Consider the following 45287-nt stretch of genomic DNA (forward strand, 5'->3'; position numbering starts at 1 on the left):
ATGACCACGATATAGGGCAGCGGCTCGAGATCCATGATCTCGTCCTCGTAGACCGCCTGTCCGGTTTCCTTCTCGAAGCCGGTCTGCACCGTGCGGGTGATGACCTCGCCCTTGGCCTTGGCCTCCGAGACGCGGATGTTGAAGCCGTCGATGTTGCGCACGCCGAGCTTCGACATCTTCTTGTAGCGGTCCTCCATCTCGCGCACCGCCCAGCGAAGCGCGATGATGGCCTTCTTCGGGTCGGTGACGACCGGCGTCAGCAGGTGCGGGATGCCGTCATAGACGGACAATTCGAGCATCTTCGGATCGACCATGATCAACCGGCATTGCTGCGGCGTGAAGCGGTAGAGCAGCGACAGGATCATGGTGTTGATGGCGACCGACTTGCCCGAGCCGGTGGTGCCGGCGACGAGCAGGTGCGGCATGCGCGCGAGATCGGCGATCACCGGTTCGCCGCCGATCGTCTTGCCGAGGCAGAGCGGCAGCTTCAGTCGCGACGCCTTGAAGTCTTCGCTTTCCAATTGCTCGCGCAAATAGACCGTATCGCGAACCTCGTTGGGCAGTTCGATGCCGATGGCGTTGCGACCCGGGATGACCGCCACGCGCGCCGACACGGCGCTCATGGACCGGGCGATATCGTCGGAGAGCGCGACGACGCGCGCGGATTTCGTTCCGGGTGCCGGTTCGAATTCGTAGAGCGTTACGACCGGGCCCGGTCGCACGTGGATGATCTCGCCCTTGACGCCGAAATCGCGGATCACCTTTTCCAGATGGCCGGCTGATTCCTCAAGGATGTCTTCCGTCAGGAGCGGACCCTCGGTGACGGGAGCTTCGGCCAGATAGGCGAGATCCGGCAATTCGTACGTGTCCTCGTGCCGGAGCGCGGAGCGTTCCGATGCGAGCGACGGTGCGGTGGGCACCGTGGCGGGCAGATGGACGCGCACGCGCGCCATATCGGCAATGATCTCGGGAACATGGATGGGGTGCAGCACGACCTGGGGCACGATCGGGACGGGCACGATCGGGACGGGCACGATCGGCTCGGCGGGCGCCGCGTTGTCGTAGAGCCACAAGAAGTCCGCATCGTCGGCGGTAATTGCCTGAACGCTCGCGATGGGTGCGTCCTCGTGGAAGGCATGAACTTCCTCGATGTCGAAGGCGACATCGGGTTCCCGAGCCACAACCTCGACGGGTTCGGCTAAACCAACAGGAAAGCCCGGTCCCGCGTCGAAATCGTCATCCCAGGTCGCAGCCAGCGACAGGATCTCAATGGAATAGCGCCCGCAGAGCCAGCCGAATGAGGCCGTCGCGCGGGACTCGGCGCTCGGCTCCGGCGTCGGCGCAACCACCTGCCGGTGGGACCGGGTCAGAACCGGTGCCCGCCTGTCCTCGGCGGAAACCGGCGGCGATGGCTCGCGCGAGGCATCCTGCAAGGCCTTGATTCTGGCATCCAGGATTTCGCCCTCCCCTCCGGCTCGAGCCGGGCTTCCGAAGACCGACCGAAGTCCGGCGATCCGGCTTGCCACCGGGTTGTCCGGGGTGGCGCCGATTGCGGCCGGGTCCGCGGCCACGTCGCGCGGCTCGAACGTGCTGGTCACGGCCTCCACGATGGCCGAGGCCTTGGCGATGGCGGTAGCCGGATCGGGCGCGACACGACGCGGCGTGCGGCTCGAGCGGACATTCTTGTCGACGGCGAAAGCCTGCCACCATCCGGGCTCGGGGAGCCCCGCTTCCGACCACGGCGTCTTCCAGACGCTCGCCTGCACCTCCTGACGGATCCCGGTCGTCAGGGGCGCGCCGTCAAGCTGCCTCGCGTCGCGGGAAGGCGCGTCCTGGGTGGGCTGGGGGCCGGAAATCGGCAGATGGTTCGGTCGCATGATCTCGAGAGACTCCAAGGGAACGCGAAGACTCACGAGCCGACGCTTGGAGGCACCTTCGCCCCGACAGGTAAAAAGTCGGTTAGGGACGAGCCCCTCATCGGTCCGACCCGCCCATAAATTCGGGCCGGCGGAAGCTGCCGTTGGGGCAAGAATGCCCCCCTCGGGCGACCGCCCAAGAAGGCCGGGCCGGGCCCTGCGGCCCTAGAGCACAGCCTCGATCAGGAAAGGACCTTTGCGGGACAGCGCGCCGGCGAAGAGCTTCACGAACTCCTCGACGGTCGTCGCCCGGCCGCCCTCCACGCCCATGCCCTTGGCAAGGCTCACCCAATCGAGGGCGGGCTCGTCGATGTTGAGCATGCGTCGGGCGTTGCGGCCGAATTCGTTGACGCCGACATTCCTCATCTCGCCGTGCAGGATCGCGTAGGTGCGGTTGGAGAACACGATGGTGACGATGTCGAGGTTCTCCCGCGCCTGGGTCCAGAGCCCCTGCACGGTGTACATGCCGCTGCCATCGGCCTGCAGGCCAATGACCTTGCGGTCGGGACAGGCGACCGCGGCCCCTGCCGCCAGCGGCGTTCCAATGCCGATCGCACCGCCGGTGAGCGAGAGATAATCGTGCGGCGGCGCGTTGTCCGAAAGCGCGAAGAAGCGCCGCGCGGAGGTCAGCGACTCGTCGCACACGATGGCGTTCTCGGGCATCATCCGGGCAACCGCGATGGAGATCGCATCCTCGGTCAGCGCGCCACTCGGCAGAATCTCATCGTCGGACGGCAATTTCGGCGAACTCGACGCTGCGCCGGCCTTGGCGCCCAGTTCGTCCGCCAGCCAGGCGAGCGCCTCTTTGAGGTCCTGGCCCGGCCGCGCCAGTTCGAGGATTTCGCAATCGTCGCGGGTCAGGATACCCGGCTTGCCCGGATAGGCGAAGAAGGCGACGGGGGCCTTCGCGCCGACCAGGATGAGGACGTCGATGTCCTGCAGGGCCGCCACCGCCTGATCGACGGGATAGAGCACCTTCGTCACCGAGACGCGACCGGCGCCGCGTTCGATGCGGCCGTTCGACGTCTGCGCCAGCAAACGGACGCCCGCCGTCTCGGCAATGCGGCCGGCAATCTCGAGAGCATCCGCCCGCAGCGCGCGGCCGGTCATCAGAAGCGCCGTGCGCCGCCCCGCTTTGATGGCCTCGACCGCATGGCGCATGATGTCGCCATCGATCGCTTGCGGCTCGGGCAAAACGGCGCGCGTGACGGGCGTGTCGGCGATCTCGCCCCAGGCGGCGTTCGCGGGCAGGATCAGCGTTGCGACACCCGGCAGCGACATGGCGGCCTGGTAGGCCGCGGCCGTATCGGGCCCGACGCTTTCGGGATCGGCGATCCGTCGCACCCATTGCGACATGGGGCGCGCGAGGCTTTCGATATCGCTCGTCAGCGGCGCGTCGTGCTGGAGGTGATAGGTCGCGTGATCTCCCACCACGTTAATCATCGGCGTGCGGGCGCGCCGGGCGTTGTGGAGATTGGCAAGGCCGTTTGCGAGCCCCGGCCCGAGATGCAGCAGGGTCGCCGCCGGCTTGTCCGCCATCCGCGCGTAGCCGTCGGCCGCGGCCGTCACGACGCCTTCGAAGAGGCCGAGGACGCAGCGCATCCGGGGCTTGCGATCCAGCGCCGCCACGAAATGCATTTCCGACGTGCCGGGATTGGCGAAGCACACATCCACGTCATTCGCCAGCAACTCGTCGCAGAGCCGATCCGCACCGTTCATCATGTTCTCGTTTCGTGTTTGCAATCGATCGTCAGACCGTGGAGGCGACCGCATCGCGCTTGCGCGCGTAAAGGTCAAGTCTTGCCTGAAGGCGCGGGCGGATTCCGTATCCTTCCCGGAAGCGCGTGAAATCCGGCACCGTCTCTGCAAAGTGGCAGGCCGCGAGGTGGCCCGGTCCGATCTCCCGAAGCGCCGGCACGTCCTGACTGCACACCGGCTGCGCCAGCGGACACCGGGTGTGGAAGCGGCAACCGCTCGGCGGGTTGAGCGGGCTCGGGATATCGCCGCCCAGGGTGCGCGAGGCGCTCCGGCGGGTCGGATCCGGCTCGGGGGCGGCGTTGAGCAGCGCCTGTGTGTAGGGGTGGCGCGGATTGGCGTAGAGCGTCGCCTTGTCGGCGGTCTCGACAATCTGACCGAGATACATCACGGCGACCCGGTCCGACACGTGTTTGACGACCGCGAGCCCATGCGAGATGAACAGATAGGTCAGGCCGAATTCCCGCTGCAGATCCTTCAGAAGATTGATGATCTGCGCCTGGATCGACACGTCGAGCGCGGAGACCGGCTCGTCGCAGACGATGAGGCGCGGCGATACGGACAGCGCCCGCGCAATGCCGATGCGCTGGCGCTGTCCGCCCGAGAATTCGTGCGGATAGCGCGAGGCGTGATAGGGCGCGAGATCGACGAGGCGCAGCAATTCGCGGACCCGGTCGCGCCGGGAGGCCCYGTCGCCGACGTTGTGCACGACCATCGGCTCCGCGATGATCTCCTCCACGGTCATGCGCGGATTGAGGCTCGCATACGGGTCCTGGAAGATGATCTGCATCTCGCGGCGCAAGCGGCGCAACTCCGCGCGCGGCGCATGGGTAATGTCCTGCCCGTCGTAATGGATCGATCCGTCGCTGGGTTCGATCAGCCGCATGGCGAGGCGCGCCGTCGTGGACTTGCCGCAACCGCTCTCGCCCACCACGGAGAGAGTCTCTCCGGGCATCAGCTTGAAGCTGACGCCGTCGACTGCCCGCACCGTCCCGACCTGTTTGCGCAGAACGAGGCCCTTGCGGACGGGGTAGAGTTTCTTGACGCCCTTCAGCTCCAACAGCGGCTTGGTCATGCATGTTCCTCCAGCGGCGCGTTCCAGCAGGCAACCGAATGCGAGCTGGAGATTTCCGCGAGCGCGGGCTGGCTGGCGCGGCATTCATCGTCGGCGAAGGGACAGCGCGGGTTGAACCGGCATCCGACCGGCAGGCGAAACGGCGGCGGCACGACGCCCGAGATGGCCACAAGTCGATCCACGTCATCCTCCATGCGCGGCATCGATCCGATCAGACCGATCGTGTACGGGTGTTGGGGATCGTCGAAGATGGCGCCCACGGGCGCCCGCTCGACGATCTTGCCCGCATACATCACCGCGACGTCGTCGGCGACCTGCGCCACCACGCCGAGATCGTGGGTGATCAGAATGATCGCCATGCCCGTCTCGGCCTGCAGGTCCCGGAGCAGGTCGAGGATCTGGGCCTGAATGGTCACGTCGAGGGCGGTGGTCGGCTCGTCGGCGATCAGCAGATCGGGTTCGCAGACGAGCGCCATGGCGATCATCACACGCTGGCGCATGCCGCCCGAGAGCTGATGCGGAAACTCGTCGAAGCGCCGCTCAGGCGATGGAATCTGCACTTTCCGCAGCGCCTCGATCGCCTCCGCGCGCAATTCCCGTGCGGAACCCTGGCGATGGGCGCGGATCGCCTCGATGATCTGGAAACCCACGGTATGGACCGGGTTGAGGCTCGTCATCGGCTCCTGGAAGATCATCGAGATGCGATTGCCGCGCATGTCCCGGATTTCGGCCGGCGAATATTTGAGAATATCCGAGCCCTGGAACAGTATCTCCCCGGCGGCGATCCGGCCGGGCGGCGGCACGAGGCCCATGATGGACAGGGACAACATGCTCTTGCCGCTGCCGCTTTCCCCGACGATGCCGAGAGTCTTCCCCCGCTCGACGGTGAGCGAGATGCCATCGACCGCCTTGATCGGCCCGTTGCGGGTTTGAAAGCCCGTGGTAAGGCCCCGAATGTCGAGAATGGGTGCGCTCATGCGATGACCGTCAAGCAACGGGGAACGTCAGCGGCGCGTAGTCGGTCACCGGGCGATTGCACCAATCCCGGGCGGGTGCCGCCGCCTCTGTCCGCTTCTGCGCCTCGTGCAGCCGCGCGGCGGCCGCGGGATAATCGAACGCCAGGACCTGTCCGTCCTCGACGACCCGACGGCCATCGACGAAAACGGTGCGAACCGCCCGTTCCGCCGCGGCGTAGATCAGGCTTCGCACCGGATCCCGGCCCGGCTGCATCATCGGGTGCTTGATATCGACCATCACCATGTCGGCCTTGCAGCCTTCGGCGAGGCGCCCGATATCGTCCCGCAACAATGCGCGGGCACCCCCGATGGTAGCGGCGTCGAAGATGTTCGTCGTCGTCACGGTGCGAGGATTTTCCGCCATGAGGCGGGCCACATAGGCGACGGAGCGCATCTCCTCGAGCATGTTGTGCGGATAGGTGTCGGTGCCGATCCCGATATTGACGCCGGCGCGCAGATAGCGGCCGACATCCTTCAGCGCGATACCGCGGCGCAGGAAAACCGTCGGGCAATGGGCGACCGTCGTGCCGGAATCGGCGAGCAGCGCCAGATCGCTGCGGCTGTGCCAGGCGTTCCGCGCATAATCATCAAGGAAAATTCCGTGCCCGACGATGCTCGTGTCGCCCAGGACGCCGAGTTGATCGAGCCACTGAATCGGGGTCACGCCGTGGCGGCGCGTGATCTCGTGGAATTCCACGGTCGATTGCGCAGCGTGGATCTGCCACGGCAATCCTCTCCTCCTTGCTTCGGCGTGGCTGTCCCGGATCAATTCCGGCGTGCAGGTATCGATCTGCGACGGCGCGACCATGCCGCTCAAGCGACCGCTCGGATGAGCCTGCGCCGTCTCGATGAGCGCAAGCGCGTCGGCCATGGCCTTCTCGCCCGCTTTCGCATCCCACTCATATTCGACCAGATAACCGTTGCGCGTGAACCAGCGAGCCGAGCGGAACATCGGCGCCAGACAGATGCGCATCCCGCTCTCGACCGCGAGATCGAGCCAGGCCGGATGCGCGCCCGACATGTCGGTCAGCGTCGTGACGCCAGAGAGCATGAGTTCGGAATAGCCGACACGGACGCAATCGGCGACCGCGTCCGAGTCGGGGCCGAGGATGGCCATGTATTCGTAGAGCGATGAATTGTAGAGCGCCGGCGAGCCGAGTTCATCGAGGAAACCCTTGTTGATGGGCTCGCTCGCCGGGTGCGAGTGAATATTCACGAGGCCGGGCATGACCATGAAGCCGCGTCCGTCGATGGTTTCGTCGGCGGGGCCCTCATAGCCCCGCCCCGCGAACACGATGGCACCGTCCCGGAATGCGACATCCCCGTCGGGAATATAGGTGTGCCGGCTTTCATCGGCGTCCCAACCGACGACGAAGGACGCATTCCGGATAACGGTGGTGGTGGTCATGATGGCCTCGTGAATGTTGGTTCAGCGCTTGAGCTTGAGATCGAGACCCTTGTAGAGGCCCGCCCCGTAGAGACCGTGCGGCTTGGCGCCTTCGACACGCTCGCCGGAGACCAGCCACATGGGTTCTGACACCAGTGGTACCCAGACATTGGCCTCGGTCAGCTGGCGCTGCACGGCGCCGTTGGCCTGAACCCGCGTCGCCTCGTCCGTCGACGTGGTGGACTTGGCGATGAGCGCGTCGGTTTCCGGGTTCTTCCAATTCATCCGGTTGGGCGTCGGAGCCTGGGTGCTGCGGAAATAGAGGTTCAGGGCCTCGTTGGCAGTGACGGCCGGATAGGACATCAGGAAGGCGTCGAATTCCTGCGTCGCAAGCTTGCCCCAACCGACGGTCGCATCCCAAAGCTGGATGTTCATTTCGATTCCGACCTTGCGCAGGTCCGCCTGCATGGCCTCCGAAATCCGCGGGTTCGTCGCGTTGCGCAAACCGTAGACCAGGAAGGACGCTTTCTTGCCGTCCTTCTCGCGGATGCCGCCGGCGGCGACCTTCCAGCCGCTGTCGTCGAGCAACTTGGCCGCGGCCGCCGGGTCGAATTTCGGCATCAATTCGGCTGATTTCTTGTCGAAATCCAGAATGCTCGGATTGAGCAGCGAATGGAGGGCCGTGCCCTTGCCGAAATAGACCGCCTTCGCGATGGCGTCCCGGTTGATCGCCATGTTGGCCGCGCGGCGGATGGCCTCGTCGCTGACCACGGGCTTGTCGACCTTGAAGCCCATGAAGGCGTCATAGACGTAGTTCTTCTGCTGCTGCACCTGGGTGCCCGGAACGCGCTGCATCGTGTCGATGGCGATGTAGGGCATGTAATAGGTGATGTCGGCCTGCTTGGCCTGCATGGCGGCCATCAGCGTGTTCTGCTCGGGAATGACCTTCCACACGATCTGATCGATCTGCGGCTTCGGATCCTTGTAGATGTCCGGACCCCAGTTGTAATGCGGGTTCTTCTTCAGCACGACTTCCTGGCGCGGAGTCCAGCTCACCCAGCAATAGGGCCCGGTGGCGTTGAAGCCCTGCACGCCGAAATTCTCGCCGAGCTTTTCGACCGTGTTCTTGTCGACGACCGACGCGAAAGAGAGGCCGAGCTGGGCCAGGAGATCGCTGTAGGGCTCTTTCAGCTCGTACACGACCGTATAATCGTCAGTGGCCCTGACGTCCTTCAAGGGACCGGCCCGGTTGGCAACGGGCGAGCGGCTCGCCGGGTTGGTCCAGCGCTTGATCGAATAAACCACGTCCTCCGCCTTCATGGGACGGCCGTCGCAGAACTTGACGTCCTCACGCAGCTTGAACGTATAGGTCTTGCCGTCGGGCGAGATGTCCCACGACTTGGCGAGCAACGGGCGCACCGTCTTCATGTCGAAATCGATGGCCACCAGCGTGTCCGCCAGCATATAGGCGACTTCGGCGGCGGATGTGGCGGTCGAGCGGATGGGATCGTAATTGTCGGCGTCGATGACGCGCAGGATCACGAGCGGGTTCGGCTGCTGCGCGATGGCCGGCACGGCTCCGATGCCCAGGGCGGCGGTTCCGGCGATGAGCGCCGATTTCAACGATGGATGCATAGCTCTCTCTCTTCCCTCTGTGAGTTGGTTATTTGTGGAGCTTCGGATCGAGCGCATCGCGAAGGGCGTCGCCAAGGACGTTGAACGCGAGAACGACGATGAAGATGAGCAGGCTCGGCAGAACCGAGACGTGCGGCGCGAAGAACAGGAAGTTGCGCCCCTCGGAGGCCATGGCGCCGAGTTCCGCCGTGGGCGGCTGCGCGCCCAGGCCGATGAACGACAGGGCGGCGCCCAGAAGAATGACCTGCCCGAACCGCAGCGTCACGAAGACGAAGATCGGCGACAGGCAATTGGGCAGCAGATGCTTGAGGATGAGCCGCGCATCGGTCATGCCGAGGGATCTCGCACTCTCCACGAAATCCTGCTGCAGCACGACGATCGCGGCACCGCGCACGACGCGCGCCATCAGCGGCACGGTGGCGATCGAGAGGGCGATGATCACCGAGGTGAGCCCGGGACCGAAAATCGCCGCGATGGCAAGCCCGAACAGGATGGCGGGAAAGGACAGCAACACGTCCATCAGCCGCATCAGGATCCCCGACGCCCGGGTGTAATACGCGGCGGCAAAGCCGATCACGCCGCCGATGCTGCAACCGAAGATGACTGACGTGAACCCCATGAACAGCGTCGTGCGCAGGCCGTAGAGCAGCCGGGTGATCATGTCCCTGCCCTGCCCGTCGGTCCCCAGAAAATCCTCCAGCCCCGGCGGTTTGAGCATGCTGGCAAGGTCGCCGCCGTAAGGATCGCTCGGCGCGAGCCAGGGTGCGAACAAGGCCCCCAGCAAGACCAGCACGACGGTCACGAGCGCCACGCAGGCGCTGGGCTCCCGGGCGAGAAGCCAGAGCACTGACGGACGGCGTGCGTCGTCGGCGGGTTGCGACACGGCGACGTTGGACATAGCGGCGCTCTCGCTCATGCGCTCCTCACTCTCGGATCCAGCACGGCGTAGAGGACGTCGACGACGAGGTTGACGATGATGAACCCGAGCGACAGGACGATGATCGTCCCCTGCGCCATCGGGAGATCGCTCGACAGGATGGCGCCCACCGCGAGACGTCCGATTCCCGGCCAGCTGAAGACGGTCTCGGTGACCACCGCGCCTCCGAGCAGAAATCCGATCTGCAATCCGATGAGCGTCACGACCGGGACGAGAGCATTGCGCAAGGCGTGACGCGAAACGACCTGGCGCTCCGGCAAACCCTTCGCGCGGGCAGTCCGCACGTGATCGGCGCCCAGCACGTCGAGCACGGACGAGCGCGTCATCCGCGCGACCGGCCCAACGAAAACCCCGCCGAGCGTCAACGCTGGCAACACGATCGCCCTGATGCCCTCCCAGGTCCAGAGCGGTCCGCCCCGTCCCGTGAACGGGAAGATCTGGTATTGGAAACCGAGGAGCCAGATCAACACCAGGCCGAGAAAGAACACCGGGATCGAAACGCCCGCGACGGAGGCGGCCATGATGGTCCGGTCGAGCAGCGTTCCGCGGTAATAGGCGCCGATCGTTCCCATCAGGATACCGAGCGGTATGGCCCAGACGAGCGATGCCAGCATCAGTTCCAGCGTCGGGCCCACAGTGGCGCCGAGTTCCTGCGTCACCGGCACATTGTTGATGATGGAAACGCCGAGATCTCCCTGCACCAGCTTCCCGATATAGATCAGGAATTGTCGCCAAAGCGGCTGGTCGAGTCCGAGATCGCGGCGGATCGCCTCGATGACGTCCATCGTGGCGGTGGGCCCGGCGCGGACGATGGCCGGGTCCGTGGGCACCACCTGCATCAGCACGAAGCCGAGCAGAAGCACGCCGAAGAGCACGGGAATGGCGAGCAGGAGGCGCTCGGCGGTGTGTCGCAACATCGATGCGGCCTATTCGGCTGCGCGAGCGAATTGGCCCGCGCGATCGAACACCACTTCGCCGTTCAGAATCGTCATGTCGCAGCGAACGTTCATCTCGAGCTCACCCGGATCGCAGGCGAAGATGTCCTGCGACAGGATGGCGACATCGGCATATTGGCCCGGAACGAGCCGGCCCATGCGATCCTCGGCGAATTGCGTGAATGCGCCGCAATAGGTGTAGGCATGCACCGCCTCCTCCATGGTCAGGCGCTGCTCGTCCCCGAGGACGGTGTGGTTTTTCGATTGGCGGGTCACCATGGTGAAGAGGTTCTTGAAAGGATCCGTGTTGCAGACCGGCGCATCCGAACTCGCAGCCGGATGGAGGCCGGCATCCAGCCATTTGCGCATGGGATAAGACGCGTCGGTGCGCTCCTGTCCGACATTGCGGATGTAGAGGTCTCCGAACTCGTAGATGAAGAGAGGTTGCGGCACCGGATCGATCCCGGCAGCGACCATCCGCTCAAGTTGCCCGTCGGTCAGAAAGCCGCAATGCTCGATGCGATGGCGGCGGCCGGCGATGGGATTGTCGGGCGTACCGGCATTCTCGATCCCCGTGAGCACCTGCTCGATCGCCGCGTCGCCGATCGCGTGGATCGCAAGCTGATAGCCGAGCCCGTGATAATGCGCGAGCGCGCGGTGCATCTCCTCATCGGTGAAGCAGAAGATGCCGCGATTCTCGGGATCGCCGACGAGATAGGGCTCGGTCATCGCAGCCGTCAGGCCGCCCGCGCTGCCATCGCCAAAAACCTTCATGGCGCCGTAGCGCAGGATGCCGACCTCGCGGCCGAACCGGTAGCCGGCCGCGTGCGCCTCGTCGCCGATGCCGTCGGGATTTCCGTAGATGCAGACCCAGGTGCGGACCGGAAGGCGCCCCGAGTCCGCAGCCTCTTCGTAGGCCGCGATCTCCTCCATCCCGGCGAGCATCCCGACGCCCGCGTCCATGACGCTGGTGAAGCCCTGCGCGAGCATGTACTGGCCGGCGGTTTCGATAGCCCGGATGAGCTCGTCCCTGGTCGGTTTCGGCATCGCGTTGACGATGGGCCGCATGGCGAGTTCGGCCAGCAGCCCCGTCAGCGTGTTGTCGCGGCGCTCGATGAGGCCGCCATCCGGACTTGGCGTGTTGTGGCCGATGCCGGCCGCGCGCAAAGCCTGCGTATTCGCAACGCCCACATGTCCGCAGGTGCGCTTGATGTAGACGGGATTGTTCGGTGCGATCCGGTCGAGTTCCTCGATGGTCGGATGACGTCCCTCGGCCAATTCGTTGTGATCATAGCCGCGACCGGTGACCCATTCGCCGGGCTGCTTCGTCTTCACGGCGTCCGCCAGCCGCCGACAAATCTCCCCGACGCTGCGCACGCCTTCCTCGACGCGCAGATTGACCTCCGTCATCGCAATGCCAACCGGGAGCAGATGCATATGCGCATCGTTCAATCCCGGAATCGCGACACGGCCAGCCAGATCGATCACGCGTGTCCGCGGCCCGCGCAAGGCATCGATCTCCGCGCCCGTTCCTGCCGCGAGCACACGTCCATCCCCGATGGCGAGGGCCTCCACGAAGCCGGTGTCCAATCCGGTAAAAACGCGGCCTCCCGAAATGATGATGTCTGCTTGCGACATGGTAACTTTCCGTCCTCTGGGCACCCGCGAAAGGCCCACTGATGATTTCGTGCTTGTGGCGATACGGCGAAAATCTGCTTCGTCCGCAGGGCGGTTCCCGCGGTTGCGATCCGGCCTTCCGGCGTTGATCTATCGAATTCGCCGGACAGGTCGCGGTGTCCGCACCCATGACCGGACGTATTGCATGAAAGAATTTCCCCGTGCCGATATTAATGTTCCCTAACGTCAGCTTTGCTCAAGATTTTGAGCATAGCAATCAACCGGGAGTAGAACGAGCTCGACAAAGCCCGAACCGACCCGTTTTGCCCTGCAAATCAGCTTTTCGATGAAGATCTAGGCGACATCCTGCGTGCGCGAGAGGCAGATTGGCGGCCTCAAGGCACTGGTCTGCCCAGTCCCGGCGTGTATAGAATATTGAGCAACCTGCTTCTCTTGAATCGCCCCATGTGCAGACAATCCATCCCAGGCCGTCAGGGAACGCTCGAATGACCAAAGCAACCGCCGCCCTCCTCAGCGCGCTTGGCGCCGACGTCGTGAGAACCGGCCCCGATATCCCGGCGCGAAACCATGCGGACGCAAGCCAGCAGGCTCCGGTGTCGCCCGCGGTTCTCCTTCTTCCCCGCAATACCGAGGAGGTCTCGGCCTGCCTTCGAATCTGCCATGGACTCGCCCAACCGGTCGTGGTGCAGGGCGGCATGACGGGTCTGGCGGGGGGCGCGCACCCTCAGCCGGGAGAAATCGCCCTGTCGCTCGAGCGGATGGTCGGGATAGAAGAACTCGATATCGACAGCGGAACGCTCACGGCGTTGGCGGGCACACCGCTCGAAACCGTCCAGGCGGCGGCCGAAGCGGCGGGCCTGATGTGCGGGATCGATCTCGGCGCGCGCGGCACCTGCACCATTGGCGGCAATGTAGCGACCAACGCCGGAGGCAACCAGGTCCTTCGCTACGGCATGACGCGACACAACGTGCTGGGACTCGAAGCGGTGCTGGCGGACGGGCAGATCGTGCGTTCGCTAAACAAGATGATGAAGAACAACGCCGGCTACGACTGGACGCAGCTTTTCATCGGCAGCGAAGGCACGCTCGGCGTCGTCACCCGCGTCGTCGTGGCCTTGCACCCGCGCCCTCGGGGCATTCAATCGGCCCTCTGCGGCGTGGCAAGTTTTTCCGACGCGTTGACCATCCTGCGGCGTCTCGATTCCGTGCTGCCCGGTCGCCTTCTCGTCTTCGAGGCGATGTGGCGGGAATACATGGAGGTGGCGACGAACAGGTGCGCCATGAGCCGTCCCTTCGCCGACAAGCACGAAATCACGCTGCTCATCGAAGCCGCCATGGGCGACGATCCCTCGGGCGAAGAGCTGTTCGCCGAGACGCTCGCCGCCCTGATGGAGGACGGTTTCCTGAACGACGCGCTCATCGCGCAGTCTGAAGGGGACAGAAAGCGGTTCTGGTCCTATCGCGAGGCCGTATACGAATATGGTCGCGTCTTGCCCAAAGGCCCGCAATACGACGTGAGCATTCCCCTGCCGCGAATGGCCGAGAGCGTTGCGCTCCTGCGCGAACGGATCGCCGCTCGCTGGCCGGACGCGCTGCCCATCGTGTTCGGCCATGTGGCCGACAGCAATATCCACATCGGCGTTTACGACCCCGGCTATGATGAGGAAATGGGATTGGCAATCAACGCCGTCGTGTATGGCATCGTGTCGGAATGCGGCGGCAGCGTTTCGGCCGAACACGGCGTCGGCACGCTCAAGCGGCCCTATCTGAAGTTCAGCCGCACTGAACCCGAACTCGCCCTCATGCGCTCCATCAAACACACCCTCGATCCCCTGAACATCCTCAACCGGGGTCGCGTGCTCGCCGAGTGAAGCGACACGACAGACCGAGAGCGACGCCGAACGATTGGACAAGCAGATGGATTTCGATGTTGGAGCGCGGCTGAAGGAAATCAGGACCGCGGCGCGCCTTTCCCAGCGCGAACTGGCCATACGCGCGGGGGTGACGCACGGCCTCATCGCAATGGTCGAGCAGAACAGGAACAGCCCCTCCATCGCCTCGCTGCGCAAGATTCTCGGCGGCGTCTCGATGACGATGGCGGATTTCTTTCAGGAGGAGACCCGCGAGCAAAGCAAGGTCTTCTTCGGTCCCGGCGACCTCATCGACCTGACCTCGAAGCTGAGCGACATCAACAAGCAGAAGAACAAACGGATGACACTCCGGCAGGTCGGCAATTCCCGCGAGCACGGATTGCAGATCCTGCACGAGCGCTATGAACCCGGTGCCGACACGGGCTCGTCAATGCTGGAACACAATTCCCACGAGGGCGGGATCGTCATTTCGGGAGCGCTCGAAATCACGGTGGGCGACCAGATCCAGATCCTGCGCGCCGGCGACGCCTACCTCTTCGACAGCCGGATTCCGCACCGCTTCCGGAATGTGGGGGAAGAAGTCTGCGAAGTCGTCAGCGCGTGCACGCCGCCATACCTCTAGGTCGCGGAATACGGACAGAGACTATGGGACGAGAGGTCGAGCGGCTAGCTAGTCTCATGATAAAGCGCTTGAGCTCCGATGGCGAACTCGCATTATTGCGGCTGCATGACCTGAGACGAACATTTGCGACCGAATGCACTGGCTATCATTCAACCTCAGATGCAATTCAGAACGGTGTGCTTGACCAACGAGCGTGACGGGTCCTTCATGACTTCGCCTTGTCGCGGACGGGTTGCTAAGGAAATGTAATTACGTCTTCACAACAGCTTTGCGGAAAATCTCGACAGCATGAACCTTCGATTTGTGGAAACCTTCCTTTGGGTGGCGCGCCTTGGCAGCTTCAGTGCTGCTGCGGAGCGGCTCAACACCACGCAGGCTGCCGTTTCCAACCGGATCGCCACCCTCGAACGGGATCTTGGCGTGCGCCTCTTCGACCGAGACGTGCGCAGCATCCGGCTGAGCGCGGTGGGCCAGCAGGCAGTGAGTAAAGCGGAGGAACTCGTCCGCATCGCCAACGCATTCCGTGAAACCGTAGGCGATCCGACATCATTGCGGGGCCTGATCCGCATCGGCACCATCGACTCAATCGTGCACGCGTGGCTCCCACAACTGATCGAGAGGATTCGCGAACGCTATCCAAGCGTGGCAATCGATCTCAATACCGATACAAGCCTGAACCTGGGGCGCGAGGTTGCGGACCGTAAAATCGATCTTGCGTTGATCATGGGCCCCGTTTTGGCTCCGGATCTCATCAATCTCGATCTCTGCACGTTCGCCTGCACGTGGCTGGCAAGCCCCAAGCTCCAGCTTCCGAGCGGCTGCTTGAGCGTCGCCGAGATCGCCCACCATCCGGTTCTCGCCTATTCGAAGGACAGTCTGCCGCATCACCGCGTGCTAAGACTGCTGGCGGATGCCGGAATTGAAGACCCTACGATCTACAATTCGAATTCGCTGTCGACAATCATCCGGCTCGCCAAAGATGGAATTGGCGTCACGCCGCTACCCACGGTCATTGTCCGCGACCAGCTTGAAGCCGGCAGTTTGGTCCAGTTGAATGTGAAACCCGCATTCCCACCGCTGGTCTTCCACGCCATCTACTTCGATCACCCCGACAACCTCATCTCAGCCGTGGTTGCGCGTATGGCGCAGGACGTTGCACATAGTTTCTCGGAAGCGCAGACTGACGGCGCGTCCTGGTGAACACCAGAGCCAAGCCATAACGTTACGTGTGCGGTGCGAAATACTAAAACTTGGGCTCCAGCAAAAGTATTTCGCGTTTGTACAAGTACCTCTCCGAAGGCTCTTTTCGCTTCCAGTATCCAAGGAGGCGGGAACATGAAAGTCAGTCTAATCCAGATGAATTCGGGCAGCGACAAGGCGGAAAATCTCAAAGCCGCAGAAGCGTTGATCGATCAAGCGGTGCGAAATGAGAGCCCTGATCTCGTCGTTCTGCCAGAATATTACGCCTTTCTCGGCGAGGGCCGAGAAAACATTCATGCCAGCGCCGAGACCTTTCCGGACGGTGAATCTTACCGGCTGATGTCGGATCTCGCCGCGCGTTACAAAGTGACAATTCATGCGGGCAGCGTGGTCGAGCGGGATGGTAATCATCACTACAATACCACATTGGTTTTCGGCCCCACCGGAACCGAGATTGCCCGCTACCGCAAGATGCACCTGTTTGACGTCGATATCGCCGGGGGCATCAGCTACCGGGAATCGGACACGATCAGCCGCGGCGAAGAGGTGGTGACCTATAAGGTCGGCGATACGACGGTTGGTTGCGCCATCTGTTACGATATCCGCTTTCCGGAATTATTCCGAAAACTCCGCGACAACGGCGCCGACGTCATCGTGCTGCCCGCCGCCTTCACGCTGATGACCGGCAAGGATCATTGGGAGGTTCTCGCGAGAGCCCGCGCGATCGAAACCCAGACCTACTTCCTCGCGGTAGGCCAGGTCGGCTCAAATTCCGACGGCAAGAAGTGGTGCTGGGGTCACTCGATGGTCATCGATCCCTGGGGTCATATCGTTGCCCAATGCTCCGATCGAGTCACCACCACCAGCGCGCGGCTGGAGCTCGACTACAACGCATTCGTCCGGGCAAACGTGCCTGTGGCGCAGCACCACGTTCTGGCTTGAGGAGGCCTGTCCATGTTTATCGTCAATGACATGCCAACCCAGATTTCTCCGCAGCTGGTGGCCCTGCTTGAAAAGGTCGAGACCGCGACCATCGGCCATTTCCTCCATTCGGGTTTCGTCGATCGCGAGTTGCGTGCCGTTCTGCCTGAAAAGCGCGTCGCCGGTACGGCCGTCACCATTCGGCTTCCTCATGCGGACAGCACCGCTCTTCACTACCTGACGAAGCTCGTCCGCCCCGGCGATATCGTGGTCGTCGAGCGCTGCGGCGACACGCGTCATGCATGCTGGGGGGGTGTCATCACGCACGCGATGAAGCTCGCCGGAATAACGGCGGGTATCGTCGATGGCCCGGCGACGGATTTCTCGGAAATTCGCAAAGTCGAAATGCCGATGTGGTGCCGCGGTCCGTCTCCGATCACCACCAAGATTCTCGGGCTCGAAGGCGCCATCAATGTGCCCGTTACCGTGGGCGGACAGGTGATCGAGCCGGGCGATGCGGTGCTTGCCGACGAGAGCGGCGTGATCGTGTTGAAGCCCTCGCAGGCAAAAGCTGTCGCCGAGCGTGCTCTTGGCATGCAGGAAGCGGAAATTAAATTGCTCGAACGGCTTCGGAACGGCGAAAAACTCCCGGACATTTCCGGCGCGACCCGCCTTGTTGACGAGAATACCCTTCGCGTCGTCTGACGCGGAGGTACCGACCAATAACAGAGGGAGATAAAAACGATGTCTAAACTGCGTACGTTGCTCGCCGTCTCCGGCCTGGCGCTGGCTGCCTCTTCGCCGGCCTTCGCCCAAACCGTCACGCTCGCCGCATATAGCGGCATCTTTCAGGATCATTACACCAAGGCAGTCGTCGAACCGTTCATGAAGGCGAACCCGAACATCAAGGTCGAATTCTACGGAATGCCCAATTCCGCGCAGATGCTCGGCACGTTGCGTGCCCAGAAGGCAGCACCGCAAATCGACGTGATCATCATGGACGTTTCGGTTGCCAAGGCGGGAACCGACGAGGGCCTGTTCGACAAGGTGGATGAGAGCGTTTCCAAAAACGTCGCCGACCTCTACCCCGCCGCCCGCGTCGAAGGCGTCGGCGGTGTTGCGGTGACATTCGACAACCTCGTTCTGCTCTATAACAAGGAACAGGTGAAAACTGCGCCGACCTCCTGGAACGCCCTGTGGGACAAACAATACGCCGGAAAAGTGACGATCCCGGCGGTGCCCGATATTCAAGGAACGACGCTGACCATCATCACCAACAAGATGGTTGGCGGGGAGGATTACAAGAAGAGCGTGGAGGCGGGGATCAAGAAGCTCGGCGAGCTTGCGCCCAACGTCCAGACCTGGGACCCGAAGCCTGACGTCTATACGCCTATCGCCAACGGGCAGGCGGCACTTGGCATCGGCTGGAACGCGCGCGCGCAGGTCTACGCGGACACATCCGGCGGAAAGCTGGGCGTCGTACTACCTGAGGAAGGCAGCGGATTCCAGATCAACACGATCAACCTCGTGAAAAATGCGCCGCAGAGTGCCGCCGCCAAGACCTTCATCGACTACGCGCTCAAACCCGAAACACAGGCCGCTTTCACGGAGAGGATGTTCTACGCACCGACAAATTCCAAGGCGAAGATCTCGCCTGCGGCTCTCGCCCGCACGGCGGCCGGCGCAATGGACAAGATGATTGCGATTGATTGGATCGCGGTCGCGGGCATTCGCGATGCCATCACCGAGCAATGGCGCCGGCGCATCATACCCCTCAGCCGGTAGAGCCTTTTCGTTGCGGGTGCATCCGGTGACGACACTTCGTTCGCCGGATGCATTCCAGAACAGACTTGCCGCAGCCTCATGGCTGCAGGGAGAACGCAGTGATGAAGCACAAGAATCTATCGGCAGCGGCCACTGCTTCGACCGATAGCGACACGCACCTCCGTCTCGATAGTCTCACGAAACGCTACGGTGACGCATTCGCCGTGGCGTCCCTCGATCTTGCGGTGCCGAAGGGAGAACTGGTGGCGCTCCTCGGGCCATCCGGCTGCGGCAAGACCACGACCTTGCGCATGGTCGCGGGACTCATTACGCCGAGTGCCGGTCGGATCGTCGTCGGCGGCAAAGACATCACGGTCATGCCACCTTACCAGCGCGACATGGGTCTCGTGTTTCAGAGCTATGCGCTGTTTCCGCATATGACGGTTGCCCGGAACGTGGCGTTCGGCCTCGAAATGCGTAACGTGCCAAAGGCTGAAATCGCCGTTCGCGTCAAAGAGGCGCTGGCGATGGTCCGCCTGGAGGCCCTCGCCGAACGCAAGCCGCGCGAGTTGTCGGGAGGGCAGCAGCAGCGAGTCGCCCTTGCGCGCGCGCTTGTCATTCGGCCATCCATTCTTTTGCTCGACGAACCGCTGTCCAATCTGGACGCCAAGCTGCGCGACGAAATGCGCAACGAGATCCGTGACATTCAGCAGAACCTCGGCATCACCGCCGTCTTCGTCACGCACGATCAGGTCGAGGCCCTGAGCATGTGCGACAAGGTCGTGGTGATGAAAGGTGGCAAGCTCGAGCAGATCGGCACCCCGGTAGAGGTCTATGAGCAACCCGCGTCGCCCTTCGTCGCGTCCTTCGTCGGGCGTACCAACCGGCTGGACGGAGTGGCGAAGGGCGAAGGTACGGTCCAGGTGGGCTCGATTTCGCTCAAGGTTCCGACCCGCGCCAGCGGCCCCGTCGAAATCATGGTCCGTCCGCACCGGATCCGTCTTGTCGAGGCTACGCCTGCACCTGCCGGAGATGCCGTCAACCAGGTGCACGGCACCATCAAGCGGGTCACGTTCGTGGGCGATCTTCTGCAGTATCATGTGGGCGTCGAAGGATCGGAGATCGTCGTCGAGGCCGCGTCCGATCATGGCCGAGGAATCCGCAATGTCGGGATGCCCGTGACCCTGGCCTGGCGCGTCGAAGACACGATGGTGTTCGGGAGGGACACATGAGCACCGCCGCGGCGGCTCATCCTTCCTATTCCGCGCCGGGGGTGACCCTCGGCAGAGCCGGTACCGCAACCCTGCTGCTGCTGCCGATCGCACTGGTCAACGCCATGGGATTCATCATCCCGGTGCTAAATCTTCTGCGCATGTCGTTCTATGAAGCGCTGGCCGGAGGCGGCATACGAGAGACGTTCACGCTTGCGAGCTGGACCGGGCTGTTCCGCGACGCCTTCTACGTTGATCTTATCGTCAACTCGATTCTCGTCAGCCTGTCGATCACCTTCGCGACCTTGATCGTATCTTATCCGATCGCGCTTTATCTCCACCGCAGCAGCGGCCGATGGCGGACATTTCTGACCGTCCTGGTGATCTCCCCGCTTCTCACGTCCGCGGTGGTACGCACGTATGGCTGGATCGCCCTGCTCGCTGATCACGGACCGATCGTCAGTTCTATCGCGGCGCTCGGTTTTACTTCGCCGCGCCTGATGTTCAACACCACCGGCGTGGTCATCGGCCTTACAGAGATCCTGATGCCGTATATGATCTTGTCATTGCTCGCGGGATTCGGGCGCCTCGATCCGCGCGTGGAAGAGGCCGCCATGACGCTGGGTGCCCGTCCGAGCCGAATATTCTGGCGCGTGATCTTGCCGCTGACGATGCCCGGCATAGCACTCGGGTGCCTGCTCTGCTTCGTCCTGGCGGTGTCATCCTTCATCACGCCGAAGCTGCTCGGCGGCGGGCGCGTCTTCTTGCTGGCGACCGAAATCTACGACCAAGCCATCGTGACCCTGAATTGGCCGCTCGCCGCCACATTGTCCATGCTCGTGCTTATCATCTTTGGCGCGGCGCTTGCCGTCTATGCCCGCGTCCTGCGGGTTATCGAATAGGGTGTTGCGATGGAAGCCGGTCAAACGTCCGTACCGATGAAAATCGTGGTTTTCATCCTGTTTCTGTTCCTGCTCGCCCCCGTGTTGTTGGTGATACCGATCTCTTTCAGCGGCGAGCAGATCCTGTCTTTTCCGCCTGAGAGCTGGTCGCTTCGCTGGTATGTCGCGCTGGCGCAGAATTCCACGATGATTTCGGCGTTCTGGACCAGCCTCCTCCTCGGAGCGATTGTGACGGTGCTGTCGCTCGCAGCGGCAATCCCTGCCGCCTACGTGATCGTTCGCTTGCGCACCAAAGGCTCGGAGTTTTTGTACAACCTCTTCACCGCGCCGCTCCTGCTCCCCACCATCGTGCTCGGGCTCGCCATCCTGATCGTGTTCGCGTCGGCCGGCTTTCTCGGCAGCTTCTGGGGATTGGTGATCGGCCATCTCGTCATCACGTTGCCCTACGCGTTGCGCGTGCTGGCAACGACGCTGAACAACATCCCGCTTTCCTGCGAAGAAGCGGCATCGACCTTGGGCGGAAGGCCGATTACGGTCTTCCGGCGCGTCACATTGCCGATGATGGCGCCCGGGATTGTCGCGGCGACCGCCCTCTGCTTCCTGGTATCGTTCGATGAAGTCGTGATAACGCTCTTCTTGACCGGCCCCCGGCTCACCACGTTGCCGGTGGAACTCTTCCACCACGTCGAGAGCCGCGCCGACCCCCTCGTGGCCAGTGTGTCGGTGCTGCTGATCCTTTTGACACTCGTTGTGGTGATGATCGTCGATCGCTCGGTGGGGTTGTCGAAGACCTTCGTTAAATAACGCCGTTCGCATCCGAGCCCGAAGCAACTGGCCCGTCGGGAGGCAGACTGGAGCGTGGGCCGTCAGGCTGCGCTCCCGTTCAAACGAGACCGAGACCTCGCCGAAGGGTTCCCACGAGGGCACCGGACATGCTCGCTTGGCGCGCGATACCGTCACGGGGCACCGAGAAGAGCCATGCGACGAGAGCCCTGTGCTGAGCGGGGGCGGTCAGCAGTTCCAACTCCGTCAGGGTGCCATTCCGCCCGATGACGCGCGCCTGCGTCCAACCGGCTGCCGGCAGGTTCAAAATCACGGGCGCGCCGCCCTCCCCTACCTTGTCGTGCAGCCTTATGAAAGCGCGCGAGGTGGAAGTCGCTTCAATGGTGCAGGGGAGCGTCCTGCCGTCGACGCTGATCATCGTCTGCTCACGGGTCTCGAACATCTCTTCCCCCCGGGGATACTCGAAACAGACCAGGAAGGAAATGAAGGTTAGAAGCATCGAAACGCCGGCCCAGATAAGGTTGAACTGATCCATCGGCGAAACTTCGGAGCTCGCCTCCGGAGAAAGAAAGGCCCACGCGATGCTTCCAGCCGAGAGAAGGGACATGCCGCCGAACAGGGCGGCGAGCTTCCAGCGGACTCTCATGACGGAGCGATCGCCGCCCTTCTCGGTCACCTTGAAGGGACGACCGAATGGCTTCACCGCGGCGACGATAAGTGTGGCGGTGATGGCCAGGGCCGTGATGGTGTGGGTGACTTCCATGAACATGGGCAAGGTTCGCGATCGCGACACCCAGCCGTTGTAGCTCCAGACGGCGAGGAGCATGGGCAATCCGTATCGGAGGAAGGCGAGATAGTCCGCCTCGAATGCGGGCAGGTCGAAGAACCAGTAGACGGCCGGCGCCACCAGCATGAGAACGATGAACGGCTTGCACAACCAGTTGAGGACGCCGTGCAGGAAATGGAGCCTCTGCAGGATGGTGTAATCCGGTCCTCGCAGAGGTCCTGTTTCAAGCAGCGCGACCTGGATGGTTCCGAGACACCAGCGGGTGCGCTGCGTGATGTATTCCGGTAGCCCCTCGGCGGAAAGGCCGACGCTCAGGCGTTCGTTCAGCCAGTGGGTCTCGTAGCCGTGGCGCATCATGGCGCAGGAAAGATTTAGATCCTCGCAGATCGCATCGTCGGGAAAGCCGCCGATCTCGGCGAGCCTATCGCGCCGCACAAGAAATGACGTTCCCACACAGAAAGCGCTGCCCCACGCGTCTTTCGCGGGTTGGAAGATGTCGAAGAATATGCGCTGGTCATCGACCCAGCTACGGGTAATGCCGAGATTGTGCTGAATCGGATCCGCGTTAAAGAAGAATTGCGGCGATTGCACCACAGCGGCCTTGGGGTCATCGAAGAGGCCCACCATCCTTGACAGCATGTTCGATTGGGGCGCGAAGTCGGCGTCAAGGACGAGGATCAAAGGTGCGTTGGTGAACGTCGAGGTCACACGCAGACCGTTGTTTAGATTGCCACCCTTGGCGCCGATATTGTCGAGGCGGGTCAGATAGCTCGCGCCGATCCCCTCGCAATATGCGCGCAGCCAGTCCCGGCGGGTGTCGTCCAGGACCCAGACAGTCTTCGGGCCGTAGTCGAGTGCCATCGCCGCGATGATCGACCTTTCGAGGACTTCCAGGGGCTCATTGTATGTGCAGATGAAGATGTCGACCGCGGGCCAATCGCCAGCCGCAGTCAGGCGCGCCTCGGCGGCGTCAGCCTGGGCCGAACGGTCCTTTGCCCTGAAGAGGATGACAATGGACATGAGGGTATAGACGATGGCGATCGCCTCGAACGTGAAGAAGAGGTAGGGCCAGAGCGATCCCGCCGTGGCTTCTAAGGGAGGCAGCGTCTCGTTCCAGCGCCACAAAGCGTAGATGATCATCAACGTCGCCGTAAGGCCGCCAAAAACGAACCTGTCGAGCGCCTTGCCGGGATGGAGAAGGCGGCTCAAGCCGTAAAGAGCGAGCAGGACCGTGAGGTCGAGCGCGAGCGTCGACAATCCGTCGCTGGAAGATGGAAACATGGCTATCTCCGGCTTTGGGACGGCAGGAACGGGTTGCGCCCCGTGGCGGCAAGAACGGCCCAGGCCGTCGCGCCGAGATGGGGGCGCCGGAAGTAGAAGAAATCATTCTCCGTGCTCCAGGGCCCGATCATCAGGCCCGTGCTGAGCCGCGCCTCCCGCGTCGCGTAAAGCCAGCCCGAGGGCGAGGACTCGGCCGAGATGGTGTCGAGTAGCGCGCCGGCCTCCGACTGCCTGCCGAGCACCCGATAGATCAGGGCTGCCTGGGCAGTGCCCTCTGTCCAGAGGCCGTCCCTGTCGTCGTTGAAGTCAAACCCGCCCGCCACGCCCAGCCGGCGTTCGGCGCAGGTCAGGGCACTCTTCCATTCCGGCGGTGTAGCCGAGAGGGCGATCAAGGGCCAGAGCTGGGTATCGAGTGCCACGGCCTCAACGCCCCGCATGGCGCCCTCGGGCGTCGTTCCCATACGGAAGCAACCAGAATTGCGATCAAAGGCGAGGTCGAGGAAGGCTCGGGCGGAGCGCGCCATGGCCGCGTACCGACCTTTCTCATCCCCGTGCGCCGCCAACCTGTTGGCTAATGCCAGAATGTCGGTGTTGTGCTCTGTCGACTTCCATTCCAGCGGGACTTGCTCGGTGTCGAAGCCCTCGCGTCCGCCCTTGTAACCGACAGCGTGCGTGTCCGTGGCGACGGTTGCAATCCAATCAGCGGCTTCCCTCGCGCCGTTCAAATAACGGGGGTCGCGGGTCTCCTCGTAAGCAGTCAGAAGCGCCATGGCCGCCCAAGCGACGTTCCCCGTCGCCGATCCATTCTGGTAGCGGTCCTCGGCCCAATGGCCGGCGCGACGGTCCCACCAGCCCGCGAGAAGAATGGGCCGGTCCTTGACCGGTCCCGCCCGATAGGCATTGCGGATACGCCCGTCGTGAAAACTCCTATCGTTATCAAGGGCGACCAGAAATGCGTCTGCGATACGGCGTGCCGCGGCTGTGTCGCCGCAGGCCAGAAGTGCGACGATCGCCAAGGCGTTGTCGTAAGTGAAGGCGGAGTTGCGCAGGGCCTCGGGAACCTCCGCTTCGTCGGGCGCTTGCCGATAGCTCGCGACGAAGGCAGGCCCGCCCTCGGGTGCCGCTTCCGATACGGCCCGCACAAGAGAGGCGCACAGTGGACGCGCCAGGTCGTGAGCGGCACTTGCGGATACGTCACCCGCCATCAGGGGCGCCGTCAGGATGAAGATGCCTGGGATGATCCATCTCATCAGCGGGCGTTCTCGTGGTCCAGCCCGGCAGCGAGGCCGGTCGCAGTCGCGAGCCTGATATCGAAGAGTTCAGCGAGCGCTTTTTCGCCCTGCCGCCAAATCTCGCGCCAGATAGCAGAGGTGGAAGGAACCCAGCCGTTGGCGCGCGTGACAGTGACCCAGCGTCCGACACCGCAGGATGAGAGTGGTTGACTGGCGACCAAACCCGCAGGCTCGGCGTCGGGCTTGACCAGCACATACAACTCGCGCCTTTCGGTCGGCGGGAAAGGAACGGCGTAGAGGTCGTCGAATTTATCGCCGGCTTTCGGCAGGATCTCCGTGACGGTGCCGGCCCTCGGCCCAGTCTCGTCGAGGCCACTAATCTCGACGCGGGTGCCGACCGCCAGATCCGGAGCCTTTCGATAGGAGAAAATTGCCACCACGAAACGGCGCTCGCAATCGACAAAGGTCGCCAAGGTGTCGCCGGCATTCACGCGGCGGCCTTGAGTGGCACTGATGCTCAGAATCTCCCCCGAAACCGGAGCGGCGATCTTGGTATGGGCTAGGCTGTCCAGCCGGTGATGCTCCGCTTCGAGAAGGACCGACTGGTCCCTGATGCCGGCGATGAGCTGGGCCTCCTCGATGGCGAGGCGCTGCGTGTCGAACTCGATCTCCCGCCGTTTCTGGGCGAGTTCCGCCAAAGGGGTGAGATCCTCTCCCACGAAAACGCCCCGGGAGAGGCCCTCTGCCTGAGAGATCTTCTGCTGCAGCTTGGCGTTCGCAGCGTCCCGCGACGAGAGCGCGGCTTCGTGATGCTGCCGTGCGGGCTTTAGCGTATTGGTGTTGGTGACATTCTTGTTCGCGAGCTGTGTGACCTGATCATAGGCCAGTCGACGACCTTCTGCGGTAGCATCGGCTTCCGAGACATTGGCAGACAACTCGCCGATCTGTGCCTGGAGAATCATGCCGAGCTGGGCGGCTTTCTCGCGAATGGACTTGTCGAGATCCGCGATATACGCCTCATTAGAGGCGCGCTTTCTGGACGCTGCGAGGGCGCCCTCCCGCATCTCCGCGATCTTCCCATCAAGCTGAATCGCAGTGTTGCGGTCAACGCGGCTGTTGACGATCTCGGCAATGGTCTCGCTGCGCGCCAATGGGATACTCGCATTCGCGTGGATGGATTGAACCTCGCCGGAGATCGGCGAAGTCAGCAGGGTCACGGGTGCATTCACCACCGCCCTGTCGGACTGGTCCGCGACGAGGGGCGGCATGACCGAGGTGGCGACGAGGAAGGCGAGAAGGGAGGCAACGCTGATGCTGGAAATCCGAACCAGACCTTTGAAGCGGTGATGCCTCGTATTTAGAACCGCTCTGTCCTGGGTCATGAACGCCCCCTTACAAATAGTCGTGAGCTGACTTGCCGCAGAACGCGGTCGCATATGCGAATTTTTTGATAATGACGCAGAGTACTACGATCCAGAGTGCACTGCAGCAAATTTCTCGGTACGATGATACTACCAAAACGATATTTCAATTTAATTATCAAACCCAAATACTTATCATTTTGACCAAACATTGAGCATTCAGTTGCCTTGCTGAAATTCCGAACGACAACCATTGTGCACTGCAGCGCGTTCCGTGGGTGAGGCAACCTGACGCTATGGCCCAGCTTAAAAGCGGGCCGCCCCCCCGGCGCAGAACCGCTGCAACGGCAGAGGCCATTGAGGATGGCCTAGGGCGYGTTGAAGGGCACGCCGGCTCTCGAACCGCTGGAACTTGTTCAGGGCTGAGGGGTGTCCACACTCGCCCCCCGTCGAGCCACAAACGGAACGGAATCAGTTAATGTCCGCCTCGTGAGAGGGTCGACAATTGATGGCAGCGATTTCTCGCCATTCGCGATGAGCATCAACCGCGCCGCGCCGCCTCGATCGCGGCGATGTCAATCTTCTTCATGTCCATCATTGCATCAAAGGCGCGTTTGGCTTGATCGCCGCCTGCCGCCAGCGCCTCCGTCAGTGCGCGCGGCGTGATCTGCCAGGAGACACCCCATTTGTCTTTGCACCAGCCGCACGCGCTCTCCTGGCCGCCGTTGCCGACGATGGCATCCCAGTAGCGGTCAGTCTCGTCCTGATTGTCGGTGGCGATTTGGAACGAGAAGGCTTCGTTATGCTTGAACGCGGAACCTCCGTTGAGGCCGAAACAGGGAACGCCAGCAACTGTGAATTCGACCGTCAAGACGTCGCCCTCTTTGCCGGCTGGGTAGTCACTGGGAGCACGATTCACAGCACCTACAGCGCTGTCAGGAAAGGTCTCGGCATAGAAGCGGGCGGCAGCCTCGGCGTCCTTATCGTACCAGAGGCAAATCGTATTCTTTGCCATTGCCTGCTCCTCTCGCTTTGAAGCCAATACCCGGTGTTTCCCAACCGCTCTTTCCGAAATAGGAAGCGGACGGCATTTCTCCACCCCGGACGGGGTCCGTCTCGGCGGGCGATCGGCATGGGCAGTTGATCGAAAGCGTCGCTGTCCGCTTTGGGTCAGGCTCTGAAGATCTCCTGCCTTCACGAAAGTCTGCTTCGGCCGGATCTATCCGATCATGGCCCGCCAGGACGCACCGAGAACTGGCGGGCTCGTGTGCCTATATCGGGGATGCGGCTTTTGGTTTCGGATGCTCGAGAAAGAAGCGCATCATCTCGCGACTGGCATCGGGTCCCCGGGGCTCAGTATAGGACCCAGTCGGACTTCCCCCGGACCAGGCATGGCCCGCCCCGTGAAGCGCCCAATGCTCAAGCATCGGGTGGCCGGTGTCATCGCTGGCGACCGTGCGGGTATAGCTGATCCCGCCAGGAGCCTGACCGCGGCTGACCGTCGTCTGGAAATCGGAACCCGCCTTCGACTGAGCAACGACCTGGTCCCCGTTGACGGGGTTTACGGTCGTGTCGCGATCGCCATGGAACACGATGGTGGGCACGGGCTGCTTGGCCTCCCGGTGGCGAGCCGCCCCGCCCTGGCGCATGGCGGCGAACGCTGAGGGCATGTCACGAGCGGCCCCGCACGCCAGCCCGGAGTGGACGCCCACGGCCGCATAAAGATCCGGGTAGGCCGAGCCCATGATCGCCGCCGCTGCCCCGCCGGCGGAGAGCCCAGCGACATATATCCGTCCGGGTTCGACTGAGTAGTCATGCGTGATCTGACGGGTGATACCAGCGATCAGTGAGGGCTCGCCCCGATCCCGCTGCTGATCGGCTGCGTTGAACCAGTTCCAGCACTTGGACACATTGGCCGACTGGGCCTGCGCCGGATAGGCAACCAGAAACGTCTGCTCCTCGGCCAACTCGTTCATCTGCGTGCCGGCGGCAAAATCGTCCGGCGATTGGGTGCAGCCGTGCAACATCACCACGAGGGGCGCAGGCTGATCTGTGTAGCCGCTGGGGATGTAAAGCTTATACATCCTGCTTCCAGCCTCGTTGGCAAAGGTACGCTCTTCGAAGCGCGCCCCCTCAGGCAGCGGGGCCGGTGCACGGGCTGGACCAGGTCCCACCAATCCATCGAGGCCGACCCCGGAGCCGGGTTGTCCCATGCGCTCGAGGAAGCCGCGCAACGCTTCCGGTACCTGGGATTGGTCCAAGCCTCCGGTAAGACCCTCAAAGGCGTGAGGCTTCAGAGATGGGATGTCGAATTTCGGCGGAGTCCACGCGCCTTTTCTGGAGGATGGTGGCACCATGTCGATGGTCCGCGCACCCCGCCGCACCGGCTGCCGGCCGGCATCCTCAGCCCTGGCACCCGAAGTGGCAGATGGATGGGTGCCCGCAAGTCCTCCCTGAAGAATTGCCATGGCTTCTGCGAGCCGGCCTTCACAGGTGAGACGGGTCGCCTCGAGCATGTCGATGTTCAGTTGTGCGTTCATGGGTTCGGTCCTCTTGTGGGGTGACATGGGGCAAAGCCGCGCCTGCCCCTTACCGAGTCGGAAAGGGTCGGGCAGGCTCTAAAGAGAGTGAGACGGGTGCTACCCGGTGGTCAGCGAATGCGGTCCTTGAGTGCCTCTTTCACTCCCGGACTGGCATGCAAGGCGCCAAGGACGTGAAGGGAGGCGATCGTCTGCCGCGCCAATTCGGGCGTGACATCGTTGGCGATGCTGGCGAGACCCAGAACCTGGACGTGCAGCACTTCGCCGGCAGCTTGCACCGCCTCCAGGTCCTGGCGGCTGTAGTGGCGCAGGCCAAGATCGAGCTGGTGTCGCTCAACCGACTTCCTGACGGCGTCGCTGTGCCGATCAAGCTGGTTTCGGATGGCCGTCCGGATGAAGTCGGTACGGTTGGAGTAGAAACCCTCCTGGACCAGGAGATCGATATGGCCCAGATCCACATAGCCGAGGTTGATTGTGATCTTCTCGCTGTCCGAAGCCTTAGGTCGAAGTTCGTGTACATTGTTGGCCACTGCGACCCTCCTCTTACCATCTAACAGGATGGTATATGGATGGACAGCGAACATGTTCAAGCCCCCGACCCGGGGTAGCGCACCACATAAGGGTTCGCCGACGTCACTAAATGGGAGCTCCGGATCAGGTGTGCCTCGCTACGCAGAGTCTCACTTTGCGGGATAGAGGCGGCCCTGCAATACAGCGATGGCAACCGGCTCGTTGGGCCGCAAAGTCACGGCGGCCGGAATCTCCGTTTCAAGAAGGTCGTCCGATCCGGTTAAGCGCACCTCGGCCCGCCGGCCGGATGAGGTCCGAATCACGGCTACCACGGTGCCAGTCAGGGTCCCTGGAGTTCCGGCGGCTTTGATCCCCAGATCCCAAGGCCGGACATAAAGGTCAGCCAGCCCATCGCCCGTGCCGTTTGTTGAAACCGCTAGACGGGTGTCTTCGCGCCATACAACGCCATCCTGCACCTTGACCCGGAATCTCGATGTGTCTCCGACGAATGCCATCACGAAGGGTGACGCCGGGTCCTCGTATACCTCGTCGGGTGTGCCGACCTGTTCGACCCGGCCGTCCCGCAGGATTGCGATGCGATCGGCCAGCTCCAGTGCTTCCTCCTGATCGTGCGTCACGAACAGAGTCGTCCGTCCGGTGCGCTCGTGGATCTCGCGTAGCCAGCGGCGCAGATCCTTGCGAACCTGCGCATCGAGGGCGCCGAAGGGCTCGTCCAGGAGCAGAACCCTGGGCTCAACCGCCAGCGCTCGCGCCAAGGCGACGCGCTGGCGCTGGCCGCCGGAGAGCTGCGTCGGATAGCGGCCCTCCACACCAGCGAGCTGGACGAGATCGAGGAGGTCGCCGACCCGCCTCCGGATCTCCTTCTCGGGTGGACGCCTGGCACGCCCGCGCACCCGGAGACCGTAGGCGATGTTGTCTGCCACGCTCATGTGCCGGAACAGAGCGTAATGCTGGAATACGAAGCCGACGCCGCGGCGCTGGACAGGGATGTCGGTAGCGTCCTCGCTGCCGAACAGGATGCGGCCTTCGCTCGGATTTTCCAGGCCGGCAATACACCGCAGCAAAGTTGTCTTGCCCGAGCCGGAGGGACCAAGCAACGCCACCAGTTCGCCTGAACCAACGCTGAGGCTGACGTCGTTCAGGGCTGCCGTGCGGCCAAAGGCCTTGCTGATATGCTCGACCTGAATTTCCATCGTGGCTTTCCTAATGACCCGCCCGCGCGGCGATGTCATCGCCGTAGCGCCATTCCAGTACCGATTTCGCCGCGAGCGTCACCAGTGCAAGAAACGCCAGCAGCGAGGCCACGGCAAAGGCGGCGACGAAGTTGTACTCGTTGTAGAGGATCTCGACGTACAGGGGCATGGTGTTGGTCTCGCCCCGGATATGGCCCGAAACCACCGCGACTGCGCCGAACTCGCCCATGGCGCGGGCATTGCACAAAAGCACGCCGTAGAGGAGCGCCCAGCGGATGTTGGGGAGCGTTACAGTCCAGAACGTCTTGAATCCGCTCGCCCCGAGAGTTAGAGCCGCCTCCTCATCCGCCGTGCCCTGGTCCTGCATCAACGGGATCAACTCGCGGGCCACAAACGGGAAGGTGACGAAAACGGTGGCCAGCACGATCCCCGGCAAGGCAAAGATGATTTGGACGCCGTGGGAGTTCAGCCATTCACCGAATAACCCGTGTGCTCCGAACATGAGCACGAGGACCAAGCCCGACACGACAGGCGAGATGGAGAACGGCAGGTCGATGAGGGTAATCAGCAGGCTCTTGCCCTTGAACTCGTATTTGGCCACGGCCCATGAGGCTGCAATGCCAAAGACGAGGTTGAGGGGCACGGCAATGGCCGCCACCATCAGAGTCAACCGGATCGCAGCGAGCGCATCCGGATCCTGGAAGGACGCAAGATAGGCTCCGATGCCATTGCGCAGCGCCTCGGTGAATACGGCGGCAAGCGGCAGGATCAGGCACACAGCGAGGAACGCGAGAGCCACGAGCACCAGAACAACGCGCGTCAGGCGAGCCTCGCTCGTTGCCGTTGCCATGGTTTGACGCCGCTCAGACATAGCCAAACCTCCGCCGGCTCCAGGCCTGGATCAGGTTGATGGCGAGAAGGGCTGAGAACGAGATCGCCAGCATGATCACAGCGATGCCGGTCGCGCCGGCATAGTCGAACTCCTCGAGGCGGATCACGATGAGCACGGGAGCGATCTCGGACACGAAAGGTAGATTGCCGGCGATGAAGATCACCGAGCCATACTCGCCGACGGCCCGTGCGAAGGCCAGTGCGAACCCGGTGAGGATCGCAGGGGCGAGCGGTGGGAGCACCACGCGCCAGACCGTCTGTGCACGAGAGGCGCCCAAGGTCGCCGAGGCCTCCTCGACGTCGCGGCTGATCTCGGCGATGAGAGGCTCCACCGTGCGCACGGCGAAGGGTAGCCCAACGAAGACCAGGGCGACGAAGATGCCGAGCGGCGTGTATGCGACTTTCACCCCGAGATACGCCAGCGGCTCGCCGATCCAGCCATTCGGCGCATACACGGCCGACAATGAAATGCCGGCGACGGCGGTTGGAAGCGCGAACGGCAGATCGACCATCGCGTCTACGAATTTGCGCCCCGGAAAGGGATAGCGCACCAGCACCCAGGCCACGAGCAGGCCGAACACGGCATCGACGAGAGCTGCGGCGAATGACAGCCCGAAGCTGATGCGCAAGGCCGCATACACCCGCTCGTCGCTGAGGATCTCCCACAGGCCCGATATCCCCAAGGTCGAGGCACGGACGATGAGGACTCCGAGCGGAAGCAGGACGACGAGGCCGAGATAGGTCAACGTGTAGCCCATCGCGAGACCGAAGCCCGGGATGGCACTGTGCTGACGCAGCCGCCGGCGCGCGGGGCGTTCCGCGTGCCGCGGCATCATGAGAGGGGATTCCATGTTCAGCGGTTTGCCCGCAGCATCGTGTCGAAAATTCCGCCATTGGCGAAATGCTTTTGTTGGACCGCGTCCCAACCACCGAACACGTCATCCACGCTGATCAACCGGAGCTTGGGAAACCGCGCCATATCCTGCTGAGAGGCGGCCTCGGGCTTGACCGGCCGGTAATAGTGCTTGGCGATAATGGCCTGCGCCTCGGGCGCGTAGAGGAAGTCGAGATAGGCCTTCGCGGCCTTGACGGTGCCTTTCCGCTCGGCATTGCCATCGACCACGCTCACGGGCGGTTCGGCAAGAATGGACATCGACGGCACGACGATGTCGAGCTTGTCCGCCCCGAGTTCGTTGAGCGCGAGGAAGGCCTCGTTTTCCCAGGCGAGCAGCACATCGCCGATGCCGCGCTGAGCGAAGGTGTTGGTCGAGCCGCGGGCGCCGGTGTCGAGCACCGGGACGTTCTTGAAAATCTGGCCCACGAAGCCCTGCGCCTTGGCATCATCGCCACCGAAGCGCTCCAGCGCATAGGCATAGGCGGCCAGATAGTTCCAGCGGGCGCCGCCGGAGGTCTTTGGGTTCGGCGTGATCACCTGGGTGCCGGACCTGATGAGGTCATCCCAGTCTTTGACGCCCTTCGGATTGCCCTTTCGCACCAGGAAAACGATGGTGGACGTGTAGGGTGAGGCGTTGTTCGGCAGGCGCTTCTGCCAATCCGCGGGGATCTTTTTCGACAGCCGCGCAATCTCGTCGATATCGGCGGCCAGTGCCAAGGTTACCACGTCGGCTTCAAGGCCGTCGATGACGGAACGAGCCTGTCGCCCGGAGCCGCCATGTGACATGCGGACCGTGAGCGTCTCGCCAGTCTTCGCCTTCCACTCCTCGGCGAACTTTCTGTTGATGTCGGTGTAGAGCTCCCGGGTCGGATCGTACGAGACATTGAGAAGGGTGGTTTGGGCTAGGGCGGCGCCACTGACCAGGAGAGTGCCGGCGAGAGCTGCGGCACCAGCGGTCCGTCGGAACAGTTCACCAAGCATGCACTTGAACATGCCACCCTCCTGAGCTCGGGGAGCGACCTATTGTAGGGGTCAGAAAACCAGCGTCAAATCCGATAAAATGTAAGTATTACAAAAAGCATCTGTGAAACTTGAAACATCCAAGCCTTGCAAAGCATTGCGCGCCAAGCTTATAGCAAGCAACGCTACGGCAATCATGACCACCCGCTTGGGCAATCTCTGGCTCAGCCAGGGTGAGATTGGTGCGGCGATAGCCCCACCGACAATCAGGTCCGTGATGACGTGAGCGTATTCCGTTCAGTCCATCCCGGAGATGGGCGAGTCGAGATCGCCAGCGTGACGAAGAAACTCCGGTGAGGTTGACCGACCCCGGCCTGATCTTTGCAGGGCGGGCGCTAGTCTCCGCGACGTGCAAAGGCAGCGTGTGTTCAACCCCGAGATAAATACCATCGAGCGAATTCCGATTTTCACGATCATCTTTATCGCTCGTGAGGCTTTCTCGAAGCTCGCATCACGCTTTGAAGATTGATGGAGCGACGAAGGATAACGCCTGGCGATGCGGCGGAGCACCCGGTGTCCGACGGCTCCTCCTAGACAAGAAGTTCAAGCACTTCCGGGAAGCGTGGATGAGTGCGGATGGGATCGAGATCCGAGTCGTGCTCCACCCACCTCTTTCTTTCCGGAGTAGCGTTTGGGAGAAGGTCCACCAGTAAGTCGATTGCTCGCTCATGCTCACCCAACAGAGAGCAGACGCAGGCCACGTTGTACTTTGTCAAGCCGTCATCAGGATCAATCACCAGAGCCCGTTCCGCCCATTCCTTGGCCCGAGCAAACTCGCCAAGAGCCGCGAGCCCCACTGCTCCCAAATAGGCAGGTCTCGGGTTTGCCGGATGCAATATGAGCTCGCGTTCGGCACGCTCAATCCCCTCCCGTGCTGCCCACCTCATTTCCTGCTCACGCCCGAGCGATCGGTAGACTCCGGTGAGTACCAGCAAGGCCTGAAAATCGTCCGGCTTAAGCTCTGCCGCACGCAGGAAAAGCCGGGCCGCTTCCTCAAGCCTCCCTTGAGCAAAGCAGGCGCGAGCGTAGAAATAATGCGCCTCGAAGAGATTGGAATCGCATGCGATCGCCTGATCGAACTCCGCCACTGCCTCTGGATACCGCTCGCGCAATGAGAGCGCCAAGCCGCGCGACGCATGCGCTTCGGCGAGGCCGCCTTCCAGATCCAACGCTTTGGCACTCGCCGCCAGAATGTCGTCGGTCGCGACGTCAGCGTTGTAGTGCAGAAAGAGAAAGGAATCACAGTCCGCTAGTCCGGCATACGCCCGCGCATACAGCGGGTCCAGTTCGACCGCCTTGGCGAACATGCGCTTTGCGAGAACGTAGTAAGATTTCGAATGCCGGTGCAAAAACTGTCGGCCTCTCAGGTAATATCCATAGGCCTCCACGTTCTCAGTCGGCACCCGGCCGATGATCTCCTTTTCCGCCGGCAGCAGCTTGATTCTCAGTTGCTCAATGATGGAATGAGTGATCTCGTCTTGAATGGCGAAGATGTCGGTGAGGTCACGGTCGTATCGGTCAGCCCAGAGATGACCGCCATCCCTGCCGTCGACAAGCTCCGCGCTGACGCGCACGCGCGTACCAACCTTCCGAACGCCGCCTTCCAGTATGAAGTTGATCCCGAGATCCTGGCTCACCTGCTGCGCCTTCACAGCTTTGCCCTTGTAGGTGAAGGATGTGTTGCGTGCGACAACGAACAGGCCGGAGATCTTCGACAGGTCGGTGATGAGGTCTTCGGTGATCCCGTCGCCGAAATATTCCTGTTCGGGGTCGCCGCTCATGTTGTTGAAGGGCAAGACGACGATGGACGGCTTCTCAATGCTCCGAGTTTTCTGTGAGCCTTCATCCAACCGGCTCGCCGCGAGCGCTGAGGGAATGTCGAGCAGGACGCTATAAGCGCGCACTGGCCTATCGATATTCTTCAGCCTCTGCTCGCCGATGTCTTCAAACCGCAGATCGAGCCGATTGCCGACATTGTCCCGCACAGCTCCAGAGACGATGATCCCGCCCGGCTCGGCAATGCCTTCGAGCCGTGCCGCCACATTGACGCCGTCGCCGTAGATATCCTCGCCCTCGACTATCACGTCGCCGAGGTTGATACCGATGCGAAGCTCCATCCGGCGATCTCGCGGCAAGCCTGCGTTGCGCTCCCGCATGCCATGTTGAACCGCAGCCGCGCAAGCAACCGCGTTCACAACGCTTGGAAACTCCGCCAGGAAACCGTCACCGATGAGCTTCACGGTACGGCCCTCGTGTTCGGTGATTTTGACGTCGATCAGTTCCCCGCGATGGCACTTCCATGCCGCATGAGTGCCTGTTTCATCCAGGTCCATGAGACGGCTATAGGTCACGACATCTGCTGCGAGGATGGCTGCCAGCCGTCTGCGCACAATGGGATTGCCCATGTGACTACCAGTCTGTGCGTCTTGCCCGCTCGCGGGTCGCTCAAATCCAGCCCAAAGCATACTCCAGTGGCTCGTGGATGTCTTACCTTAGATGGTGCCAAGCTTATGCTGCAATCCGGGCCAATCCGACATGTTCTGAGCAGAACGCGACGAGTGCAGGAGTGTCAGCAACTGTTCCCACCAAGCGGGCAGCGTGTCTTTGAAGGGATTGCCAGAGCGGTCGATCAAAGATCACTCGTGCGGAGTCGTTGAAGCCGAGCTGGGCTGGGCGTATGGTGAGTTGGGCTGGGTCTTCGCCGATGAAGCCGGGCAGCTAATCGGGTCCCCCGGCAGGGAGGAAGCGATGCCAGCAAAAACCACGTTCTGGGCGCTTGCCTTGGGTTTTGTGCTCTGTCCGACATGGGGTCAGGCCCAGCAACATCATAGCCACGCGCAGGGCACCTCCCCAGACGCTGCGACCCTCGGCGAAGTTCATTTCCCGGTCAGTTGCACGCCCGAGGCGCAGGCAGCCTTCGACGCGGCAATGAAGCTGCAACACTCGTTCTGGTACCAGGCAGCCGGCGAAGCCTTTCGGCGGGTGCGCGAGCGCGATCCAACCTGCGTCATGGCTTACTGGGGCGAGGCGATGGCCCTTTTGGTGAACCCATTTACCGTCACCACCGCCGCAAATCTTCGACAAGGACGCGCCGCGCTCGCGGAGGCGCGGCGGATCGGCCCCCGGAGCGAGCGCGAGGCCGGCTTCATCGCCGCCCTCTCCGAGCTTTACGGCAATGAGGACCCGGCGACCCACAGAACTCGCTTGGAGCGCTATGAGCAGGCGATGAGCCAGCTCTACGAACGCTTCCCCGACGATCCGGAGGTCGGCATCCACTACGCCCTCGCCCTGGCGATGGCAGCGCCCCCGACGGACAAGACCTACGCGCGCCAGCTTCGTGCCGCCGAGATCCTGGAGCGTGCGTGGGCCCGGCAGCCGCAGCATCCTGGTATTGCCCATTACTTGATCCACACCTACGACACACCGGCGCTCGCCGAGCGGGGCGTGGCCGCGGCCGAGCGTTACGCCGGGATTGCTGCCGACGCTCCGCACGCGCTGCACATGCCCTCTCACATCTTCACCCGGATCGGACGCTGGGAGGACTCGATCGAGACCAACCGCCGCTCTGCCGAGACAGCGCGTGAGCGGCAGGCCGTCTTCGACGAGATTCATGCGCTTGACTACATGGTTTATGGCTATCTCCAGACTGGGCAGATTGAGGCGGCGCGACGCGTGGTCACCGAATTGGGGCGGTTTGCCTCGTGGACGGCGCCGGCTCCAATCTTTGCTTGGGCTTTGACGGTAATGCCCGCCCGCTTTGCCCTGGAACGTGGGGCATGGGAGGAGGCCGCTGCTCTCACTCCTGGCCAGCAAACGGCACCGCTCGTGGTCGCAAACACGCATTTTGCTCGTGCGGTGGGCGCGGCTCGGACTGGGCGCCCGGATGCAGCCGCCGCTGACGTAGAGGCGCTGAAGGCTGCCGCCGCAGCGCTTCGCGGCAGCGATCCCTATTGGGCGGAGCAGACCGAGATTCTGCGCCTTGCTGCCGAAGCTTGGGTTGCCTTTGCACGAACCGATCACGACCAGGCGCTCACACTCATGCAGGAGGCGGCTGAACGCGAGGAGCGGACGGACAAGCATCCCGTGACGCCCGGGCCACTCTTCCCCGCTCGCGAACAACGGGCGGAGATGCTGCTGATGATGGGCCGCTACGCCGAGGCGCTCCACGAGTACGAGGCGATCCAGAAGACGGAGCCTGGCCGCTTCCGCGCCGTCTATGGCGCGGCGCGGGCAGCGGAACTGGGCAGCATGGGCGATGCGGCGCGCCGGCATTATGCGCACCTGCTCGAGATTGCGGCACCAGGTCAGCCAGGCTTAGCCGAGATTGAACAGGCTCGTAATTTCCTAAGCCGCTGAAGGAAACCGCGTTCAATGTCAGGATGGTCCAACCAGGAAACCCTTCCTCCTGCGGCAACGTACGGTGTTCGCACTGTGAGCGGACGTTCGGTCTGCTTCCGGAACGTGCCATGAGGCGACTTTTAGGATTTGCGCATCGGCGATCTGCGAGATCTGTTGCACGCTTGGCTCGACCGTAAACCGCGAGCATGCGTGCCTCGCGTTGCCGCCCACATGGTCTAGGCTGGATCCCGATGCTAGACTTCTCAGGAATGAGGGCCGTGGGTCGCACATGGCACGACACGTTCCTGACGAACTGACGATCCATGTCATGACGCGCCACGACTTGGATCTTGCGGTCGATTGGGCCGCGGCCGAGGGCTGGAATCCCGGTCTCGCCGATGCTGACTGCTTCCAGGCAACTGATCCAAAAGGCTTCCTGATCGGATGCCTCGATAGCGAGCCGATCGCCTCCATCTCGGTCGTCCGCTACGCCAGTACATTTGGCTTCCTCGGATTCTACATTGTTCGGCCGGATCAGCGCGAACATGGATTTGGCTATCGTCTCTGGCAGGCCGGCATGGAGTATCTCGAGGGCCGCACAGTGGGTCTCGACGGCGTCGTGGCACAACAGGAGAACTATGCCAGGTCCGGCTTCGTGCTGGCGCACCGCAACGTGCGATATGGAGGCAGCCCGCAGGTTGAGGCGCCCCGGGACGAGCGCTTGAGGGCGGTGGGTCCTGATCTCATCGCGGCGGTTCTAGCCTATGACCGGCCATTCTTTGCGGCACCCCGAGAGACCTTTCTGAGCTGTTGGCTCAGGCCTGATCTCCGCACGGCGATTGCCTTCGTGGAGGATGGAACGGTCAAGGGCTATGGTGTCATCCGGGAATGCCGAAACGGATCCAAGATCGGGCCGCTTTTTGCCGACAGCAAACGCGAGGCGGACCTTCTGCTCCAAGCACTTGCCGTTCACGCCAAAGGGGCTGTGGTCTTCCTGGATTTGCCTGAGCCGAACCAGGCTGCCATTCAGCTTGCAACCCGCTACGGTCTTTCCCCTGTGTTTGAGACAGCCCGGATGTACCGCGGCCCGAAGCCGGACCTGCCGCTTTCGCAAACATACGGGATATCCACCTTCGAGTTGGGCTAGCACTCTCGTTTGTGGAAGAGCTGGAAACGGCCAGCATCCCGAACGATCCTTGGAGGGGAAGCTCGTTGCCTCCCGATGCGCCGCCATGAAGTCGCGGTCGAGCGACTGACCGGGTGGCTGCTACACGGCAATCGGGCTTTGTGACCGTGATCGTCGCGGATCAGCGGCATTCCCCTGCCCTATCGCACCTCGGCCTGATCCATCCGGCGTTCCCGTGATAGAGCCTACGTGCGATTGGCTCTCATTCGTCAGCAGAATTCCACTATGGTATCCTGCCACACCGTTCAGGTGGGGAGCGCCACGCAATGTCCGGCACGATAATTGTTGGAAATCTGAAGTGGACCTTATTCCGGTTCCTCATGATGGCTGGCATCCTGTCCATCGGATATTCTCCCACGGCAGCAGCTCAGAGCGGATCGCCTTCTCACGCTCCCAGTGCGGCAACCCTCTTCGAGAACGTCCGCATCTTCGACGGCAGGAACGGGGCCTTGTCGGCTTCCTCCCACGTGTTGGTGAGAGGCAACGTTATCGAGCGTATCTCCTCAGCCCCGATCGACGTCAGGGGCAACGCCGAAATTCAGGTTATCGCTGCCGGGGGCCGCGTGCTGATGCCGGGTCTCATCGACGCCCATTGGCATGCCTTCATGGCCGCCACGCCCCAGTCAGTCCTGATGAGCGCCGAGCCCTCCTATCTCCACCTGCTGGCAGCCCGTCAAGCCGAGGCTACCCTGATGAGAGGCTTTACAACGATCCGCGACATGGGAGGGCCGGTGTTCGGGCTCAAGCGCGCCATCGACGAGGGCGTCATGATCGGCCCGCGCATCTATCCGTCCGGCGCCTTCATCTCGCAGACCTCTGGCCATGGCGACTTCCGCTTCCTCTTCGAGCTGCCGCGGAAGCCGGGCGGCGCGCTGAGCTATATCGAGACGCAGGGGATTTCCGCCATCGCCGACAGCCCCGATGAGGTCCGGTTGCGGGTGCGCGAGCAACTGAGGCTGGGGGCGAGCCAGATCAAGCTCATGGCCGGCGGCGGCGTGAGCTCACCGCCCCACAATCCAATCGAGTCGACCCAATATACGGAAATGGAACTGCGGGCCGCGGTCGAGGCCGCCGAAAACTGGGGCACCTACGTTGCCGTCCACGCCTACCACCCGCGAGCCATGCAAATGGCGATCCGCGCGGGCGTGAAGGTCATCGAGCATGGCCAGCTCGCCGACGAGGAAACCGTCCGGATGATGGCGGAGAAGGGCGTGTGGTGGAGCCTGCAACCGCTAACCTATGACACGCATATGTCCGCGCACATGCCGGCAACGTCGCGGCAGCGGGCGATGCAGGTGTTCGAAGGCACCGACAGGGCCTATCGGCTGGCGCGGAAATACAATGTCAAGACCGCCTTCGGCGCCGACATTCTCGGCGATGCGGAGGCAGCCAACCGACAGGGTGCCGCGCTGATCGTGCTGGCACGCTGGTATTCGCCCGCCGAGGTGCTCAGGATGGCGACGGCCGACAACGGCGAGCTGATGGCCCTGTCCGGGTTCATCAATCCCTATCCCGGCAGGCTCGGTATCGTCGAGGAGGGCGCGTTGGCCGACCTGCTGCTGGTCGACGGCAATCCGCTCGACAACCTCGAACTCGTTGCCGATCCGGACCGGAATTTCCGCGTCATCATGAAGGATGGCAGGATCTACAAGAACGTGCTCCCCAAGTGAGGGCCCGTCTGACGCGCGCCTCACCGGGGTGCGCAATTGCGACTATCGCAGCGTCGATGATTTCGTGGTGCGATACGAGGAGCGCGAGGTGTCGCTCTCCCGTCCGAGCGGCCTCGACTTCTACGTCTCCTACAGGAGCGAGGGACCGGTCGGGCACACCTTCCTGAGCTTCATCTTCGACGAGCGCATCTCCATTGCCTCAATCCCTCCGCCGAGAAGGCCCGCCAGCTCCTGCTGGTCTATCTCGATCGGATCAACGGAGATCGATTTGACCAAGATCCACATAGCCAAGGTTGATTGTGATCTTCGCACTATCGACGGCCTTCGGCCGAAGCTCCACGGAGCGAGCGTCACTCAAATGAGGCCAATATTGATGTATTCTACCCGACAGACCGGCATCTAGCCTGACGACCGGACTAGAATACAGACTGTCAACGGAGCCTCTCAGAGTCCTTGCCAGATGAGATTGCCAGGCCGCCCGGCCTCCAAGCTCTTTTCACCCTGCTCCTCCAGGTCGACGAGGTGATCGAATGGTGCGAACGCGTTCAGTCCAGGCATCAGTTCCGAGAGCAGCGCCTCGTCTCGCACGAGCTCTGCTGGGCGCGCCGCAACCGCCGGCGGGATCAATTGAGGTACGCGGGCCATGATGGGGCAGCGCCTTCGATTTCGTGGTCTTTTTAGAAAATACTTCCTCGTGCTGTTCTTAGCCGTGGTCRTTCCCCTCGCGGCCAACGGCGTCAGCGAGGCCTGGTTCGGCTATCGTGACCAGCGTGCGAGGCTGGATCAACTGCTCGGCGTCGAGGCGAGGTCGGCGGCATCCAGGATTCAGGGATTCGTCGATGGTATCGCCAATCAGCTCGGCTGGCTGGTCCAGCTTCCCTGGAGCGAGGAGCCGGACGAGCGGCGGCTAATCGATGCCCTGCGACTCCTCCGTCAGGTGCCAGCCATTGCGAGCCTCACCCTCGTCGACGGAACCGGGCGAGAGCGCCTTTATGTGTCGCGAGTTGGCCTCAACCGAACCGAGAGCCACACCGACCGCTCCAGCGAGCCCGCCGTCATCGGGGCGCGATTGGCGCGGATCTGGTATGGCGAGGTCAGCTATTACCGTGGCTCCGAACCGTATCTGACGGTCGCAATCTCCGGCAACAGACCCTCCGTCGGCGTGGTTGTCGCCGAAGTCAATCTCAAGCTGATCTGGGACGTCATCTCGGCCATCAAGGTCGGCGAAACCGGCCACGCTTTCGTCCTCGACAGCCCTGGCCGCCTCATCGCCCATCCGGACATCAGTCTCGTCCTGCGCGGAGCCGACGCGGCCACGCTGAAACCCTTTGAGGAGATCCGGACCGCGGTGGAGCATGCGGGCACGGGAGTTGCAACCGGCCACGACGCGCAGGGCAACGCCATCGCGGCCGCGGCCGCACCGGTTTTAGGACCGGACTGGGCGGTCGTCGTCGAGCAGCCTCTCTCGGAGGCCTTCGGACCCACCTATGCTGCCTTGTGGCGGACCGGAGGGCTTCTTCTGGCCGGTGCCGCCTTCGCAGGTCTGCTCGCCTATGCCCTGGCACGCCGAATGACCGAACCGATCCGGCGGCTACAGGAGGGAACCGAGCGTATCGGAGCCGGAGAGTTCGAGCACCGCATTCAGATCAGAACTGGCGACGAGCTTCAGCGGTTGGCGGACAGCTTCAACGCGATGGCTGCCGGATTGGCCCTCTCTCAAGAGCGCCAAGAGCGAATTTCTAAACTCAAACGATTCTTGGCACCCCAAGTGGCCGAACTCGTCGACCGCAAGGGTGACGACGGCGTGCTCGAGGGTCGCCGTACCGAGGTCGTGGCGGTGTTCTGCGATCTGCGTGGGTTCACCGCCTTCTCGGCCAGAGCGGAGCCGGAGGAAGTCATGAGGGTGCTTTCTGAATACTACGAGGCACTGGGCAAGATCATCACGAAATATGCCGCGACGCTCACGAGCTTTTCGGGCGATGGCCTGATGGTGCTCGTCAACGCGCCTGTTCCGGTGGAGGAGCCGTCGCTCACCGCCGTCGATCTGGCGATGGACATGCAGAGGAGCGTGCAAGAACTCATCATTGGCTGGCGAGATCGCGGCCACCTCATCGGGTTCGGAGTGGGCCTCGCCACTGGACCGGCCACAGTGGGGAGGATCGGGTATGAGAGCCGCTTCGACTACACGGCCATTGGCAGCGTCGTGAACCTCGCCGCCCGGCTCTGCGCATCGGCAGCGGATCGAGAGATCCTGACGGATCAGGCCGTCGCAGAGGCGGTGAAGGGCAAACGCGATCTGATCCCGCTCGGACCGCGTCTCCTCAAGGGCTACGACAAGGAAATGCTCGTATTCGGCATTCTCCTCGGAGAAAAGCCGCCCACCGCTTAGGTTTGGCTTCCAGGCAGGGTGTAGGGGTTTTTTAGACGGTCTGCGCTTGATCGGGATCGGTCAAATCGGTTTCGTGGTTCGGTCGTTGAGGCTATGATGCGGCCAGGTCTCCCGGGCGGGCAACATCACCAAGGTGGCGAGGCGATGGCGGTTGAAATCAGAGGCAACCTTGCGTTTCAATCTCTCTCTCGCGCAAGGACCCCGGTCGAATGAGGCGGCGCGACTTCCTTACGTTGCTCGGCGGAGCGACGATATGGAATCTCCCGTCAAGGGCGCAATCACCGCCAATGCCCGTCATAGGGTATCTTGGACCGGAGTCGCCCGGGCCTTTCGCCAGTCGCCTCAAGGCCTTCCACGAAGGTCTCGCTGAAAGCGGATACGTCGAGGGTCGCAACGTGGCGATCGAGTATCGATGGGCGGAAGGACAGTACAATCGATTGCCTGGCCTTGCGGCGGACCTGGTCAGTCGAAAAGTAGCTGCGATCGCAGCTCCCGGCGGCGCTCCCGTAGCGCTCGCAGCGAAATCGGCCACAGCGAACATCACGATCGTCTTCGAGATGGGTGGCGATCCTGTCGCGCTGGGAGTGGTGGACAGCCTGTCGCGGCCACGAGGTAATCTCACAGGCGTGTCGAGCTTGAGCGTGGAAGTGTCAGGTAAGCGGCTGGAGTTCATGCACGATTTGCTCCCCACCACGTCCGTGTTCGCCGTCGTCGTCAACCCGACCAGCCCGACCGCCAATCTACAACTGAAAAACCTCCAATCGGCGGCCGATAGTCTCGGGGTCAGAATTCACGTTCTGCACGCCAGCACCGAGCAAGAGTTCGACACCGTATTCTCAGCTCTGCCGCAATTGCGAGCGGGCGGAGTCGTGTTCACCTCTGATCCATATTTTGCCAACCGCAGCCAGCAGCTYGCTGCGCTGGCTGTTCGCCATGCCATGCCTGCAATCACTCAATCTCGCGACTTCGCGATCGCAGGCGGCCTGATGAGCTATGGRGGCGATTTTACGCAATCACATCGTCGCGCCGGYATCTACGTCGGACGGATACTCAACGGAGAGAAGCCCTCTGATCTTCCGGTCCAATTGGTCACGAAAGTCGAACTGTTCGTCAACCTGAATGCAGCCAACAAACTGGGCGTCACCGTCCCGCCCTCGCTCATCAGCGGCGCCGACGTGGTGATCGAGTAGCATKCGAGAGGGGCTGCTTSGCGGTGACGATCGAGAGAACGTCGATCTGCCGCTTGTCGATGAGCGCGACCGCTTGCTCRAACTCCTGATCGAACCTGAACGACCCCTTGAGATCGATCTCCCTGGCCATGACAGCGTTTGCAGGCACTGAAATCAAGCCACCSGGCAAGTTGCCGATTTGCACGACCGTGCCCCCCCGGCGAACGTTGAGTATCGCCGAGGAAAGACCGGCGGCGGTACCGGAAACTTCGAACGCGACGTCGAAGGGTCGGATTGCAGCGAGGTTCTCAAGAGCATTGCCGCCGCCTGAGATGTCGACGACATGGTCGGCGCCAAGGCGCTGCGCGAAGGCAAGTGGAGCAGCTGCAACGTCGACCACGGCGATTTCCGACATCCCCGCCAATCGGGCGGCAAGCATCGTCAGCAGACCGATCGGACCGGCGCCGAACACGAGGCCTCGCGTTCCCGCGACAGGTCCTGCGCGTCTCACGGCATGCAGGCATAGGGCGAGTGGCTCCGCGAGCGCCGCCGACTCAAGGGGCGTATCGGGTGAAATCTTCACGCATTGAGATGGAACGACATCGAAGTAAGTGGCAAAGCCGCCTTGCATATGCGGGGTCTTCGAGGCCGAACCCATAAAGTAAATTCTCGCACAAATTCAGGCGCCCTTCCCGGCATCGCGCGCACGTGCCGCACCATCGCGAGGGATTGACCGCCACCCGATTTCCCGCGCTCAGACCTGCTGCCGTGCCGGCGATCTCCAATAGCACATCACGTTCCCTCGGTGGTTCCGCCGGAAACCCGAGACGCTGGTCGCTCGGATCACCCGCCTGTTGCTGAACGGTCGCGACACCGAAGCAGCGGACAAGCCCTTCCTTCCCGTTGAATACGATGACAGGCCGCCCGAAAGTTTCAGGATCGGGTCGACCGCTGGGTTCATGCCGGCTGCGAGCCAAACTTCAGCCGCGGCAAGATCGAGCGGACAATCGCTTTCTGGAAGACGCCCTGGAGACAGTCTTTGCCCAGGCCATGAAAATAGATCCGGCCCAGGCACCCGAAGGAACCATCCGATGTCTCCGGCGATTGAGCCGACATCCAGGAGGACGACATGGCAGGCAAGGCGAATTTCACGCCGGAGGAATGGACCCGGATCGTGGCAAGTCCGATGGTGGCGGGCATGGCCATCACGGCAGCGGATCCGAGCGGTCTTTGGGG

Annotated in this window: 35 protein-coding genes and 1 pseudogene; 14 read left to right on the forward strand and 22 right to left on the reverse strand. The window is 62.6% G+C overall.

Annotated features, from left to right (window positions below; genetic code table 11):
* The 9 genes from AC1DVM_RS09295 to AC1DVM_RS09335 form a co-directional block, all read right to left on the reverse strand.
* Positions 1-1877: DNA translocase FtsK (locus AC1DVM_RS09295; protein WP_477253920.1), on the reverse strand; the 1877-nt coding region annotated here is incomplete at its 3' end.
* A gap of 204 nt (positions 1878-2081) precedes the next feature.
* Positions 2082-3635 carry an acetolactate synthase large subunit gene (locus AC1DVM_RS09300; protein ID WP_477253974.1) on the reverse strand — a complete coding sequence of 518 codons (1554 nt, stop codon included), beginning with the start codon at positions 3633-3635 and terminating at the stop codon, positions 2082-2084.
* 31 nt (positions 3636-3666) lie between these two features.
* The gene (locus tag AC1DVM_RS09305) at positions 3667-4746 is read right to left on the reverse strand and encodes an ABC transporter ATP-binding protein (protein ID WP_477253922.1); all 1080 of its coding nucleotides are present in this window, start codon (positions 4744-4746) and stop codon (positions 3667-3669) included.
* Positions 4743-5723: an ABC transporter ATP-binding protein gene (locus AC1DVM_RS09310; RefSeq protein ID WP_477253924.1), complete on the reverse strand. Its 981-nt coding sequence runs from the start codon at positions 5721-5723 to the stop codon at positions 4743-4745. Before AC1DVM_RS09310 ends, AC1DVM_RS09305 begins: the two co-directional genes overlap by 4 nt.
* Positions 5724-5733: 10 nt before the next feature.
* A complete protein-coding gene (locus AC1DVM_RS09315; RefSeq protein ID WP_477253925.1) occupies positions 5734-7170 on the reverse strand; it encodes an amidohydrolase family protein in 1437 nt (478 codons plus the stop codon).
* A 21-nt stretch (positions 7171-7191) separates the two neighbouring features.
* Positions 7192-8784 carry an ABC transporter substrate-binding protein gene (locus tag AC1DVM_RS09320; protein WP_477253927.1) on the reverse strand — a complete coding sequence of 531 codons (1593 nt, stop codon included), beginning with the start codon at positions 8782-8784 and terminating at the stop codon, positions 7192-7194.
* 28 nt (positions 8785-8812) lie between these two features.
* Positions 8813-9700, reverse strand: coding sequence for an ABC transporter permease (locus AC1DVM_RS09325; protein WP_477253928.1), 888 nt, complete (start codon positions 9698-9700; stop codon positions 8813-8815).
* Positions 9697-10638: an ABC transporter permease gene (locus AC1DVM_RS09330; protein WP_477253929.1), complete on the reverse strand. Its 942-nt coding sequence runs from the start codon at positions 10636-10638 to the stop codon at positions 9697-9699. The genes AC1DVM_RS09325 and AC1DVM_RS09330 overlap by 4 nt, the downstream gene beginning before the upstream one ends.
* A gap of 9 nt (positions 10639-10647) precedes the next feature.
* Positions 10648-12294 (reverse strand): amidohydrolase, encoded by a 1647-nt coding sequence (locus tag AC1DVM_RS09335; RefSeq protein ID WP_477253931.1) that lies wholly within the window; start codon positions 12292-12294, stop codon positions 10648-10650.
* Positions 12295-12779: 485 nt separating this feature from the next.
* Here AC1DVM_RS09335 and AC1DVM_RS09340 point away from each other — a divergent pair, with 485 nt between their 5' ends.
* The 9 genes from AC1DVM_RS09340 (at position 12780) to AC1DVM_RS09380 (ending at position 21589) form a co-directional block, all read left to right on the forward strand.
* Entirely contained in the window at positions 12780-14165 is a 1386-nt protein-coding gene (locus AC1DVM_RS09340; RefSeq protein WP_477253932.1) for an FAD-binding oxidoreductase, read from the forward strand.
* A gap of 46 nt (positions 14166-14211) precedes the next feature.
* Positions 14212-14787, forward strand: coding sequence for a cupin domain-containing protein (locus tag AC1DVM_RS09345; protein ID WP_477253934.1), 576 nt, complete (start codon positions 14212-14214; stop codon positions 14785-14787).
* A gap of 321 nt (positions 14788-15108) precedes the next feature.
* Positions 15109-15987 (forward strand): LysR family transcriptional regulator, encoded by an 879-nt coding sequence (locus AC1DVM_RS09350; protein ID WP_477253935.1) that lies wholly within the window; start codon positions 15109-15111, stop codon positions 15985-15987.
* A 135-nt stretch (positions 15988-16122) separates the two neighbouring features.
* Positions 16123-16929, forward strand: a complete 807-nt coding sequence (locus AC1DVM_RS09355; protein ID WP_477253937.1) for a carbon-nitrogen hydrolase family protein — start codon at positions 16123-16125, stop codon at positions 16927-16929.
* A 12-nt stretch (positions 16930-16941) separates the two neighbouring features.
* Positions 16942-17613, forward strand: coding sequence for an RraA family protein (locus tag AC1DVM_RS09360; protein WP_477253939.1), 672 nt, complete (start codon positions 16942-16944; stop codon positions 17611-17613).
* A 39-nt stretch (positions 17614-17652) separates the two neighbouring features.
* Positions 17653-18693 (forward strand): ABC transporter substrate-binding protein, encoded by a 1041-nt coding sequence (locus AC1DVM_RS09365; RefSeq protein ID WP_477253940.1) that lies wholly within the window; start codon positions 17653-17655, stop codon positions 18691-18693.
* A gap of 101 nt (positions 18694-18794) precedes the next feature.
* On the forward strand, positions 18795-19904 hold the full coding sequence (locus AC1DVM_RS09370) for an ABC transporter ATP-binding protein (protein ID WP_477253942.1): 1110 nt from the start codon (positions 18795-18797) through the stop codon (positions 19902-19904).
* Entirely contained in the window at positions 19901-20785 is an 885-nt protein-coding gene (locus AC1DVM_RS09375) for an ABC transporter permease (RefSeq protein ID WP_477253943.1), read from the forward strand. The genes AC1DVM_RS09370 and AC1DVM_RS09375 overlap by 4 nt, the downstream gene beginning before the upstream one ends.
* Positions 20786-20794: 9 nt before the next feature.
* Positions 20795-21589: an ABC transporter permease gene (locus tag AC1DVM_RS09380; protein ID WP_477253945.1), complete on the forward strand. Its 795-nt coding sequence runs from the start codon at positions 20795-20797 to the stop codon at positions 21587-21589.
* A gap of 79 nt (positions 21590-21668) precedes the next feature.
* Here the strand turns inward: AC1DVM_RS09380 and AC1DVM_RS09385 are convergent, their stop codons facing one another.
* The 11 genes from AC1DVM_RS09385 to AC1DVM_RS09435 form a co-directional block, all read right to left on the reverse strand.
* Positions 21669-23636 carry a glycosyltransferase family 2 protein gene (locus AC1DVM_RS09385; RefSeq protein WP_477253947.1) on the reverse strand — a complete coding sequence of 656 codons (1968 nt, stop codon included), beginning with the start codon at positions 23634-23636 and terminating at the stop codon, positions 21669-21671.
* Between the two features lie 2 nt (positions 23637-23638).
* On the reverse strand, positions 23639-24886 hold the full coding sequence (locus AC1DVM_RS09390) for a hypothetical protein (protein ID WP_477253948.1): 1248 nt from the start codon (positions 24884-24886) through the stop codon (positions 23639-23641).
* The gene (locus AC1DVM_RS09395; RefSeq protein ID WP_477253950.1) at positions 24886-26250 is read right to left on the reverse strand and encodes an HlyD family secretion protein; all 1365 of its coding nucleotides are present in this window, start codon (positions 26248-26250) and stop codon (positions 24886-24888) included. Before AC1DVM_RS09395 ends, AC1DVM_RS09390 begins: the two co-directional genes overlap by 1 nt.
* Positions 26251-26770: 520 nt before the next feature.
* On the reverse strand, positions 26771-27244 hold the full coding sequence (locus tag AC1DVM_RS09400) for a VOC family protein (RefSeq protein ID WP_477253952.1): 474 nt from the start codon (positions 27242-27244) through the stop codon (positions 26771-26773).
* A 256-nt stretch (positions 27245-27500) separates the two neighbouring features.
* Complete coding sequence (locus AC1DVM_RS09405; protein WP_477253953.1) at positions 27501-28769, reverse strand: extracellular catalytic domain type 1 short-chain-length polyhydroxyalkanoate depolymerase; 1269 nt, start codon at positions 28767-28769, stop codon at positions 27501-27503.
* Between the two features lie 110 nt (positions 28770-28879).
* Positions 28880-29299 (reverse strand): CopG family transcriptional regulator, encoded by a 420-nt coding sequence (locus tag AC1DVM_RS09410; RefSeq protein WP_477253955.1) that lies wholly within the window; start codon positions 29297-29299, stop codon positions 28880-28882.
* Positions 29300-29449: 150 nt separating this feature from the next.
* Entirely contained in the window at positions 29450-30493 is a 1044-nt protein-coding gene (locus AC1DVM_RS09415) for a sulfate/molybdate ABC transporter ATP-binding protein (protein ID WP_477253957.1), read from the reverse strand.
* A 10-nt stretch (positions 30494-30503) separates the two neighbouring features.
* Entirely contained in the window at positions 30504-31343 is an 840-nt protein-coding gene (gene cysW / locus AC1DVM_RS09420; protein WP_477253975.1) for a sulfate ABC transporter permease subunit CysW, read from the reverse strand.
* A 13-nt stretch (positions 31344-31356) separates the two neighbouring features.
* The gene (gene cysT, locus AC1DVM_RS09425) at positions 31357-32220 is read right to left on the reverse strand and encodes a sulfate ABC transporter permease subunit CysT (protein ID WP_477253959.1); all 864 of its coding nucleotides are present in this window, start codon (positions 32218-32220) and stop codon (positions 31357-31359) included.
* 17 nt (positions 32221-32237) lie between these two features.
* Positions 32238-33272, reverse strand: coding sequence for a sulfate ABC transporter substrate-binding protein (locus tag AC1DVM_RS09430; RefSeq protein ID WP_477253960.1), 1035 nt, complete (start codon positions 33270-33272; stop codon positions 32238-32240).
* 557 nt (positions 33273-33829) lie between these two features.
* The gene (locus AC1DVM_RS09435) at positions 33830-35704 is read right to left on the reverse strand and encodes a tetratricopeptide repeat protein (RefSeq protein ID WP_477253962.1); all 1875 of its coding nucleotides are present in this window, start codon (positions 35702-35704) and stop codon (positions 33830-33832) included.
* A gap of 343 nt (positions 35705-36047) precedes the next feature.
* On the opposite strand from AC1DVM_RS09435, the gene AC1DVM_RS09440 reads away from it, so the two are divergent.
* The 3 genes from AC1DVM_RS09440 (at position 36048) to AC1DVM_RS09450 (ending at position 40493) form a co-directional block, all read left to right on the forward strand.
* On the forward strand, positions 36048-37655 hold the full coding sequence (locus tag AC1DVM_RS09440; RefSeq protein WP_477253964.1) for a tetratricopeptide repeat protein: 1608 nt from the start codon (positions 36048-36050) through the stop codon (positions 37653-37655).
* Between the two features lie 271 nt (positions 37656-37926).
* Positions 37927-38784 carry a GNAT family N-acetyltransferase gene (locus AC1DVM_RS09445; protein ID WP_477253966.1) on the forward strand — a complete coding sequence of 286 codons (858 nt, stop codon included), beginning with the start codon at positions 37927-37929 and terminating at the stop codon, positions 38782-38784.
* 305 nt (positions 38785-39089) lie between these two features.
* Positions 39090-40493: a metal-dependent hydrolase family protein gene (locus AC1DVM_RS09450; protein WP_477253968.1), complete on the forward strand. Its 1404-nt coding sequence runs from the start codon at positions 39090-39092 to the stop codon at positions 40491-40493.
* 444 nt (positions 40494-40937) lie between these two features.
* On the opposite strand, the gene AC1DVM_RS09455 is transcribed toward AC1DVM_RS09450, so the two are convergent.
* The gene (locus AC1DVM_RS09455) at positions 40938-41138 is read right to left on the reverse strand and encodes a hypothetical protein (RefSeq protein WP_477253970.1); all 201 of its coding nucleotides are present in this window, start codon (positions 41136-41138) and stop codon (positions 40938-40940) included.
* A gap of 1 nt (position 41139) precedes the next feature.
* Here AC1DVM_RS09455 and AC1DVM_RS09460 point away from each other — a divergent pair, with 1 nt between their 5' ends.
* Complete coding sequence (locus tag AC1DVM_RS09460; RefSeq protein WP_477253976.1) at positions 41140-42882, forward strand: adenylate/guanylate cyclase domain-containing protein; 1743 nt, start codon at positions 41140-41142, stop codon at positions 42880-42882.
* A gap of 209 nt (positions 42883-43091) precedes the next feature.
* Positions 43092-44072: an ABC transporter substrate-binding protein gene (locus AC1DVM_RS09465; RefSeq protein WP_477253972.1), complete on the forward strand. Its 981-nt coding sequence runs from the start codon at positions 43092-43094 to the stop codon at positions 44070-44072.
* On the opposite strand, the pseudogene AC1DVM_RS09470 reads toward AC1DVM_RS09465, so the two are convergent.
* Positions 44044-44839 (reverse strand): annotated as a pseudogene (locus AC1DVM_RS09470) (zinc-binding dehydrogenase); the annotation flags it as partial. The gene AC1DVM_RS09465 and the pseudogene AC1DVM_RS09470 overlap by 29 nt on opposite strands.
* Positions 44840-45287: the final 448 nt, after the last annotated feature.

It is taken from the genome of Microvirga sp. P4_A5, assembly GCF_056402495.1.

Bases quoted from the DNA above. Each gene is read 5' to 3' on its own strand.
- cysT (WP_477253959.1), bottom strand. From the start codon at position 32,220: ATGATGCCGCGGCACGCGGAACGCCCCGCGCGCCGGCGGCTGCGTCAG.
- AC1DVM_RS09405 (WP_477253953.1), bottom strand. From the start codon at position 28,769: ATGAACGCACAACTGAACATCGACATGCTCGAGGCGACCCGTCTCACC.
- AC1DVM_RS09345 (WP_477253934.1), top strand. From the start codon at position 14,212: ATGGATTTCGATGTTGGAGCGCGGCTGAAGGAAATCAGGACCGCGGCG.
- AC1DVM_RS09385 (WP_477253947.1), bottom strand. From the start codon at position 23,636: ATGTTTCCATCTTCCAGCGACGGATTGTCGACGCTCGCGCTCGACCTC.
- AC1DVM_RS09415 (WP_477253957.1), bottom strand. From the start codon at position 30,493: ATGGAAATTCAGGTCGAGCATATCAGCAAGGCCTTTGGCCGCACGGCA.
- AC1DVM_RS09355 (WP_477253937.1), top strand. From the start codon at position 16,123: ATGAAAGTCAGTCTAATCCAGATGAATTCGGGCAGCGACAAGGCGGAA.
- AC1DVM_RS09450 (WP_477253968.1), top strand. From the start codon at position 39,090: ATGTCCGGCACGATAATTGTTGGAAATCTGAAGTGGACCTTATTCCGG.
- AC1DVM_RS09360 (WP_477253939.1), top strand. From the start codon at position 16,942: ATGTTTATCGTCAATGACATGCCAACCCAGATTTCTCCGCAGCTGGTG.
- AC1DVM_RS09300 (WP_477253974.1), bottom strand. From the start codon at position 3,635: ATGAACGGTGCGGATCGGCTCTGCGACGAGTTGCTGGCGAATGACGTG.
- AC1DVM_RS09455 (WP_477253970.1), bottom strand. From the start codon at position 41,138: ATGGCCCGCGTACCTCAATTGATCCCGCCGGCGGTTGCGGCGCGCCCA.
- AC1DVM_RS09365 (WP_477253940.1), top strand. From the start codon at position 17,653: ATGTCTAAACTGCGTACGTTGCTCGCCGTCTCCGGCCTGGCGCTGGCT.
- cysW (WP_477253975.1), bottom strand. From the start codon at position 31,343: ATGGCAACGGCAACGAGCGAGGCTCGCCTGACGCGCGTTGTTCTGGTG.
- AC1DVM_RS09440 (WP_477253964.1), top strand. From the start codon at position 36,048: ATGCCAGCAAAAACCACGTTCTGGGCGCTTGCCTTGGGTTTTGTGCTC.
- AC1DVM_RS09310 (WP_477253924.1), bottom strand. From the start codon at position 5,723: ATGAGCGCACCCATTCTCGACATTCGGGGCCTTACCACGGGCTTTCAA.
- AC1DVM_RS09330 (WP_477253929.1), bottom strand. From the start codon at position 10,638: ATGTTGCGACACACCGCCGAGCGCCTCCTGCTCGCCATTCCCGTGCTC.
- AC1DVM_RS09325 (WP_477253928.1), bottom strand. From the start codon at position 9,700: ATGAGCGAGAGCGCCGCTATGTCCAACGTCGCCGTGTCGCAACCCGCC.
- AC1DVM_RS09445 (WP_477253966.1), top strand. From the start codon at position 37,927: ATGGCACGACACGTTCCTGACGAACTGACGATCCATGTCATGACGCGC.
- AC1DVM_RS09395 (WP_477253950.1), bottom strand. From the start codon at position 26,250: ATGACCCAGGACAGAGCGGTTCTAAATACGAGGCATCACCGCTTCAAA.
- AC1DVM_RS09430 (WP_477253960.1), bottom strand. From the start codon at position 33,272: ATGTTCAAGTGCATGCTTGGTGAACTGTTCCGACGGACCGCTGGTGCC.
- AC1DVM_RS09370 (WP_477253942.1), top strand. From the start codon at position 18,795: ATGAAGCACAAGAATCTATCGGCAGCGGCCACTGCTTCGACCGATAGC.
- AC1DVM_RS09380 (WP_477253945.1), top strand. From the start codon at position 20,795: ATGGAAGCCGGTCAAACGTCCGTACCGATGAAAATCGTGGTTTTCATC.
- AC1DVM_RS09400 (WP_477253952.1), bottom strand. From the start codon at position 27,244: ATGGCAAAGAATACGATTTGCCTCTGGTACGATAAGGACGCCGAGGCT.
- AC1DVM_RS09390 (WP_477253948.1), bottom strand. From the start codon at position 24,886: ATGAGATGGATCATCCCAGGCATCTTCATCCTGACGGCGCCCCTGATG.
- AC1DVM_RS09320 (WP_477253927.1), bottom strand. From the start codon at position 8,784: ATGCATCCATCGTTGAAATCGGCGCTCATCGCCGGAACCGCCGCCCTG.
- AC1DVM_RS09315 (WP_477253925.1), bottom strand. From the start codon at position 7,170: ATGACCACCACCACCGTTATCCGGAATGCGTCCTTCGTCGTCGGTTGG.
- AC1DVM_RS09435 (WP_477253962.1), bottom strand. From the start codon at position 35,704: ATGGGCAATCCCATTGTGCGCAGACGGCTGGCAGCCATCCTCGCAGCA.
- AC1DVM_RS09340 (WP_477253932.1), top strand. From the start codon at position 12,780: ATGACCAAAGCAACCGCCGCCCTCCTCAGCGCGCTTGGCGCCGACGTC.
- AC1DVM_RS09375 (WP_477253943.1), top strand. From the start codon at position 19,901: ATGAGCACCGCCGCGGCGGCTCATCCTTCCTATTCCGCGCCGGGGGTG.
- AC1DVM_RS09335 (WP_477253931.1), bottom strand. From the start codon at position 12,294: ATGTCGCAAGCAGACATCATCATTTCGGGAGGCCGCGTTTTTACCGGA.